The 57,671-nt window shown below is 39.5% G+C and carries 46 protein-coding genes and 1 pseudogene (1 of these 47 running past the window's edge); 40 read left to right on the top strand and 7 right to left on the bottom strand.

Annotated elements, in window-relative coordinates; translation table 11 throughout:
- On the bottom strand, positions 1 to 292 hold the 5' portion of the coding sequence (locus tag AC5JMK_RS11610; RefSeq protein ID WP_017312047.1) for a YbaB/EbfC family nucleoid-associated protein. It extends 56 nt beyond the left edge of the window; only the first 292 of its 348 coding nucleotides appear in the window; the start codon lies at positions 290 to 292; the stop codon falls past the left edge of the window.
- A gap of 404 nt (positions 293 to 696) precedes the next feature.
- On the opposite strand from AC5JMK_RS11610, the gene AC5JMK_RS11605 reads away from it, so the two are divergent.
- The 4 genes from AC5JMK_RS11605 to AC5JMK_RS11590 all read left to right on the top strand — a co-directional run bounded on the left by AC5JMK_RS11605 (position 697) and on the right by AC5JMK_RS11590 (position 3,185).
- Entirely contained in the window at positions 697 to 1,824 is a 1,128-nt protein-coding gene (locus tag AC5JMK_RS11605; RefSeq protein ID WP_096676319.1) for a peptidylprolyl isomerase, read from the top strand.
- 97 nt (positions 1,825 to 1,921) lie between these two features.
- Positions 1,922 to 2,263 carry a 2Fe-2S iron-sulfur cluster-binding protein gene (locus AC5JMK_RS11600; RefSeq protein WP_495910130.1) on the top strand — a complete coding sequence of 114 codons (342 nt, stop codon included), beginning with the start codon at positions 1,922 to 1,924 and terminating at the stop codon, positions 2,261 to 2,263.
- 264 nt (positions 2,264 to 2,527) lie between these two features.
- On the top strand, positions 2,528 to 2,929 hold the full coding sequence (locus AC5JMK_RS11595) for a phage holin family protein (protein ID WP_096676321.1): 402 nt from the start codon (positions 2,528 to 2,530) through the stop codon (positions 2,927 to 2,929).
- Between the two features lie 73 nt (positions 2,930 to 3,002).
- On the top strand, positions 3,003 to 3,185 hold the full coding sequence (locus tag AC5JMK_RS11590; RefSeq protein ID WP_096676322.1) for a YqaE/Pmp3 family membrane protein: 183 nt from the start codon (positions 3,003 to 3,005) through the stop codon (positions 3,183 to 3,185).
- Positions 3,186 to 3,729: 544 nt separating this feature from the next.
- Here AC5JMK_RS11590 and AC5JMK_RS11585 read toward each other — a convergent pair.
- The gene (locus AC5JMK_RS11585) at positions 3,730 to 4,518 is read right to left on the bottom strand and encodes a histidine kinase (RefSeq protein WP_096676323.1); all 789 of its coding nucleotides are present in this window, start codon (positions 4,516 to 4,518) and stop codon (positions 3,730 to 3,732) included.
- A 136-nt stretch (positions 4,519 to 4,654) separates the two neighbouring features.
- On the opposite strand from AC5JMK_RS11585, the gene petJ reads away from it, so the two are divergent.
- The gene (petJ, locus tag AC5JMK_RS11580; RefSeq protein WP_096676324.1) at positions 4,655 to 4,996 is read left to right on the top strand and encodes a cytochrome c6 PetJ; all 342 of its coding nucleotides are present in this window, start codon (positions 4,655 to 4,657) and stop codon (positions 4,994 to 4,996) included.
- A gap of 141 nt (positions 4,997 to 5,137) precedes the next feature.
- Positions 5,138 to 6,157 carry an aldo/keto reductase gene (locus AC5JMK_RS11575; protein WP_096676325.1) on the top strand — a complete coding sequence of 340 codons (1,020 nt, stop codon included), beginning with the start codon at positions 5,138 to 5,140 and terminating at the stop codon, positions 6,155 to 6,157.
- Between the two features lie 8 nt (positions 6,158 to 6,165).
- Here the strand turns inward: AC5JMK_RS11575 and AC5JMK_RS11570 are convergent, their stop codons facing one another.
- Positions 6,166 to 8,331: a GumC family protein gene (locus tag AC5JMK_RS11570; protein ID WP_096676326.1), complete on the bottom strand. Its 2,166-nt coding sequence runs from the start codon at positions 8,329 to 8,331 to the stop codon at positions 6,166 to 6,168.
- Positions 8,332 to 10,274: 1,943 nt separating this feature from the next.
- On the opposite strand from AC5JMK_RS11570, the gene AC5JMK_RS11565 reads away from it, so the two are divergent.
- From AC5JMK_RS11565 to AC5JMK_RS11415, 31 genes are all read left to right on the top strand, one after another.
- Positions 10,275 to 11,603: a glycosyltransferase family 4 protein gene (locus AC5JMK_RS11565; RefSeq protein WP_096676327.1), complete on the top strand. Its 1,329-nt coding sequence runs from the start codon at positions 10,275 to 10,277 to the stop codon at positions 11,601 to 11,603.
- A gap of 546 nt (positions 11,604 to 12,149) precedes the next feature.
- Positions 12,150 to 12,992: an ABC transporter permease gene (locus AC5JMK_RS11560; RefSeq protein WP_096676328.1), complete on the top strand. Its 843-nt coding sequence runs from the start codon at positions 12,150 to 12,152 to the stop codon at positions 12,990 to 12,992.
- 15 nt (positions 12,993 to 13,007) lie between these two features.
- On the top strand, positions 13,008 to 14,294 hold the full coding sequence (locus AC5JMK_RS11555; protein WP_096676329.1) for an ABC transporter ATP-binding protein: 1,287 nt from the start codon (positions 13,008 to 13,010) through the stop codon (positions 14,292 to 14,294).
- 16 nt (positions 14,295 to 14,310) lie between these two features.
- Positions 14,311 to 14,823 carry an acyltransferase gene (locus tag AC5JMK_RS11550; protein ID WP_495910129.1) on the top strand — a complete coding sequence of 171 codons (513 nt, stop codon included), beginning with the start codon at positions 14,311 to 14,313 and terminating at the stop codon, positions 14,821 to 14,823.
- An 89-nt stretch (positions 14,824 to 14,912) separates the two neighbouring features.
- A complete protein-coding gene (locus AC5JMK_RS11545) occupies positions 14,913 to 15,956 on the top strand; it encodes a Gfo/Idh/MocA family protein (protein WP_096676331.1) in 1,044 nt (347 codons plus the stop codon).
- On the top strand, positions 15,953 to 17,062 hold the full coding sequence (locus AC5JMK_RS11540) for a DegT/DnrJ/EryC1/StrS family aminotransferase (RefSeq protein WP_495910128.1): 1,110 nt from the start codon (positions 15,953 to 15,955) through the stop codon (positions 17,060 to 17,062). The genes AC5JMK_RS11545 and AC5JMK_RS11540 overlap by 4 nt, the downstream gene beginning before the upstream one ends.
- Entirely contained in the window at positions 17,062 to 18,072 is a 1,011-nt protein-coding gene (locus tag AC5JMK_RS11535) for a hypothetical protein (RefSeq protein ID WP_495910127.1), read from the top strand. Before AC5JMK_RS11540 ends, AC5JMK_RS11535 begins: the two co-directional genes overlap by 1 nt.
- A gap of 80 nt (positions 18,073 to 18,152) precedes the next feature.
- A complete protein-coding gene (locus AC5JMK_RS11530) occupies positions 18,153 to 19,136 on the top strand; it encodes a methionyl-tRNA formyltransferase (protein WP_096676334.1) in 984 nt (327 codons plus the stop codon).
- Between the two features lie 456 nt (positions 19,137 to 19,592).
- Positions 19,593 to 22,628 (top strand): N,N-dimethylformamidase beta subunit family domain-containing protein, encoded by a 3,036-nt coding sequence (locus AC5JMK_RS11525; RefSeq protein ID WP_495910126.1) that lies wholly within the window; start codon positions 19,593 to 19,595, stop codon positions 22,626 to 22,628.
- Positions 22,629 to 22,800: 172 nt separating this feature from the next.
- Positions 22,801 to 23,763 (top strand): hypothetical protein, encoded by a 963-nt coding sequence (locus tag AC5JMK_RS11520; protein ID WP_096679005.1) that lies wholly within the window; start codon positions 22,801 to 22,803, stop codon positions 23,761 to 23,763.
- 71 nt (positions 23,764 to 23,834) lie between these two features.
- Positions 23,835 to 24,809: an NAD-dependent epimerase/dehydratase family protein gene (locus AC5JMK_RS11515; protein WP_096676336.1), complete on the top strand. Its 975-nt coding sequence runs from the start codon at positions 23,835 to 23,837 to the stop codon at positions 24,807 to 24,809.
- Positions 24,802 to 26,004, top strand: a complete 1,203-nt coding sequence (locus tag AC5JMK_RS11510) for a DegT/DnrJ/EryC1/StrS family aminotransferase (protein WP_495910125.1) — start codon at positions 24,802 to 24,804, stop codon at positions 26,002 to 26,004. Before AC5JMK_RS11515 ends, AC5JMK_RS11510 begins: the two co-directional genes overlap by 8 nt.
- 572 nt (positions 26,005 to 26,576) lie before the next feature.
- Positions 26,577 to 26,936, top strand: a complete 360-nt coding sequence (locus AC5JMK_RS11505; protein WP_495910124.1) for a hypothetical protein — start codon at positions 26,577 to 26,579, stop codon at positions 26,934 to 26,936.
- A gap of 87 nt (positions 26,937 to 27,023) precedes the next feature.
- Positions 27,024 to 28,667, top strand: a complete 1,644-nt coding sequence (locus AC5JMK_RS11500; protein WP_096676339.1) for a glycosyltransferase — start codon at positions 27,024 to 27,026, stop codon at positions 28,665 to 28,667.
- 168 nt (positions 28,668 to 28,835) lie between these two features.
- Positions 28,836 to 29,723 (top strand): hypothetical protein, encoded by an 888-nt coding sequence (locus tag AC5JMK_RS11495; RefSeq protein ID WP_495910123.1) that lies wholly within the window; start codon positions 28,836 to 28,838, stop codon positions 29,721 to 29,723.
- Positions 29,724 to 29,779: 56 nt separating this feature from the next.
- Positions 29,780 to 30,664: a glycosyltransferase family 2 protein gene (locus AC5JMK_RS11490; RefSeq protein WP_495910122.1), complete on the top strand. Its 885-nt coding sequence runs from the start codon at positions 29,780 to 29,782 to the stop codon at positions 30,662 to 30,664.
- Positions 30,665 to 30,692: 28 nt separating this feature from the next.
- Entirely contained in the window at positions 30,693 to 31,835 is a 1,143-nt protein-coding gene (locus AC5JMK_RS11485; protein WP_495910121.1) for a glycosyltransferase family 1 protein, read from the top strand.
- Positions 31,836 to 31,838: 3 nt separating this feature from the next.
- Positions 31,839 to 33,023, top strand: coding sequence for a glycosyltransferase family 4 protein (locus tag AC5JMK_RS11480; protein WP_096676341.1), 1,185 nt, complete (start codon positions 31,839 to 31,841; stop codon positions 33,021 to 33,023).
- A 402-nt stretch (positions 33,024 to 33,425) separates the two neighbouring features.
- Positions 33,426 to 34,454, top strand: coding sequence for a glycosyltransferase family 4 protein (locus tag AC5JMK_RS11475; RefSeq protein WP_096676342.1), 1,029 nt, complete (start codon positions 33,426 to 33,428; stop codon positions 34,452 to 34,454).
- A gap of 512 nt (positions 34,455 to 34,966) precedes the next feature.
- Positions 34,967 to 36,151 (top strand): hypothetical protein, encoded by a 1,185-nt coding sequence (locus AC5JMK_RS11470; protein WP_495910120.1) that lies wholly within the window; start codon positions 34,967 to 34,969, stop codon positions 36,149 to 36,151.
- On the top strand, positions 36,114 to 37,370 hold the full coding sequence (locus AC5JMK_RS11465) for a glycosyltransferase family 4 protein (RefSeq protein WP_495910119.1): 1,257 nt from the start codon (positions 36,114 to 36,116) through the stop codon (positions 37,368 to 37,370). Before AC5JMK_RS11470 ends, AC5JMK_RS11465 begins: the two co-directional genes overlap by 38 nt.
- A gap of 160 nt (positions 37,371 to 37,530) precedes the next feature.
- Positions 37,531 to 38,502 carry a phytanoyl-CoA dioxygenase family protein gene (locus AC5JMK_RS11460; RefSeq protein ID WP_495910118.1) on the top strand — a complete coding sequence of 324 codons (972 nt, stop codon included), beginning with the start codon at positions 37,531 to 37,533 and terminating at the stop codon, positions 38,500 to 38,502.
- A gap of 9 nt (positions 38,503 to 38,511) precedes the next feature.
- Entirely contained in the window at positions 38,512 to 39,648 is a 1,137-nt protein-coding gene (locus AC5JMK_RS11455; RefSeq protein ID WP_096676344.1) for a glycosyltransferase family 4 protein, read from the top strand.
- A gap of 28 nt (positions 39,649 to 39,676) precedes the next feature.
- Positions 39,677 to 40,879 (top strand): glycosyltransferase, encoded by a 1,203-nt coding sequence (locus AC5JMK_RS11450; RefSeq protein WP_096676345.1) that lies wholly within the window; start codon positions 39,677 to 39,679, stop codon positions 40,877 to 40,879.
- Positions 40,876 to 42,051, top strand: a complete 1,176-nt coding sequence (locus AC5JMK_RS11445; protein WP_495910117.1) for a glycosyltransferase — start codon at positions 40,876 to 40,878, stop codon at positions 42,049 to 42,051. Before AC5JMK_RS11450 ends, AC5JMK_RS11445 begins: the two co-directional genes overlap by 4 nt.
- 40 nt (positions 42,052 to 42,091) lie before the next feature.
- Positions 42,092 to 42,682: a YdcF family protein gene (locus tag AC5JMK_RS11440; protein ID WP_096676347.1), complete on the top strand. Its 591-nt coding sequence runs from the start codon at positions 42,092 to 42,094 to the stop codon at positions 42,680 to 42,682.
- A gap of 54 nt (positions 42,683 to 42,736) precedes the next feature.
- Positions 42,737 to 44,473 carry a carbamoyltransferase family protein gene (locus AC5JMK_RS11435; protein WP_495910116.1) on the top strand — a complete coding sequence of 579 codons (1,737 nt, stop codon included), beginning with the start codon at positions 42,737 to 42,739 and terminating at the stop codon, positions 44,471 to 44,473.
- Positions 44,474 to 44,995: 522 nt separating this feature from the next.
- Positions 44,996 to 46,639 (top strand): GUN4 domain-containing protein, encoded by a 1,644-nt coding sequence (locus AC5JMK_RS11430; protein WP_096676351.1) that lies wholly within the window; start codon positions 44,996 to 44,998, stop codon positions 46,637 to 46,639.
- Between the two features lie 86 nt (positions 46,640 to 46,725).
- Positions 46,726 to 47,451 (top strand): Uma2 family endonuclease, encoded by a 726-nt coding sequence (locus AC5JMK_RS11425; protein ID WP_096676352.1) that lies wholly within the window; start codon positions 46,726 to 46,728, stop codon positions 47,449 to 47,451.
- A 131-nt stretch (positions 47,452 to 47,582) separates the two neighbouring features.
- Positions 47,583 to 48,932 (top strand): cysteine desulfurase-like protein, encoded by a 1,350-nt coding sequence (locus tag AC5JMK_RS11420; protein ID WP_096676353.1) that lies wholly within the window; start codon positions 47,583 to 47,585, stop codon positions 48,930 to 48,932.
- A gap of 407 nt (positions 48,933 to 49,339) precedes the next feature.
- On the top strand, positions 49,340 to 50,905 hold the full coding sequence (locus tag AC5JMK_RS11415) for a GMC family oxidoreductase (RefSeq protein WP_495910136.1): 1,566 nt from the start codon (positions 49,340 to 49,342) through the stop codon (positions 50,903 to 50,905).
- A 40-nt stretch (positions 50,906 to 50,945) separates the two neighbouring features.
- On the opposite strand, the gene alr is transcribed toward AC5JMK_RS11415, so the two are convergent.
- Positions 50,946 to 52,130, bottom strand: coding sequence for an alanine racemase (gene alr, locus AC5JMK_RS11410; RefSeq protein WP_495910115.1), 1,185 nt, complete (start codon positions 52,128 to 52,130; stop codon positions 50,946 to 50,948).
- A 151-nt stretch (positions 52,131 to 52,281) separates the two neighbouring features.
- Here alr and AC5JMK_RS11405 point away from each other — a divergent pair, with 151 nt between their 5' ends.
- From AC5JMK_RS11405 to AC5JMK_RS11395, 3 genes are all read left to right on the top strand, one after another.
- On the top strand, positions 52,282 to 52,707 hold the full coding sequence (locus AC5JMK_RS11405; RefSeq protein WP_495910114.1) for a GNAT family N-acetyltransferase: 426 nt from the start codon (positions 52,282 to 52,284) through the stop codon (positions 52,705 to 52,707).
- Between the two features lie 160 nt (positions 52,708 to 52,867).
- A complete protein-coding gene (locus AC5JMK_RS11400; RefSeq protein WP_096676356.1) occupies positions 52,868 to 53,365 on the top strand; it encodes an HNH endonuclease in 498 nt (165 codons plus the stop codon).
- Positions 53,366 to 53,766: 401 nt separating this feature from the next.
- Positions 53,767 to 55,068 (top strand): DHH family phosphoesterase, encoded by a 1,302-nt coding sequence (locus tag AC5JMK_RS11395; protein WP_096676357.1) that lies wholly within the window; start codon positions 53,767 to 53,769, stop codon positions 55,066 to 55,068.
- 75 nt (positions 55,069 to 55,143) lie between these two features.
- On the opposite strand, the gene AC5JMK_RS11390 is transcribed toward AC5JMK_RS11395, so the two are convergent.
- The 3 genes and pseudogenes from AC5JMK_RS11390 to AC5JMK_RS11380 form a co-directional block, all read right to left on the bottom strand.
- Positions 55,144 to 55,326, bottom strand: coding sequence for a hypothetical protein (locus tag AC5JMK_RS11390; RefSeq protein ID WP_495910135.1), 183 nt, complete (start codon positions 55,324 to 55,326; stop codon positions 55,144 to 55,146).
- An 86-nt stretch (positions 55,327 to 55,412) separates the two neighbouring features.
- Complete coding sequence (locus AC5JMK_RS11385) at positions 55,413 to 56,333, bottom strand: hypothetical protein (RefSeq protein ID WP_495910113.1); 921 nt, start codon at positions 56,331 to 56,333, stop codon at positions 55,413 to 55,415.
- A gap of 85 nt (positions 56,334 to 56,418) precedes the next feature.
- A pseudogene (locus AC5JMK_RS11380) lies at positions 56,419 to 57,671 on the bottom strand (carboxypeptidase-like regulatory domain-containing protein); the annotation flags it as partial.

Raw genomic sequence — 57,671 nt, 5'->3', positions numbered from 1 at the left:
TTGCTGTGGATTTGTTATAAGCATCTTTCATTGCCGCAGCTACCAGATCAGAAAGTACCTCTGCGCCTTCATTGAGGGCATCTGGAGAAATTTCTACCCGCTTAGGTTCTTGGTTCCCACTGACTATCACCTTTACTAAACCATTGCCAGCTTCGCCTTCAATTTCCATTTGCTCCAGTTCTTCCTGAAGGCGCTTTGCTCCTTCTTGCACCTGTTGAGCTTTTTTAAAGGCTTCAGCTAGTTCTTTCATTTTTCCTAAGCCAAAGCCAAATCCTTGTCCTTTACCTGTCATATGAGATTGTCCACCTGTATTTTGATTAACAAGTCAATTTCAACAAATTCAATTATAGATGCGGTATGTCATTTACCTATTTTTACCCCCAAGTATCCTATTCTCCAAATTTAGTCAATATTAGCAAGGGTGAAGGATGAAGTATTAATACTTGGATTTAGTTTATTTCGGCTGATGAGTGCAAATCTAGGTAATTTCACAAGTTAGCGTTCGCGCAAGCGTGTCGCAAAGCGACCCACCTCCTTTGTTGGCGAAGCCTTCTTTAAAGGGGTAGGAGGCTCGCCTGTATCTGTGCATATTACGTATCTCTTCTTTTACGTCTTTCCTGTACTGTGGGAAGATTATTGAGGGTTAAGTCAAGTCAAGTAAACTCCCATTTCCGAATTGTTTTAGTCAAGAAATTAATGCTGCGTTTGAACCATCCCATGTTCAAGTCATTAAAATCTCAGTTGAAGAATACTCTCATTACACTTTTGTTGGTAACACTCTTTTTAGGAGTAAGTACAGCCGGGTGGACTCCCTCCAGCAGTGCTGGACTACCAGCAGGAAACGCAATTACTGACGGTAAAGCACTTTTGCGCTATGCATTACCAATAGATAATCAGCCTGTACGAGAACTGCAAGGCAGTTTGGAAGATATATCAAACCAACTCAGAGCCAATCGACGTTGGGGTGCTGTTTCCAAAGACCTCAGTAAAGCATCACGGATTCTCAGTAATCCTGGCAAAATTTTGGCTAGTGTACCACAAGCAAACAAAACCCAAGCTGAAGCTTTGATTTCTCAATTGAAATCAGGTGTGAGCAGTCTTGAAGAAGTAAGTAAAACCAGAGATAAAGAACAAATATTAGCACAACGAGCCGACCTGTTAAACCTCGTTGGTGACATAGAAGATTTGATGGTGCAGGGATTTCCCTTTGAAGTTCCCAAGGAATATAGCAATTTACCGCAACTAAAAGGTCGTGCCACCATCGAAATGAAAACTATGAAGGGTAATATTACTTTTGTAGTGGACGGTTACAATGCCCCTGTAACTGCTGGAAATTTGGTTGATTTAGTACAACGGGGTTTTTATGATGGTTTACCATTCACCCGCGCAGAAGAATCTTACGTTGTCCAAACTGGTGATCCACCAGGAAAAGAAGTAGGCTTTATTGATCCCAAAACGAATAAATATCGTGCTATTCCTTTAGAAATTCTTTTTGAAGGTGACAAAGAACCAACCTACGGTATTACATCAGAACAAGCAGGACGTTACACCGATTTACCTGTGTTGCCATTTTCTGCCTACGGTGCAGTAGCTATGGCTCGTCCTGAAAGTGACAATAATGGTGCTTCTTCGCAATTTTTCTTCTTTCTCTATGAACCAGAACTTACCCCAGCTGGACGTAATCTTTTAGATGGTCGTTACACCGTTTTTGGTTATGTCGTTGAAGGTAAAGATGTTTTACGGGAAATCAAAGCAGGTGACAAAATTGAATCGGCAAAAGTTGTTAAGGGTGCAGAAAATTTAGTAGAGCCAAAGGAAGCATAATTACAACATTTTTATGTAGATGTGAGTAATTTTTTTCTCTAGGGTGGGCATTCATTGCCCACCTTAAATATATGATTCTCAATCCTTAGTAAAGCAAATGGCAGTTTACCAAGTTCGATTCATCAATTCTGCAACTGGCTTAGACCGTGCGATCGCAGTGCCAGATGATCAATATATCCTCGATATGGCAGAAGAAGCTGGTATCCGTCTACCATCTGGATGCAAACAGGGCGAATGTTCAGCCTGTGTTGCTAAAAGCATTGACGGGGAAGTAGATCAAAGTGAGCAAAAATTTTTGCGATCGCATGAAATAGCAGCTGGTTACACTATCACTTGTGTTGCTTATCCTTTATCTGATTGCACTTTAGAGACTCATCAAGAACAAGTCTTGTATCAAAACTCCCTGTATCTTAAATCAGATGCTCCCAAATCAGAGTAGTATCTTTAAAGCTAGAAAATTATCTACTCTACTAAACTCAGAACAAATATTAAATAATTCTTAAAAATAAAAGTAGTAATTTTGTTTTATCGAGTTAATGCTTATTTACCCAATCTAAACACTTCGGTCTATAAATTCTGTCATCAAAAACTAGCCTAATGGCAGAAGCAGAATCTACCTTGTTAGAGAGGTTAAAGAATAATACATCGCGGAAGATGGTATCAGAACATAAAAACCTCTATTTCTGCTTTTTAGGTGAAAACGATGACCGGAAACTTATTAGCTGCTCTAGTTACAGCTTTAAGCTTATTAATTGTTGATTTAGTAGTTCCTGGTGTTAATATTGCTAACTTCCCAGCAGCTTTAATTGCTGCGTTAGCAATTGGTTTAGTCAATGGTTCTGTTAAACCAGTTCTATCTGTATTGTCTTTACCGCTAAATTTCTTATCATTGGGAGCATTTTCACTCGTTGTTAACGGTATCTGTTTTGCTCTGGCAGCATTTTTAGTGCCTGGTTTTTCTGTACATGGACTAATAGCTTTTATTTTGGGTCCTGTTATTCTATCTTTTGCTAGCACCTTCATTAACAGATACTTTGCTGAGAAAAATTTGGCTTTATCAAGCAGTGATACAGCGAAATCCAATGCTGAATTACCTTCTAGCTAAATCTCAGTCAGTCAATTTCGGAAAATTGTAAACAGAAACAAAAAACTTACAAATAAACAGCAGTAGAAACACTATGAAATTACTTCGTTACCTCCTTGGATTCTTCCTACCTCCTGTTGGTATTTTCCTGACATATGGAATTAGTACAACTTTAGTGATCAACATTCTTCTGACTCTTCTAGGTTGGCTTCCTGGTGCTATTCATGGTGTATGGGCAATTGCCAAGTACGAAGAAAGATTAGATACCGTATCCTAATTCTTGAGTTGCTAACTAAGCCATAAGAAAAACAAGATTCCCGACTTCTTAAAGAAATCGGGAATCTGAAGTTTATATCGGATCGTATATTTTCTCACAAAAAGTATTTGAGTCCGTTTAAACAGAATTATGCTACTCAGGTGGGATATGGGGTAACACGGTTCGCTTAAGGATTTTTCGGTATTATTATTTTGTTATTTAGACACCGTAAATTGATAATCTCTATACAATATTTTTGATATTATCCCAACCGTATTGGGATATGGGATAGGGGGAGCATCCCAAATGTTCAAAACGCCTGCGATTGAAATCGCAGTCTGATAGCGAAAGTCGGCTTCAGCAGACTGTTTGATTTTATGAAGTCGTCTGAAGACGACTTGCGCTATTAGCAAAGGGTTTAAACCCTTTGCTTTACGGTATTTTGAAAAAATTGGGATGCTCCTTGGGATAGGTGCAAGATATCGATAAATATACTCTTTGGCTAATAGTATGAAAAAATAGGGTGAGCATTACCCACCCTACAATTATTAGCTATCTATAACTTTTATTTCCCAACTTTATCAACGGGTTCTTTCTCTTTTAGCCAATCAGCACCAGAGAGCAATAAATCTCTAAGTAGTTGTCTGATCTGATACTCTTTTTTAGCGATTGAACTACCTGCTTCGCCAATTTTTTCTTCTAATTGAGCGTGTTTTTGTTGCACTTGAGCAACTGCTTCTTCTGCTTGCGGACGAGCTTGCTGGAACCAGTTTTTTGCATCATCAAGATAACTTTTTACTTCTTCAGAACGTCCACCATAGCGTGCGGCTAAATTAGCTTTGACAATCGCTAACTGTGCTTGGAGTTGAGCATATCTTCTTCTCAATAAAGCCAACTCATCACTATTCTTGATAGCATCTATAGCAGAGTCAATAGCTGTTTTGCTTTCCGGTGAATCGACATTATTAGATTCTTTGATCTCTGCTAAAATTCCATCAACTTCTTGCTGGATTTTATTTTCTTCCTCATCTAGTTGAGCTTCTAGCTGTTTAACCTGTGCTTGAGTTTTAGCAATAGACTCATGTCTTTTCGTATTTACAGCCTCTAATGCTCCCTCAATTGAAGCTGTGACATTTTCTTTGTACTCACTGCTTTTAGCTTGTAAGTTTTCAACAACAGTCGAAACAGCGTCTTTAACAATGGAACGAATCTCAATAGAACCTTCTTGGAATTCAGAAACTACTTGAGAAACAGCTGCTTTCACAATTTCGCGAATTCGCTCTGCTCTCAACTGTCCGGTTTCTTTTGCTTGTTGAAGATCAGTTGTTATTTGTTCTTTGATATGATTAGGCATTTTTTAGATACTTTCAGATTTAACTAATTTGGATAGAATTTCATAGGATCACTATGTCACACTACGATTGTGGCGTAAGATATTTGAAAGCAGTACTTCCTTTAGATAGAAAATAACTAACCAAAGTAGTATTATTATGTGTGGGAAAACTACTCTAAAATTTACACTATTGCTCTTCACACTGTTGATAATTAGCTTTAGCCAACCAGCATTAGCCGCAGATACAACCAATGGTGCAAAAATCTTTGATGTTCATTGTGCTGGTTGTCATATCAACGGTAGTAATATCGTCAGGCGAGGTAAAAACTTAAAGCTCAAAGCACTAAAAAAATATGGTATGGATTCAATAGAAGCTATTTCTTCCCTTGTTGCTAATGGTAAAAATAATATGTCAGCCTATAAAGATCTTCTTAGTGAACAAGAAATACAAGATGTCGCCGCCTATGTTTTACAACAAGCCGAAAAAAGCTGGCGTTAAAAGGAGTTAGGAATAGCAATAATTCCTCGCAAGATTGCAAAGTCCAACTAATCCATAATCCATAGACGCCCAACCCTAACGGGAAGCCGCAAGGCGTCTATGGGGGGCTTCAAGAAAGAGTAATCTAAAATCCAAAATCGCATGACTCTACCCGCATCAAGTCGTCTGCAATTTACTCCTGATTTAAATATCTGCCGGATCTTAAACGGAATGTGGCAAGTATCTGGCGCACATGGACGTATTAATCCGACTGCTGCAATCCAAAGTATGTTTAAGTATATGGATGCAGGCTTTACTACTTGGGATCTTGCTGATCACTATGGGCCAGCAGAAGATTTTATTGGCGAGTTTCGACGTCAGTTAATTGCAACTCGCACTCAAGAAGCTTTGTCTAATATCCAAGCTTTTACCAAATGGGTTCCTCGTCCGGGAAAAATGACCAGAAAAATTGTCGAGGAAAACATTAATATCTCCCTCAAAAGAATGGATGTTACTTCCTTGGATTTGATGCAATTTCATTGGTGGGAATATCGAGATCCCAATTACCTGGACGCCCTGAAGTATATGACTGAATTACAAGCTGAGGGCAAAATCAAACATTTGGCTTTAACTAATTTTGATACAGAACACTTACAAATTGTTATCGATGCAGGGATCAAAATTGTTTCTAATCAAGTGCAATTTTCTTTAGTTGACCGCCGACCAGAAGTTAAGATGATGCGCTTTTGTCAAGAGCATGACATAAAACTTTTTACCTACGGTACTGTGTGCGGCGGGTTGCTATCAGAAAAACATTTAGGACAACCAGAACCAGGACTTTTTCAACTTTCCACTGCCAGCCTGAGAAAATACAAAAACATGATAGATGCTTGGGGTGGTTGGAAGTTATTCCAAGAATTACTTTTAACTCTCAAGCAAATAGCTGATAAGCATCAAGTGAGTATTTCTAATGTCGCAGTACGCTATATATTAGATCAGCCAACTGTGGGTGGTGTAATTGTTGGTGCCAAACTTGGGGTATCGGAACACATTGAAGATAACGCCAAGGTATTTACGTTTTGCCTTGACACTGAAGATATACATAATATAGATGTCATATCTAGCAAGTCGGGAGATTTGTATCAACTTATTGGAGACTGTGGTGATGAATACCGCAGGTAACTGATGGCTTAATAGGCTGAGTTTTGTTTGTGATCGTTGCTAACAATACCTAAAACGTTCATGCGAGACATTTTCAAACTATCTAAAGCCCGCTTCAGTATGGAAGAGTCTGTTTTTTCCATCCTCACTATTAGTAAAATGCCATCTGTATGGGGTGCTATTAAACTAGCATCAGCTAGCCCAAGCAAGGGGGGAGCATCATAAATCACTAAATCATAAGTATTTTGGAAGTCTTCCATCAATCGCTTCATTTTTTCAGATGAGAGCAACTTTGTTGGATCAGGTGGTATTGGGCCAGAAGTCAGTATAGAAAGTTGCTTCATAAATGGTGCTGGGCGAATTGCTTCTGTGATTGGCAAGTTTGTAGTAATTAAATTACTTAACCCCCAGAAGTTACTTAGATTTGCTAGCTCATGAATCACAGGTTGGCGCAAATTAGCATCTACCAGTAAAACTCGTTGCTCCATTGCACAAGCGATCTCGGCCAAGTGGAATGCAACTGTCGATTTGCCATCTCCTGGCATAGCTGAACTAATAACTATAGATCTGATTGGGCGATCGCTACTGAGTAGTTGAATATTTGTATTCAGTACACGCAAAGCCTCTAGAAAACCTGTGCTGTAGTTAGTAGTATCTCGCAGAGCGATCGCACCAGGTTGAGAAATGTCCTTTGATAGGGAATCTGGTGTTGCTCTTGGCAAAATTTTTGGTAGAGAAGTATGCTGTGAGCTACCTAGTAGATACCTCTCAAAAGGTATTGATCCCAATAAAGGCTCTTTTATCTTTTGCTTGAGAACATAAGCACTATGATAAGTACTATCTAGTTTCTCCAGTAGCAAAGCTAGACCAATTCCTAAGATCAAACCACCTAACAATCCCGATATTAAATTACGTTTGATATCTACTAAGGCAGGATTTTCTGGTAGAGTAGGTGCTTGAATTAATTCCCAGGGTAATTCTGTTTGCGCTACCTGAATTTCTAAGGTTTCACGGGTACTGAGAAAACGATTCAAACTCTCAGTTGCAACTTGTAATTTCCGTTGTAATTCAGTATATTCTCTGGTTAAGATGGGCAATTGCTTACGCTTTTCTTCAAGTTGCTGCTCTGCTTTGGCAAGTTCTTGGCTCTGCACCTCTAAAGCTTGAACCTGTGTTGTCGCCTCCGCAAGTCTTGTACTCATAAAGCGTTCTGCTTCTTGACGTAGCAATGGCAACAGGCTTTCTCGTTTTTCTTTCAAATTTTGGATTGTAGGGTTTTCGTCCTGTAAACTAGTTGCTTGGGCGGCTATTTGAACATCTAATTCACGCAACCGACTAAGTAACTGTTGATATAACACTGCATTATTCAGTGTAGCCAGTTCTCCTTCTTCCCCCTCTAAGCTCGCTAAATTGTTACGAGCTACAGCCAACTGCTGATTGATTATTTGCCTTTGTTGAGATAAATTGTTCGCTTGAGTAGTTATTTGTTGCGCCTGTGTTTCTGGATCAACAAAATCGTACTTTTGTCGGAATACCTGCTGTTCTTTTTGCAGCTGATCTACTCGTCTTTGCATGCTTACCAGTTGATCTCTTACAAACTTGAGACCTTGTCGCAGACTAGTTTGGCGCTGTTCCAAGCTATACTTTAAGTAAGCTTTAGCAATTTGATCCAGTACAGCTTTAACTTTAGCAGGATCATCACTCTCATAACTAACTTCTATAATCCTTGTTTCACCGAGGCGAGTAATAGTCAGATATTTTACTAAATAATCATAATTAACGTCTGGATAATCTCTTTGCAATTTCATAACAATATTTTTCATTAGTCCCGGACTTTTGAGAACCTGTATTTGGCTTTCATAATCCAGACTAGGGTTTGATGAACTAGAGTTTTGCTTAGAATCAAGTTCTAGCAACTTGTTCTCATTATTAAGAGGTTCGACTAATAGCCTAAAACTGCTTTCATACACAGGCTTTTGCTTTAGGGATGAGTATACTGTAGCTGTAATTACAACAGCTACTACTCCCGCTATGACTAGTACTCGCCGCCTTACAACACTTAAAAAATCTCGTAAATTCCAATCATCCCCTTGGGTTTCAGATAGAGGAAAAGGTATAATTTGACTACTCAGTTGCTGCGTTAAGAAATTCTGATTTCTGTCAGAATTTGATGGTTGATATGACCGATTATCCATAATTTATAAAGATTTGGTAAATATTTAAGTGCTATTTGCTATATCACAGTTTGAATTAAGTGTAATTCCACGGAAAGTAGCTATAGTAATGTTTTTTGTATAATTTTTAAGTTTATAGTATATATACTTATTCTTATACGGAATAGTGACTATTAAAATAATTGTGACTAAAGTATATCATCGGTTTATATATTCATGTGCTGCCTTACTCAAGCTTAATACTGTACTATGTGCAGCTTGATAATACAACTTGGTAAGAAGAGGACAACAAAAGATTTGTTTTACTAATAATATGCCGTCTTAATACCAAATTTTTCACGGTTGTGATCACCAATACAATCCTGTTTTATGAGTTTGGTAGCACTTTATAGCGTTGTCGAATAATGAGATGATTGAAGCTGAGTTCCAGACACGGAGACACGGTAATTGCTGTTGATGGAAATTCTAAAATAATCCCGTAATTATGCAATGCTCAGTTTTTTCAAACCTATAGAAATAGAAAACTCAAGGATAGATTATATTTCATACTTAGAAACCATCATGACAGTATGTTTTATACAACCAAAGTGATAAAAGAGGACTAAATAATGTATTTTCAGTAGTCAAGCAAGTAAGTATTTAATATACTGCTTCTAGGAAAGGCATCTTAAGCACTTACATCATTTCTAAGTAATCTTAATCACTTTTATTTTAAGTTTCTAGTATAAATATAGTTATTTTTAATACATATTTTTATTTACTACTTCTATCATATTGAAAGTTAAGTTCTTTTGAAAGAGCATTTTTTTAAAATATGATACTTAATAACCAAAAAAACGAGTATGTTTTATTACCTGTATTATTTTTAATATAAGACTAACATATCGTCTTCAGAGTCTCAATATAATAATGAATTTGAAACATGCTAATATACTCATGCAGATTGATGCTATGACAAAAAACCACCAAAGTAATGATTTTTTTTAATTATGTAAGATATGAAACAGCGTGTGTCCTCCAAAATTTTCAGGTGAAGATAAGCAAAAGATACAGCTTCGTTAAAAAGGCATATTGCCATAATTTTTAAGGATGTTGAATCAATGCATCAAATACACCTGTAACAACATCATAAAAAATAAATGATATTTTGAGTAGGTTTGTTTTTATATGTTGTGTTCTTCTATACTTTTGATGATGTACGTGCCAATGAATGGAAGCAATTAGCCTGATTTTTGGATACAGTATAAAATTAACCAAGTTATAATCTATAGTCTTAGAACAGACCAAGTAATAATTAACTTACACCTACCTTAGTATCAAAAAACACGGTTAACTATTCAAAGTGTTGTTTCCCTATTAAATAACTGAAATAAGTTCGGCGCTATTTCGATAAATCTTTTAATACAGGATAAAGTCGATGACGCTAATTCCTATTTTGTTAGAGTTACAGTTTGTGCATAAAACATATCTTTAAACACTTGAGATACTTCCATGTTTAAAAATTAGATAATTTACTTACAGATTCTGTTGTAAGTGCTGTGTCTGTTTGACAAAAACCTACCATTTTTTTTATATTTCGTATGGCGAGATTCCTTGACACAAAAGATTACTCGTCTGATTTTTGTTTGTCTATTTAGCGAAAATTATGCAATTAGTTTAGTTTTTAAAGATTTCTTGAAACTTCTATAAAAATACTTGTATTTTATGCAAACTATATTAACTTTGACACCTAAACAAATATATAATCAAACCCACGGATGAATGCTTGTATATTTTCTAGGAAATTAATTGTTATATTTAGTTAGATTAAGTATTTTGAAGACACCTAACAAATAGTTATTTCCTTTGTTTGTATTGTATTCAATACTGAAGTATTCAAGATGCTTTTATTAATTAATGTGTATTTTACTGCCTTCTTATATTAGAAACGGCGTCTAAAAAAGTGTTTGTACAGGATATAGCCGATGACACTCAGTAAATGGATTAATCAGAAATTGTCTCTATCTACTTCTACTCATTCAGATAATTCAGAAGCTAAAACTGAGCAGTTGCTAAAAACTGCGAAAATGGTCAAATTGTCGGTCATGACTCAGTTTTTTCCTCCAGATTACGCTGCTACAGGACAATTACTAGAAGAACTCACAAGACAATTGGGATATCTTGGGGTAGACATAGAAGTTTTTACAAGTCAACCAGGATATGCTTTTAAAGCTTCTCATGCTCCATCAGTTCAACACATAGGTAAAGTGCTAGTGCAGCGATCGCGCACTGCTCAACTTTGGCCAGGACGAATTCGAGGTAAAGCAGTAAATGGAGTTCTATTTACCCTGCGTGCTGCACTCCATCTACTGAAAAATGGTCGTCGTTTCAACCTATTGTTACTGACCACAGCACCACCATTTTTGCCAATTTTGGGATATCTTGCTCATACCTGGTTTAAGCTTCCTTATGTTTGCATACTCTATGACCTTTATCCAGATATCGCGATCGCTCTGAATGTAATCTCAAAAGATCATTGGGTAGCAAAGCTGTGGCGAAAACTCAATAAGTTAGTTTGGCAAAAATCCAAAGCAATCATAGTTCTCAGTCCTGCAATGAAAATGCGAGTGACTGCTATTTGTCCACAGGTAGCAGATAAGGTTTTTGTAATTCACAGTTGGGGAGATCCTGATTTAATTGTACCCATTGCCAAAAAAGAAAACTGGTTTGCATGGAAACATAACTTAGTAAATAAGTTTACTGTGCTTTACTCTGGTAACATGGGTCGTTGTCACGATATGGATACTATCTTGGAGGCTGCAAAACTACTGCAAGATGAACCAATTCAATTTGTGTTTATTGGTAGTGGAGCAAAACAAGAAGAATTAATTAGGGATGTCAATCACTTAGGGCTAAAAAATTTTGTATTTTTGCCTTATCAAGACAAACAAGTATTACCCTATTCTCTAACCGCTGGGGACTTATCTCTAGTCAGTGTTGATGGGGGTATGGAAAGTTTAGTTGCTCCTAGTAAACTTTATCCAGCTTTGGCGACTGGGCGACCAGTTGCAGTCATTTGTTCTGAGTATTCATACCTGAGACAAATGATTACACAAGCCAATTGTGGTGACACCTTTGAAAATGGAGATAGTCATGGTTTGGCTGAGTTTATTCGCCTGCTTAGTCAAGATCGAGAATTAGCACAGCGTATGGGTAGGGCTGGTCGTCAGTATATGCGATCGCACTATACGCCTGAGATCATATCTCGACAATATTTAGATGTATTGCAGCAGAGTATTAGGTGGGATAAATAAAAGGAATCAAGCGTTAACTAGCAGGAGTTCCATTAATAGATAGATCCTTTGTTCAAATGCAAATTAGACAGCCAAAATTTTGGCTTGATGTATTTAATATTTTGTGTTTGAACTTTGTATCATTCTCACAATGATAAGTAAAAAATAAATCATATATTAACCTTAATAATGTATGATGTTCAGCAGTCTACTATTACGGTAATTGACTATGTTTTAAAACCAAGCATAAAAACTTTTAATAGTTATTAAAAGATAGTAAGCCTATTTTGTAGTTACATACCTTTTTTGCCTCATAACTAGGAAAACTAAATTTATTTCAAAACATATAGATTGCTATTTGTTTAGGAGTTGGGCTTCGATGGTCTTTTGATCTCAGTCCCTCCAACGTAACCTTCATTCTTACTATTGGAGGCCAAACCGTAGAGAAGGTGTGATCTTGATCGGAAACATTCAAAGCTAAGAGCTACATAACTGTCCAAAATCTAGCTGTTATTTCAATAGCGTCAATCAAAAATATCAGTTGTATTAACAACACAACAAAAAATCATGAGTAGTCAAGAAATCGCCTCTAGTCAAGAATTAGTGATTGAGGCTGGACGCACCGAACGTCAGTATTGGCAAGACATTTGGCGCTACCGAGAGCTATTATATTTTCTTGCTTGGCGAGATATTTTGGTGCGTTACAAACAAACTGCGATCGGCATAGCTTGGGCATTGATCCGACCATTTTTAACAATGGTTGTTTTTACCGTGGTATTTGGAAATTTGGCTAAATTGCCTTCAGAAGGAGCGCCCTATCCAATTTTAGTATTTGCTGCTATGCTCCCCTGGCAGTTTTTTGCCAATGCTTTGAGTGAAAGTAGTAATAGTTTAATTAATAATGCCAACTTAGTTTCTAAAGTATATTTTCCCCGTTTGATAGTACCAATTAGTTCAGTAGTAGTCAGCTTTGTAGATTTCATGATCTCCGGCATCATCCTTTTAGGACTAATGGCATGGTATAACTTTGTACCAGATTGGCGAATTTTAACTCTACCAGTATTTATCTTAATTGCCTTTGCAGCATCTGTAGGTGTAGGACTATGGTTGGCTGCATTGAATGTTGAATATCGCGATTTTCGCTACATAGTACCGTTTATTGTGCAGTTTGGCTTGTATATCTCACCTGTGGGCTTTAGCAGCAGTGTTGTACCGCCGCAGTGGCGATTACTTTACTCATTAAATCCAATGGTGGGTGTGATTGATGGCTTTCGCTGGGCAATTTTGGGTGGGGAGTCACAAATTTACTTACCTGGATTTGCACTTTCTGTCGGATTAGTTGCCTTATTACTAGTAAGTGGCATTTGGTACTTCCGTAAAATGGAACGGACGTTTGCTGACGTAATTTAGAAAGGAGCAAAGCAGATGTCTAATACTATGATTCGCGTAGAAAATCTGGGTAAAAAATTTATTATTGCACACCAACAGGATAACTCTGGTCGCTATCGCTACAAGGCCCTACGAGATGTAATTGCTGATGGAGCTAAATCTCTGACAAAGAGACTGATCAAGCCCGATCCCAAAAAAGTATCTAACCCTACCCGTGAAGAATTTTGGGCATTAAAAGACGTTTCTTTTGAGATTCAGCAGGGTGAAGCCATTGGTGTGATTGGACGCAATGGAGCCGGAAAATCGACACTCCTAAAAGTTTTGAGCCGCATTACCGAACCAACGAAGGGACGTATCGCTATCAAAGGTAGAGTAGCAAGTCTCCTAGAAGTAGGGACGGGATTTCACCCAGAATTAACCGGACGAGAAAACATCTTCCTCAACGGTTCTGTTTTGGGAATGAGTAGAGTCGAGATTAAGAAGAAGTTTGATGAAATAGTTGCTTTTGCGGAAGTAGAAAAGTTTTTAGATACACCAGTCAAGCGCTATTCGTCTGGAATGTATGTCCGTCTTGCTTTTTCTGTTGCAGCTCACTTAGAGCCAGAAATTTTAATTGTAGATGAAGTGTTAGCAGTGGGCGATTCCGCATTTCAAAAGAAATGTTTGGGGAAAATGGATGATGTCGCTACCAAAGAGGGACGAACAGTCTTGTTTGTTAGCCATAGTATGCAAGCGATCGCCCAGCTAACCAAACGTTGCATACTACTCTCTAAAGGTAAGGTTCAGTTTGATGGTAGTACTGCCAAAGCAGTGCAGTTATATCTGGCTGGGCAAAAAGATGATTCCGAGCAACCTGGTTATTACCAAGCCCCTACAAGCAAAACAGGTAATTATGTAGCTTGGGCGCGGGTACATACTTCCGAAGGAGAAGGGATTCACTCTTGGGGAGAAGCGATTACATTTGAGTTTGCTCTAAACATCACAAAACCCCATGAAAGTCTGTGGTTCTCATTTCAAATAGTGAGTGCTTTACAACAGCCTATTTGTATTCTCTGGTTTTGCGATCCCGAAGCTCCCTTTCGTCGAGAAACTGGGACTTTTATTGTGCGATGTGAGATACCAAAATTGAGGCTCTATATGGGTTCGTACACCTTAACAACATGGTTTTCCGAACGTCGTAGCGAAACTCTGCTGGAAAATCTGAGGGAAATTTGCCCCTTTGAAGTCACTATGCATAAGTATGAACGTCCGGAGTATCAATGGCAATCAGATGAATGTACTTACTTAGAAGATGCGGTTTGGAAAACTGGAGAAAAATATTAATTAAAGGGGACAAATAATGCCAATCAATGATGATGTTAAGTTAGGCAATAATGTGAAAATTTTTCATCCCCAACTTGTAAACCTGTACAACTGCACAATTGGGGATGATACGAAGATTGGCACGTTTGTGGAAATTCAGAAAAATGTTACCGTAGGTAGTCGGTGTAAAATTTCTTCCCATAGTTTCCTTTGTGAAGGCGTAATTCTGGAAGATGAGGTATTTATCGGTCATGGTGTCATGTTTACTAATGACCTTTATCCCCGTGCCACAAATGAAGATAGTACTTTAAAAACAGATGATGACTGGGATGTTGTAGAAACGCGGGTTAAGCGCTGTGCATCCATTGGTAGCAATGCCACGATCTTAGCAGGTGTGATAGTCGGAGAAAAAGCCATCGTTGGCGCTGGAGCAGTAGTGACTCGTGATGTCCCCAATTACGCAATTGTGGTGGGAGTACCTGCTCGTGTCATTGGTGATGTACGCGATCGCAATCAAAACCCAGAAATAGCAGCCAGTATTTGTGGCTAATCATCAGCAGCACTACCAAGAATTAGCAAATCATTGAAAAATAGCGTTGTGTATAGTCAAAATTTCATTAACAAAAATATATAAGAAAAATGAGTAACAATATTAACATCGGTGTCATTGGTTACGGTTACTGGGGTCCAAATCTGGTCAGAAACTTTGCTGAAATTCCAGGAACACAAGTAAAAACAGTCAGCGATTTTAAGCCAGAACTATTGGCAAAGGTACAAGCAAGATACCCCAAAATAGAGATTACAACAGACTGCCGCGATATATTTAACGACCCTAAAATAGATGCTGTGGCGATCGCCACACCTGTATCTACACACTTCGACTTGGCTTTGGCTGCATTACAAGCTGGCAAGCACGTACTGGTAGAAAAGCCTATGACTGTCTCTTCAGAACAAGCCCTGCGGTTAATTGAAGAAGCAGAAAAACGCAACTTAGTATTAATGGTGGATCACACCTTTGTCTATACGGGTGCAGTGCGTAAAATGCGGGATCTAGTAGTTACCAAGGCAATTGGTGATATTTTTTACTATGATTCTGTGCGCGTCAACTTGGGACTCTTCCAACATGATGTCAACGTGATTTGGGATTTGGCAGTCCACGATCTCTCAATTATGAACTATGTATTGCCATCTCAACCTTATGCCGTTTCGGCGACAGGCATGAGTCATGTTCCTGGAGAACCGGAAAATATTGCCTATTTGACCTTGTTCTTTGAAAGTAACTTAATTGCTCACATTCATGTCAACTGGTTAGCACCAGTGAAAGTACGTCGGACACTGATTGGTGGCAGTCAACGTATGATTGTTTACGATGACTTAGAACCTAGCGAAAAAGTCAAAATCTACGACAAAGGCATTACAGTCAATGGCAATAATTCTGCGGAAAGCGTATATCAAATGTTGATTGGTTATCGCACAGGAGATATGTGGTCTCCTCATTTAGATATGACCGAAGCACTACGCACAGAAGGATTGCACTTTATCAATTGTATTGAAACAGGCGATCGCCCCATTACCAATGGTCAAGCAGGGCTACAAGTAGTAAGCATTTTGGAAGCTGCTACCCAGTCTATGAAGCAGCATGGTCAATTAGTTGAACTGAATTCAGCACAGGTAGCAGTATGATTCCCTTTGTAGATTTAAAAGCACAGTACTTAAGTATTAAAGAAGAGATTAATACTGCTGTCCTTAAGGTATTGGAAAGCACCCAATTTATTTTGGGTAGTGAAGTCACAGCTTTTGAGCAAGAATTTGCCCAATATTGCAATGCCGATTACAGTATAGCCTTAAACACAGGAACCAGCGCCCTGCACTTAGCGCTATTGGCAGCTAACATTGGTCCTGGTGACGAAGTAATTACTACACCTTTCACTTTTGTTGCCACGGTTGCGGCAATTGTATATACCGGGGCGACACCCGTATTTGTAGACATTGATCCCGTTTCCTACACCATCGATGTCACCAAAATTGAACAAGCCATTACCGAAAAAACTAAAGCCATTCTGCCAGTTCATTTGTATGGACAACCAGCAGACATGAACCCGATTATGGAAATTGCTCGACGTCATGGTTTGACCGTGATTGAAGATGCTGCTCAAGCTCACCGCGCTGAGTACAAAGGACAACGGGTAGGCAGTATTGGGGACATTGGTTGTTTTAGTTTTTACCCTGGGAAGAATTTAGGTGCTTACGGTGAAGGTGGCTCAGTCGTCACCAATAATCCTGAATATGCAAAAACAATGCGGATGTTGCGTGACTGGGGACAAGAAAGCAAATATCATCATGTTCTCAAAGGTTATAACTACCGCATGGATGGGGTACAAGGAGCAATTTTACGGGTCAAGTTACGCTATTTAGATAAGTGGACTGAGGCACGTAGATCACTAGCAGCACATTACGACGAACTGCTAGCAAACTCAAGTATCACAACACCCACAGTGATGCCCTATAGTTATCATGTTTACCATGTTTACGCCGTGCGTACTTCTCAACGAGAAAAACTGCAACAACAACTCAACGCACAGGGTGTTCAAACAGGCATTCACTACCCTATTCCCGTACACCTACAAGCGGCTTACGCAGATTTGGGCTATAAACCTGGGGATTTTCCTCATTCAGAACTAGCAGCTAGGGAAGAACTTTCACTACCCATGTATGCTGAACTTACAACTGACCAGGTTCATATTATTGCTGAAACTCTCCAAAGCATTCTTCAGGGAGTGAGTGTGTAATGAACGACAGCCGCCCTGGTTTAAACTCCCAACGTCTCGTCACCCTCATGCAGCAGTCAATTGAGCGCTGCAATCTGCAACTTGAGAACCTGAATGTACTGACAGAAGCTGCGACTGGAGCCTACGTAGTTACACCTGTACTGGCAGCTATGGCAGGGGCAGAAAAAGTGTTTGCACTTACCCGTAGTAGCCGTTATGGTACTGTAAAATTTGTAACAAGACAGACACAGCAATTAGCAGAAATTGCAGGGGTGAGCGATCGCATCGAATTTCTCAGCGAGAAAACAAAAACTATTGTCGCCCAGGCAGATATGATCACCAATAGTGGACACGTGCGTCCTATCGATGCAGAGATGATTGGGTGGATGAAACCCACCGCAGTCATTGCCCTCATGTACGAGGCCTGGGAATTTCGACCAGAAGATGTGGATCTTTATGTTTGTCGTCAACGAGGTATCCAGGTTGTAGGTGTCAATGAGCGGCATCCAGGAGTGGATGTTTTTTCATTTCTAGGTATTATGGCGGTTAAGCTGTTACTAGATGCTGGTATTGCTGTTTACACAAATAACATCTTATTGTTGTGTGATAATCCTTTTAGTTCGTTTATAGAACGTGGACTGATAAATGCTGGTGCGATCGTAGACACAGTTGACAGTCTCACAGCAGCCCCTAGAAACAAAATCTACGATGCTGTTTTGGTGGCTTTGCAACCACGACAAGAACCAGTACTATCTGCAAAAGATGTAGCTACGATTGCCAAATATTGGCCAGGGGTGCTAGTAGCTCAATACTGGGGAGATATTGAGCGATCTGCTTTTTCATCCCATAACTTACCTGTATGGCCAGAAATAGAGCCAAAACCGGGACACATGGCGATCTTGCCATCAGGAGTGGGAGCAGAACCAATCATTCGCCTGCAAACAGGGGGATTGAAAGCTGCTGAAGTTATTTGGCAACAACAATTTTCCGAGTTAAATCAAGAATCTCTAGAATTTGTGCAACTGCTGTAAATTTAAATCTTGTATTAGTACTTAAATTAGTGAATAATGAACAGCTATCAGATTTTCACGACCATGTATAAAAAAGGTAAATGAGTAATGTACTCTTAATCGGTTTAGGAACGACAAGTTTAACTGCCTTGGAATCTTTAATTCCCAATTCCAAGGTGCAAGGAATAGTAAGAAATATAGATCCTAAATCTAACACAAATGACCCAGTTGTTAACTTAGCACAACAAAACGATATCCCCATATTTATAAATACTTCACAGTCAGAAATTAAATCTTTAATTTTAAAGTTGCAGCCAGATTGTGTAGTGGTTTCTTCTTATAACCAAATTCTACCACCAGAACTAATTGAATTGTCTGCTTTTATCAATGTTCATTATTCGCCTTTGCCCCAATATCGTGGTCGTGCCAATGTTAATTGGGCAATCATCAATGATGAACCTTGTGCAGCAATCACTATTCATAAAATATCGCCGGAATTAGATGAGGGAAATATTTTATTTCAACAATTAATTCCGATTCACTTTGATAATACGGTAGCTGATATATATAACAACCTCAATGATATCCAACGCCAGTATTTAGGAGAAACAGTTGTCAAAGCCTTGCATGGCTATGAAGGTATACCACAAAACAACTCTGAAGCTACTTATTGTTGCACTCGTTTGCCAGAAGACGGTGAAATTAATTGGTCAAAATCTACTAGACAAATAGACTGTTTCATTCGAGCATTAGTCTCTCCTTTTCCGGGTGCCTACACCTACTTTCAGGGAAAAAAATTATTAATTTGGCAAGCAAAGCCAATAGAGAATCCCCCAATTTATGTTGGACGTATTCCAGGTCGAATTATTAGTAGATCGAAATCAGAAGGTTATATCGATGTTCTGAGCGGTGATGGTGTGATCAGAATTTTGGAGGTGCAATGGGAACAAGAAGAAAGAACAGCAGCCGCAAATGTGATTAAGTCTGTCAAAAGCACTTTAGGTTTAAGTAAATTTGATTTACTAAATCGTATTCAAGTTCTTGAAGAAGAAATTACAAACTTAAAAGGAGCCTATACAAAATAGTCGCTTATTCAAGTTTGCTCGAAAATCAGTATTTAATATTCTCAAATCAGGTAAACAAACCTAATACCCTTACTAATGACCAATGACATAGACGCTTTAGCGGCTGTTTGAAAAGTTTTGAAGTGTCAAATTTTATGCTAATTGCCTTATAGGATGTTTGAAAAGTATTGGGCGAATATAATTTGCTACTGCGACTACACAAGCGCGACGCGTAGCGGCTTCCTGAAAGGAAGTCCGCCACGCCGACTAATGGAAAATTAAGGGTTTTAAACCCGCGTCGGCGGGTTTTGTCTCGTGTAGCCGCGATTTTTCATCGCCCAGGTGAGTAACAATTTAGACTTTTCAAACATCCTCATAAGGGAGATTTAGGGGAGCATCTCAATTTTTCAAACTTACCTGGTGACTAGAAGTCGCAGCTACTTAACCATAGAAATTTAACTTTAATAGGTAATATCTATGACTACCCTCTTTACCAATCAATCCCCAAGCGTTGCAAATTTCACTGACAACGTTCCCTACGAATTAGGCATGAAATTCCGCAGCGCCACAGGGGGACAGATTACCACCATTCGCTTTTGGAAAGCCGCTAGCGAGACAGGAACTCATACTGGCAGGATCTGGACGGCAACGGGAACTCTCCTGGGAAGCGTCACTTTTTCTAATGAGACGGCTTCTGGCTGGCAAGAGCAGGCTCTCAGCACACCAGTTGACATTCAAGCCAATACGACCTATGTAGTCAGTGTCAACGTCAACGCCTATTATGTCTTCACTAATGATCAATTAGCCAACTCCATAACTAATGGGGATCTCAGTTCAGTGGCAGACGGTAATAATGGGGTGTTTAATGGAACTTCAGGAGCCTTCCCAAGCAATTCTTACCGGAATACGAATTATTTTCGTGATATCAACTTTGTGGTTGTCTCTCTACCAACGATTACAAAGATTAGCGGCGACAATCAGACTGGTGCAACAGGTGCAACTCTGCCCGATCCCTTAGTTGTTCAGGTCAAAGACAGTTCTGGTAATCCTCAATCCGGAGTTACGGTGAACTTTGCCGTTACTGCTGGCGGGGGGTCAGTCTCGCCTACTAGTGCAGTAACTAATGCTAGCGGTCAGGCTAGTACCACCTTAACACTGGGAACTGCTTCTGGGGCAACAAGTCCTGTGACTAATACTGTCAGTGCTACGGCAACCGGAGTAGGTAGCGTAACCTTTAATGCTACTGCCAACCCCTCAGTGAACAACCAAAAGCTGTTCACGAATCAAGTTCCAACCAATGCGAATTTCACTGATAACGTTCCCTACGAGTTAGGCATGAAATTCCGCAGCGCCACAGGGGGGCAAATTAACGCTATTCGCTTCTGGAAAGCCGCTAGCGAAACCGGAACTCACATTGGCAAAATCTGGACAGCAACGGGAACACTCTTAGGAAGCGTCACTTTTTCTAACGAAACGGCTTCTGGCTGGCAGCAGCAACTTCTAGAAACGCCAGTTGACATTCAAGCGAATACTACTTATGTAGTTAGTGTCAACGTTAACGCCTATTATGTCATAACTAACAATGAACTGGGCAGTTCCATTGTTAATGGCGATCTGAGTTCAGTGGCAGACGGCAACAATGGAGTGTACAACGTCAATCCGAATTCTTTCCCAACAAATTCTTACCAAAATAGTAACTATTATCGCGATATTGGCTTTGTCGCTGGTAGTACCTTAGAAAAAGTCAGTGGAGATAATCAGAATGGCGCTACTGGCTCTACTCTACCCAATCCCCTAGTAGTGCGAGTCCTAAATGCTCAAAACAGTCCTCAGTCAGGGATCACGGTGAACTTTGCCGTTACTAGTGGTGGTGGGTCAGTCTCGCCCACTAGTGCAGTAACTAATGCTAGTGGTCAGGCAAGTACAACCTTGACGCTCGGCCCAGTACCCAGTGCTCCTGGAGGGGTAGTAGTCACTGCAACAGCAGCAGGTATCGGCAGTACTACCTTCTCAGCTTCAGCAACTCCGCCGAATCCCAATCCTATCTATTTAGAAAATCTGAATTCTGGCACAACTAACTGGAAGCTTGTCAACCGAGCCAGTGGTGAGATCGCTGGCTATGCTTCAGCAACCAGTGTCAATAAGGGGGGATCGCTGGACATTAAGGTTTCCCTTGGACAAGCTGGACAGTTTACCATCGACGTATACCGCCTGGGCTACTATGGTGGCACGGGAGGAAGGCTAATGGCTAGTAGCGGCTCGCTCACTGGCACCGTCCAAAACCCCTGTACCTTAGATTCTAATACCCGCTTAGTCGAGTGTAACTGGACGACTTCTTATGTATTGCAAGTAGGCAATAACTGGACTAGCGGTATTTATGTTGCCAAGCTGACCGATCAGGCTAGTAGTAGAGTGGCACACGTGTGGTTTGTCGTCCGAGATGATAGCAGCAATGCGGATATCTTGTTCCAAAGTGCCGTTTCTTGTGTCCTAGCGTATAGCACGACTGGGGGTTATAGCTTGTACAGCTTTAACAGTATTGGCGGCCAACGAGCTTTCAAGGTTTCCTACGACCGACCCTTCTCCCAAGCAAGCTATCAAGAGTCCTACGAGTTCGACACACCCCTGCGATGGGAATACAATATGGTGCGCTGGTTGGAATCTCAAGCTTACAATGTCACCTATACCGACAACATGCAGATTCACGCCAACGGCCAAACATTGCTCAATCCCAACAATCACAAAGTATTCCTGTCTGTAGGGCATGATGAGTACTGGTCTAAAGAAATGCGTGATGCGGTCGAGGCTGGCCGCGGCGCTGGAGTTAATTTGGGATTTTTCTCTGCTAATACTTGCTATTGGCGAGTGAGGTTTGAAAATTCTACTTCTGCTGCTGGGCAGGTGAAGCCGGATCGGGTGATGGCGTGCTACAAACAAGATTGGGCATCAGATCCAATCGCCCAGCAACAAGGAGCATCAGCAGCTACTAATAAATTCCGCAGCGTCCAGAACCAACGACCGGAAAACTCCTTATTGGGAATCATGTACGGTAGCGACACCACAAATCTCTACGGTGGTTATAACTATGTTGTTACCAACAGCAATGATCCTTACTATGCGAACACGGGACTCCAGAATGGAGATCAGTTCGAGCTTTTAGTAGGCTACGAATGGGATTTCACCGTGAATAATGGGTCTGCTCCTGCGGGTCTTGTCACTTTGTCTAACTCAACAGTTGAGCCTGCTCCCCTATTGCCAACCTTTGACGAACCACCTGGAGAACAGACTCTTCCTGCTAACCAGGATTTCACTAAGGCTCACTCAGCCCGCTACACAGCAAGTAGTGGAGCTAAAGTTTTTGCTTCCGGAACTAATCAGTGGTCATGGGGGCTAGACAGTGATGATGTTAGCCCAGCTAGGGAAGATATTCGGGTCAAGCAAACAACTGTCAATATCTTGGCAGATATGGGAGCTAGACCCCAAACGCCAAATGCAAACCTCATCGTTCCTTAAAAGCGTCCAACAGCGACGAATGAAATAAGTTAGTAGGGTGCGTCAGTCAGAGAGAACCTGGAAATACCAAGAGATTATTCATACTGACGCACCTTACATAGGGATATTTTTTATCTAAAAGTCCCTAAAAGCGCCCGTGTTCTATAAAGAATCTCACAAGGAGTATGTCATAGTGACACCATTAAAACGCCGACAATTTACTCAACTGGCCGCTGCTGGTTTGACTTCCACTATTGTTGCCGATATCTCTAGTAAAGCGCTGGCTCAAAATAACGGCAAGAGTGAAGAGGTTCTTTATGGAGTAAACCTTCCTAGTAAATCCAATGCTCTAAATCGAGAAGATGAAACTCCCTCAGTGGAGTTAAGCACTGCTGATATGGAGACACAAAGGCTTGTTTCTAGAACCGATGTGCCAGCTCAGTCTGTGGACAATCCATCATCTGTACGGAAAAAATCTCGGGCCTTCTTTACTGGTGACTCTGACAGGATTACGAAATTGACAGCACTTGGAGATGGAAATCTAGTAATTTCTACAGTCTCTAAGACGAGAAATGGTTATTTCAATCATCTTATTTATACTGTCGGAGGTGCTAGAAATCCTCAATTCAGAGCCAAGAAAGTCCTAGAGTTAGAGACAGCCGATCAGACTGTTGAAAGCTTGTTAAGCCTTCCCAAAGATCAACTTTTGTGCTTGGTGGGAACTGAGGGTGTCCCACCTTTTGCGTTCAAAATTATCGATTCTACAAGCGGTAAAATTCGTTCTGGCGATGATCTGGCTCTACCCCCATTGCCGCCTAACCATCGATTTGCTAACCTCTGCCAAGATCCGAAGGGAAATATTTTCTTAACCGAGACTAGTTCAGAAGGAATCCCCATTTTAATCTCGATGAACTTGCAGGAGAAAGCTGTTGTTACGGGCAAAGTCAAAATTCAAAGACTCACCCCACTGAACTTTGAAGGAAGTCCTCAGATCAACGATGTTAAAGACTTAAACTTCTCTGCCTCTGGTCAATTGTATGCCCTTACTACTGATAAGGGTGGAAAAAATAATGCCCTGTTTACGGTGGACACGAAAAGCGGCAAGATGGGACTAGTCAGGGAATTTCCGTTCGAGAAGTTTGCGTTCTCTGTCTAGTACGACTTGGTGAGTCTCTTTTTTTCCTAGCATTTATATTCTTGAACGAGAAATAATTAAACTAAAAGAAAATGCAAAATAGTCGTGTATTAATTACAGGTGGCGCAGGTTTAGTTGGCTCACATATTGCTGATTTGCTAGTTAAAGAGGAAGTTGCGGAAATTATTGTTTTGGATAACTTCACGCGCGGACGACTGGCGAACCTGGCTTGGACAAAAGAACATGGTCCTTTGGTGATTGTTGAAGGCGATATTCGCGATCAAAAACTTCTAGGGGAAGTTATGCAAGGTGTAGATTATGTCTTTCACCAAGCAGCAATCCGCATTACTCAATGTGCTGAGGAACCCCGTTTGGCGTTGGAAGTACTGGCTGACGGCACATTTAACGTTTTGGAAGCCGCAGTCAACGCTAAAGTCAAAAAAGTAGTCGCCGCTTCTTCTGCTTCTATTTATGGCATGGCAGAGGATTTCCCCACCACTGAATCTCATCATCCTTATAATAACGGCACTCTTTACGGTGCAGCTAAGGTCTTTAATGAGGGATTATTACGTAGTTTCTACGAAATGTACGGTCTAGACTATGTAGCACTGCGCTACTTCAACGTCTATGGACCGCGTATGGATATTTATGGTGTTTACACCGAAGTACTAATCCGGTGGATGGATCGGATCGTCGCAGGTAAACCGCCACTAATTTTTGGTGATGGTAAGCAGACTATGGACTTTGTGTATATTGAAGATATCGCCAGAGCCAATATTTTAGCTGCCAAAACCGAGGTTACAGACGAAGTATTTAATGTTGCTAGTGGTGTAGAAAGTAGTTTGAATGACCTCGCCTATAGCTTGGCTAAGGTAATGGGGTCGGACTTGCAGGCGGAATACGGGCCAGAACGCAAAGTCAATCCCGTACAGCGCCGACTTGCAGATGTGAGCAAAGCTCAGAAATTATTGGGTTTTGCAGCAGAGGTGTCTTTAGAAGAGGGATTACGTCGGTTGGTGAATTGGTGGCGTTCTGAAAAGCAGACTAAGGAAACAAGCAATGTCTGAAAAGATACAAAGTATTCCCATTGCCAAACCCTGGATGGGAGAAGCAGAGGCAGAGGCAGCTAGGCGTGCAATTATGTCTGGGTGGGTGACGCAGGGTCCGGAAGTCTCCGCTTTTGAGCAGGATTTTGCGGCTTACGTAGGGGCAAAATCGGCTTGTGCTGTTTCTAATTGTACAACTGCGTTACATCTAGCATTGTTAGCTGTGGGAGTGCAGCCTGGGGATGAAGTGATTACCGTCAGTCATTCCTATATTGCCACCGCTAACAGCATCCGCTACTGTGGGGCAATCCCCGTGTTTGTGGATATTGAACCACAGACATACAACATCAACCCGATGTTAATTGAAGATGTGATTAGTGATCGCACTCGCACTATTCTTATTGTCCACCAAATGGGGATGCCTTGCGATCTCAAACCTATTTTGGACATTGCCCGCCGTCACAATTTACCAGTAATTGAAGATGCAGCCTGTGCGATCGCTAGTGAAATTCTCTGGGACGATAAGTGGGAAAAAATCGGTAAACCACACGGTGATATTGCTTGTTTCTCCTTTCACCCCCGCAAAGTGATCACCACTGGTGATGGCGGGATGCTAACCACAAATAATCCAGAATGGGATAAACTATTTCGCCTCTGGCGACAACACGGAATGAGCGTTCCTGACACCGTACGTCACGGTGCAAAACAGGTAATATTTGAGTCTTATCCCATGTTGGGTTACAACTACCGGATGACTGATATCCAAGCAGCAGTCGGACGAGAACAACTCAAACGTCTACCTGAAATTGTCGAACGTCGGCGTTATTTGGCACAACGGTATCAGGAAATGTTAGCAGATGTGCCGGGATTGAAATTACCGACAGAACCAGCTTGGGCAAAAAGTAACTGGCAAAGTTTCTGTGTGAGGTTGTCAGAAAAATATGACCAAGTACAAGTCATGCAAACTATGCTAGATGCTGGGGTATCTACCCGACGGGGAATTATGTGCGCCCATCGGGAACTAGCTTACAGTATAGAAGCTTGGTCTTGTGGAATTGATGGCGATGCTTGTGATTGCAAACAAGGAAGTTGTCAACGCTTAATTGAAAGTGAACAAGCTCAGGAGCGTGCGATTATTTTACCCCTGTTTCATCAGATGACTCAAGAAGAACAGAATCGGGTGGTTGAGGTTTTGAAAACAGCTTTTAAGAAGTAAAAAGTAAAAAGTAAAAAGATAATCCCCATAAATAAATTTAGGGGAAATAATCACGGACGTAGCAACTTCGGCGCTATGCGTCTGGTAGACGCGAAGCGGCTTCAAGGAAGAGTAATAAATGTTTTCCTGATCGATCCATAAATAAATTTAGGGGCTTAGTACCAGCACTTTTTCTTAGGAAGTGACTTTTGCCTTGTTCGGTCAAGTTTGAATGTTCAACATAAATAAGTATTCATAGAAAAGGTTCAAATGATCGCAGCGATCGCTTGAACCTTTTCTATAAATAAGAAACTATTCATAATACTTGCTTAAGTATTTACAGTAAAACTTAAGTATTTTTTATTATAATTCAAGATTGTATTAGAAAAATTCAAGATTATATTAGAAAAATATAAGCATTTGTTGCTTTTGCTTATGCATAACAAAAATTGCTTTTAATCTTTTCGGAACTTACTTACTTATTTCACATGCTCGGCAAAATGCTCCTAATTTTTCCCCAAGATTACGGTTATGAACTGATCTAACCATTTCTTAAAATTTAGGTGTCGTTTGATCAACAGAGTGCCGAATTTATGAGCAGACGTAAGCGAAGTTCACCAATTTTGGAAAAAGCAGACCGCCGGATTGCTGGTTTCATGTCTATTGATGAGGCATTAGACTTGGGTAATGGTCTAAACATGCAAGCATTTACAAGTTCTGTTGAGAATACTAGGGAAAAACTTAAGGTTTACAACACCATATTATCTAAGCTTGATCAAGCGTATCATGAAGTTTTGGAGGCAGAGCAGAATCTATCAAGTCTCTCAGAGCGTATGATGAATGGCGTTGCATCAAAGTTTGGCAAAGATAGCAGCGAGTATGAAATGGCAGGAGGGACTAGACGTAAAGAACGGCGACGACGAGTGAAGATAGCCCCCATTGAGTCATCATAGAAGTTAAAGGTTTGAATAGTGCGATCGCTTTTCTTGGAGAGCGATCGTTTTTTGTCTTGAAAAGCTTCATAAAGTTGTAGTAATTATATGGAAACAGTCAATGATACACTTTCCGTGTGGAAAGAAGAAGGCACTCGTCTAATTCAACCCCGCATAGATGTGTTTCGTAGCCTTATTGATCAAACTAAAAACTTGGTGGAAAAACACCAGTACGATGCAGCAGCAGTCTATGCAGAAATTGCAGCTTGCTATACGCTTTATCAACATTGTGGTATTTTCGTCAGCACCGAATTAGAGCATATCCTTCTCACTATTGGACAAAAAGCAATACAACAAAGTAATTCTATAAATAAAAATATTTTATTGCCTAAAAATCCAAAAAATATACTTCATGTTGCTACTGTTGTCGGTTCGATTGGCGGACATTCTAGAATGATTTGGCGCTGGATTCAGCAAGATGCAGATCGTTCCCATTCTCTTGTGTTAACGCGACAGGATCAAAAAGAAGTCCCCAAAATCATGAAGGAGGCTGTTGCGAACAGCCAAGGTAAAATATATTCTCTCAGAGATAGCATTGGTCATCTTGTATCCAGGGCTAAACAACTACGCCAAATTGCAGCCTCAGCAGATCTTGTTGTGTTACACACTTCATGCGAAGATGTCATTCCAATTATTGCATTTGCCAATAAAGAACAATCTCCTCCTATTATTCTGTTGAATCATGCCGATCACTTCTTTTGGTTAGGTGTCAGTATTAGCGATATTGTTGCAAATCTTCGTGAATCGGGTATGTATCTCTCACAAGAACGTAGAGGCGTAGAGGCCAAGCGTAATGTGATACTTCCGATTATTTTGCCTCCTATTCATAGAACCCTAACTCGAATAGAAGCAAAGAATAAGCTTGGTATAGATGAAAACAATATTTTACTACTGTCTATTGCCAGGAGTCTTAAGTATAGGTCAATGGACGGAGTCAACTTTGCCGAGGCGCATATTCCATTACTAGAACGACACAAACAAGCTATATTAGTTGTTATTGGTCCCGGAGTGCGGGAAGATTGGTCACAAGCAATTCAACAAGCCCAGGGAAGAATCATTGTCTTAGAAGAGCGTGAAGATACCTCCACCTTTTACCAAGCTGCTGACATTTATGTTGATTCTTTCCCGTTTATCTCCAACACTTCTCTTTTAGAAGCTGGAAGCTATGGTATCCCATTAGTCAGTCGTTACCCATTTGATTCTGATTTATGCAGTATTCTAGGCGCTGATATGCCTGGTTTGAGTGGTAATCTAATGCGTGTAAAAGATATTGAGGAATACACAGCAGTCCTATCTCACCTAATTGAAGATGAAGCATTTCGGTTATCTATCGGGGAAGCAACCAGAAAAAAAATTGCCGAGATACACCGGGAAAATTGGCAGCAAGCTTTGGAAAATTTATACTCTCTTGCGATTCATGTTCCTAGAGTAACATTATCATCAGTTTCAGTTGATGAACAGTTTCTGGGCGAACCAGATGTTTTCTTCCCTTATTTCTTTGAACATAAAAATTTTGATATAGATTGGTTATTTCATACTCGCTTTGGAATTATGCCCATTGATGAACGATTACACCTCTGGATTAGATTTGTCAGAAAGTATGGATTTAGTCGTTTTACTCGCTTTAGTTGGTTGAGTACGCTGTTTCCTGAATGGATGTATATAAAGTTGAAAAAAATGGTATTTGGATAATATGAGGTGAAGAAGGGGAGCATCCCAGTTTCTCAATATATAGCAAAAGGTTTAAACCCTTTGCTAATAGTGCAAGTCGTCTTCAGACGACTCAAATAAATTAAACAGTCTGCTGAAGCAGACTTTAGCTATGAGGGTCTTCCACGTAGAAAAAACGGGCAGGCTTCTTTGGATATTCCGCATGGCCCATTGATTAATAAAGGGGTTTATAAGCCTGCCCATTTTTTTGGGGACAATGCAAATGAGACTGCGATTGAAATCGCAGGCGGGTTTGAACTTAAAACTATACTCAGTAAATTTCTATTTATGGATTATTGCTTTTGTACCATAGCACTTCGTTCTCCTTACCGTCTTCTTGCTAAAAACCTTGCAGAAGATTTAAACAAATATGCTCCTAAAGTAAATCTTATAATTTTCTCAGATGAACCCGATGATTTCAAAGATTATCAAAATATTTTGGCATTTAAATATCACCAAAAAGGAATTCCTCACTGTTGGAATGATCGGCGATTTGTAGTTGAAAAAGCATTATCAATGTACCGTAGTGCGATACATATTGATGCAGATACAAGAATAGTAGCGAATGTACCAGAACAAGTCGAATGGCTACCTGGTATTACTGCGATGACTGATGACTTACTTCAACATGCACATGAGTGGATGTATGCTCCCGACGTGAAGTTGATGAAAAATTTAGGTAATAAATTAAAGATCCCATTGGAAAAAGCCAAGCTAATTCATGAATCTTTATACATTATTACCAGAGATGACGGAAGAGAACTTGAGTTTTTAAAACAGTGGGATATTATTGCAAGAACTTTAGAATTGAGAGGATATACCAGTTCAGATGGCTATTTAATGGGAATGGCTGCCCAAAAAGTTGGTTTGAGTATTAACAAGTATGGTTGGGAAAATCTTAAAAATATAACAAATCATTTTTTTGCAGACAACAATCGCAAACCCAAAACTTTTTGGAATAAGTTGCAAAGAAAAATGAATTATTCCTATCGATTAAATCGAGCGAGACTAACTCAGATATTGCACCTCGAAACTTAAATATTGCTTCTCTTTTGTTGTGTTAAGGAAAACGATCACTTGATAAAATTCATTTTATGAAAATAACTTGTTCAATTCTTTGCTATAACTACGGTCGTTACTTAGCTAAAGCTATTGAAAGTTGCCTAAATCAAAAACCAGGTGACTACGAGCTTGAAATTTTAGTTATAGATGATGGGTCAACTGATGAAACCCCTGAAATTTGCCAGCATTATCAAGATAGCATTCGAGTATTGCGTTCGGAAAATCAAGGATTTGGAGCTAGTTTAGATAAAGCTATTTTGGAATCATCTGGAGATTATGTTTGTTTGTTAGATGCAGATGACTATTTTGACAATAACAAAATATTAGCTCTCATCCCATTCATGCAAAAAGGTTATTTATATATAGAACATACAAAGTATTTTATCAATTCAGATGGTCAATTGATAAACTCTACAGTTTATGGAGGTGGCAATACAAGTACTTTGTGTCTTAATCGTGCTGCTGCACTATCTCTTCTACCTGTTCAAAATGAAATATTCTTTCATCCTCTCAAGTCAGCAGGGCATGGTTTTGAATTAGATGAGCCTTTGACATTTTACCGCATTCATGACTCTAGTATGATTGGGAGCAAGCCAGCAGATCTATGGTATAGTCACCTAGCTCAAATTACCCATCTTCTGGCCGATCAACTTCTTTCCATGTCACAACAACCACCTGCTTGGGTTGACTCAAATATGTTGAAGAAAATAAGTAGAGAGTATCGTGCTACTGCTTATTACAATCAAATGGAAGCAGCCTTGCATAATAATAAACGCCGACAAGCAATGTTAGCTTGCTTAGGAATTTTACTGGCTGCTATGCGTTCTCGAATGGGTTTGACTGTTTGGCACTGTAAAGTAATCATTAGAGGAACTGTATTAGGAAGAGCTATTGAGTCAAGAACAGTAAATATTTGAATATATACAAAATAAAATTATTATAAAAGTGAATCTAAAAAATCAGCCTAGAAAAATTATTCAAATAGTTCCTCAATTACCGCCAGCAATCAATGGCTTAGGAGATTATGCACTGAACTTAGCTCGTCAGTTGCGGAAAGATTATGAAATAGAAACACACTTTATTGTTGGCGATCGCCACTGGAATGGAGCTACTGCAATTGAAGATTTTTCTATCCAAAAAGTGGAAATTGATTCTGCTGAAGCATTGTTATCTCTATTATCTTCTGACAGTAATCAATCAATTTTAGCCTCCACAGCCCCGATTTTACTACATTATGTAGGTTATGGTTATGCCAACAAAGGCTGTCCGGTGTGGTTGGTTAAAGGCTTGGAGCTTTGGAAAGCTAAACATACCAACTCGCAGTTAGTAACTATGTTCCATGAAGTATATGCTTCTGGCTCACCTTGGACTAGTGCTTTCTGGTTATCTCCCCTACAGCAAAATATAGCAGCTCGGTTACTTAAATTAAGCGATCGCAGCCTTACTAGCAAAGTAAGTTATGCTGAAATTCTCTATAAACTGGCACGAATTAAACAAGGCCCCATTACTTCAGTCCCCGTTTTTTCCAATATTGGTGAACCAGAGTCAGAGTCTGTCTCATCCCTAGCAAAACGTTCTCGACGGTTAGTAGTATTTGGACATCGTAACAGTAGATCACAAGTTTATCAGCAATGCCACAAAGCTTTGGAGCAAATCTGCCAGACTCTAAAAATTACAGAAATATGTGATATTGGCATTTCTACTGGTTTAGAACTATTTGAAATTAATGGTATTCCAATACTGGAAAAGGGCGTGGTTGAAGCAGCAGAAGTGAGCAAAATTCTGCTCGATTCTGTTGCAGGTTTTTTAAATGTTCCCCCACCAACACATTTAGCAAAATCAACTATTTTTGCTGCTTATTGTGTTCACAAACTGATTCCTTGCATGACTACTTCCAGCAAAGTACCGATTGATGGTCTCCAAGGTGGTAAGCATTATTGGTCTACTGGTGATCAAGATAGACAACTGTGCCTGGACTTGGGGCAAGAAATTGCCGACAATGCCTATGCTTGGTATCAAAATCATAATTTATCTACACAAGCCCAGATTTTTGCTAACTACCTTGGGGCAAATTCTGATGAGGAGTAAAAAATGAATAATCGTAAGTATAGAGTACTAATTATAGCTTCTCATCCTGTTCAGTATTCTGCCCCACTTTTCCAGTTAATGGCACAGCATCCAAAGCTGGATATTCTAGTAGCTTATTGTAGTTTACAAGGTGCAGAAGCAGGCTTAGACTCTGAATTTGGTATAGAAGTAAAATGGGATATTCCACTTTTGGATGGCTATCCCTGGATTCAAATCCCTAATCAATCTCCTAAACCTGGCTTACATAGTTTTTTTGGACTAATCAATTTAGATTTGTGGAACAAAATACACAGTGGTAAATTTGATGCTGTAATTGCGTACACAGGCTATGCCTATGCAAGTTTTTGGATTGTAGCAGCAGCAGCAAAAATTAGTGGAACTGCCCTACTATTTGGTACAGATGCTCATGAGTTAAGTCCCAGAGATGGCTCTGGCTGGAAAGTCCATCTGAAAAAGTTACTATTACCTTGGATCTTTGGTCTTGCAGATACTGTTATTGTCCCCTCATCTGGAGGTATAAAATTTATTAATTCCTTGGGGATTTCCGAACAACGCATACAGTTGACGCCTTATGTAGTTAATAATGAATGGTGGATAGCCCAGGCAAAGCAGGTAAATAAAAATCTTGTGCGTCAGGAGTGGAAGATTCCAGAGAATGCTCTTGTTATCCTTTTCTGCGCTAAACTCCAACCGTGGAAACGTCCGCAGGACGCTTTACGAGCATTTGCCAAAGCTAATGTCTTAGAAAGTTATCTAGTATTTGCTGGTGAAGGCCCATTGCGCTCAGAATTAGAAGCAGAAGCAGAAGCATTAGGAATAGCAGAGCGAGTTAGATTCCTTGGTTTTGTTAATCAGTCTCATTTACCCTCAGTTTATCGCTCTGCTGATTTGTTCGTCTTTCCATCAGAGTACGAACCTTTTGGTGTTGTTGTAAATGAGGCGATGCTTTGTGGTTGTCCTGTAATAGTGAGCGATCGCGTCGGTGCTCGCTATGATCTTGTTCAAGATGGTGAAACAGGACTTATTTATTCCTGTGGTGACGTAGATGCTTTAGCAGAAATTTTCCGAACACTTCTTAGCGATCCTGAGCATTTGAAAAAAATGAGTAATGCTGCTGCTAAACGCATGGAAACTTGGTCGCCTCACCAAAATATAGAATCTCTAGTGCAAGCTTTAGAGGTTGTTTGAAAAGATGGTAATTAAAAAGTAAAAAGATAAAAGTAAAAAGTAAAAAGAAAATCCCCATAAATAAATTGAGGGGAAATAATCACGGACATAGCAACTTCGGCGCTCCGCGTCTGATAGACGCGTAGCGGCTTCTCGTAGAGTAATAAATGTTTTCTCAATCATTCCATAAATAAATTTCGGGGCTTAGTACCAGCACTTTTTCTTTCTTTTTCCTTTTAATACCAATTCTCTGTGAAGCTGCACACTATTTTGACCCCTCGCAACCTCCCTTTGGTAAGGGGAGGTGCCGCAGGCGGTGGGGTTCTTTCTATGCGTCTTCATATAGAAATGGTATAACTTTTTAATAAGTGCCTTGTTTGGTCAAGTTTGCTATCAAATATTTAATAAAAAAATTAAGCATCAATGAATATTCTTATTTATTCACCTGTATTTTACCCAAGTATAGGTGGACTAGAGACAGTTGTCTCCATACTAGCTCACGAGTTTTTTTCTCAAGGACATGAAGTCAAACTAGTCTCACAAACACCCGCAACAGATTCAAAAATTTTCCCTTTTGAAGTTATTCGACAACCTCACCCAAATCAACTATTAAACTTAACTCACTGGTGTGATATTTATTTCCAACCTAACATTAGTCTCAAGGGAATTTGGCCCTTGCTTATTAGTCCCAAACCTTGGGTCGTAGCACACAATGGTTGGTACACTCGCACAGATGACAGTTTAGGCTGGCAAGATTATTTAAAACATTTTGCTATCCGTTTTGCGACTGGTATTTCAGTTAGTCAGGCTGTCGCTAATCATGTCTCAACCCCATCGACAGTTATTCCTAATCCTTATCGGGAAGACATATTCTACGAAATACCAGAAATTCCTCGTGACAAAGAACTTGTCTTCTTAGGACGATTAGTCTCTGACAAGGGAGCAGATTTGTTACTAGATGCTTTGGCTAATCTCAAAACTCTAGGAATCACTCCCAAATTGACAATTATAGGTAGTGGACCAGAAGAATCTAAATTACGTCAACAAGTTAAGGATTTAGAGCTTTTGCATCAGGTTGATTTTGTGGGCGTGAAAGTTGAACATGAGTTAGCTAAATTATTAAATGCTCACCAAATTTTGGTAGTACCATCTCGTTGGCAAGAACCGTTTGGAGTTGTGGCACTCGAAGGCATAGCCTGTGGTTGTGTTGTTATAGGCTCAGAAGGTGGAGGCTTAAAGGAAGCAATTGGTTTTTGTGGGGTAACTTTTCCTAATGGTGATGTTCAAGCCTTAACTCAAGTTCTGAGTAACTTACTAACTGATACTAGCAAGTTATTTCAATATCGAGAAAAAGCAGCGTCGCACCTCTGCCGTCATCGTCAGGCAGATGTAGCAAAAGCCTACTTACAAGTATTTGAGCAAGCTATTCAGCCAACTTCTTTAGTAAAATAATTTTATATAGGAAATTAGGTTATTTTATATGTAAAAAGAATTAGCCTGTATTATAATTAATTATTTTTTCATAAGAGGTTGTTTGAAAAGTGATTGGCTGTAATTTTAATTACATTATTACCCCCCTTAATCCCCCCTTATAAAGGGGGGAAACAAGAGAAATCCGGTTCCCTCCCCTTTATAAGGGGAGGGTTAGGGTGGGGTAAAAAATATTTGATACATCAATCATGACTTTTCAAACATCCTCTCAGAATAAACTATAAAAGGCATATAAATTGAATATTATATTTTTGATAATAGCTATTTCCATACTTGTTTTTTATATAAATTATCTTATTAACCTCAACTGGCGCAGTGCGGTTAAAGCTGTTTTTTTCATTTTAGTTATTGAAGGTATATTGCGAAAATGGATTTTCCCCCAAGCGAGTGATTTTATTTATTTTTTGAAAGACTTAGTTCTTCTAGGAGCTTACCTGAATTACTATATTTTCTCAAACTCTCAAAGACAATTATTGATTAAAAATCGTATAGTCACTGTTCTGATTATTTTTGTTGCCGTATGGTGTACATATGAGGCATTCAATCCCAGTTTAGGTTCACCTCTAGTTGCTTTATTTGGATTGAAAGCTTACCTCTTCTATATTCCTTTAATTTGGATGTTGCCAAATTTATTTCAATCAGAGGAAGATTTATATAAATTCTTACGATCGCACTTATTTTTAATAATCCCTGTTGCTCTTTTAGGAATTTTACAGTTCTTTAGTCCTCCTTCCAGCCCTCTTAACCTTTATACTCCTGGTACAGACCAGGGTGTAGCTACATTTGGGAGTGAGGACAATAATAGTGTTAGAATTACAGGAACTTTTTCCTACATAAGTACCTACGGAATATACTTAGCAGCCTGCTTTAGTTTAATGATTCCCATGCTTTTTAAGAAGCAATCAAAGTTATGGCATTGGATCACTATTGTTGAATTATTATTACTGTTAGTTAACTCATTGATGACTGGTTCTCGCAGCACTGTTTTTGTCCAAGTTTTACTGTTACTGGGTTATTTCGGCATTCAATTTCTTAACAAGCCTGCAAGTACATTGCATTCGTTTAAGAAGTTTTTACTGCCAGCTATTATTGTTGCTATTGCTGCTTCCATCTGGTTTCGTCCGGCAATCGATGCTTTTTGGCTACGTACAACTTCTAACCAAGATGTATCAGGACGTGTTGCGGGCAGTTTCTTTGAACCTATTGATTTTATTAAGTATACAGGACTTTATGGGTACGGTACGGGAGCAACGCATCAAGCAACACCAATGCTTCGCAAAATATTAAATTTGCCACCTGGAGAAGTAATTCCAGTAGGTTTTGAATCAGAAATGGGTAGAGTTACTCTAGAATTAGGCCCTTTTGGTTTTCTTTTCTGGTATGGACTTAGAGTTAGTACTGCAATAGCTCTTTGGAATGTTTACTTAAATTTGCAAAGACCTTTCCTGCGTCAGTTAGCACTTACAGCTTTCCTATTTCAAGCTATTCAGTTTAATGGCCCATTAGTTTTTAACTATGCTTTTTCAATTTACTACTGGTTTGTCACTGGTTTTATATTCTTATTACCTCAATTAGAACAAATAGAAAATTTGCAACAATACTACCAACTATCTCAAACTAATGGTCAATCCCCGTATTTCCCTGATTCATCCAACTAGTAATCCCTTTTCCCGCAACGCCGCACTTGCCCTAGCAGAAGTAGATATACTTGATGAAATCATTACAACAACTGCCTATAATCCACATGGTACAGTTGCTCATTATTTGAATCTTTTACCAACAAATATTAGTAACCGTCTTTCCCAAGAAGCTGGACGGCGCACTTGGATTACTCCTGCTGGAGTGCAAATGCGAACCCATCCTTGGCGAGAATTAATTAGAATAGCACTCATTAAAACAGGTATGAGTAAGCGTTTGGGATTGAAGCAACAACAACTGGTTGATTGGGTATATGCTGCATTAGATAACCATGTTGCCAAGCATCATTTACAAGATCTGGCTGCTGTTTATGCTTACGAAGATGGGGCTGCAAATACATTTCAAGTTGCCAAACAACAAGGAATTCTTTGTTTGTATGATTTGCCCATTCCGTTCTATCGTAAAAATCAAGATATTCAAATAGAAGAGGCTAACAACTTTCCGGATTTAGCTCCTGTATTGCAAGCAATTCAGGAACCGACTTGGAAAGTTGAGCGCAAGGAGCAAGAAATTCAATTAGCAGACCATATATTTGTAGCATCCTCTTTTACTAAAAAGTCACTCTTGGATGTAGGTGTACAACCAGAAAAAATTAGTGTAATTCCCTATGGTTCACCCATTGAATATTTCCAGTTACAACCCAAAACTGACAAAATTTTTCGTGCTTTATTTGCGGGTCGTGTAGGACCTCGCAAAGGAGTCCACTACTTATTGAAGGCTTGGCAAGAACTGCAACTATCTGATGCAGAGTTATTATTAGTTGGGATTAATGAGTTTCCAGAAAAGTGGCTATCTCAATACAGAGATATTTTCCGCTATATGCCATCAGTTCCTCATGCTTCGTTAAATCAATATTACAGTAATGCCAATGTTTTAGTTTTTCCTTCTCTTTTGGAAGGATTTGGACTGGTGCTGCTGGAAGCAATGGCATGTGGTATTCCTGTAATTACTACAGCCAACACAGCTGCTTTAGACATCATTACAGATGGTGTTGAAGGTTTTATAGTCCCAATTCGAGATGTAGAAGCTCTCAAAGAAAAACTAGAGTGGTGCTATTGTCATCCTCAAGAGTTAGTAGAAATGGGACAAGCAGCTCGTCGCAAAGCAGAACAATTAACTTGGGGAAAATATCGGCAAAAATTAGGCAATCGAGTGCAAGAGATTTTAGCAAGTTGCTGATGTTTGGCAAGTTTCAATATATTTAAGTATAAAATATTTACAGTAATTGTAATATATTAGAGATATAATACAGATTAGATAATTTGTTTGATTTTTAACAGTAGTTAAGTATGAATATCGCTATTACTATTTATCTTAAGGCTGATGTATATATTAACCTATGTATCATTTAAATTTTTTAAATTTCAGTACTAGTCAAATAGTTAATGATCTCAAAAACAAAGGATATTTTGCTTGTGAATCAGCTTTAGAAGAAGAATATATTGATCAAATCTTTCAAGATATAGATTTCAACAATATTTTAATCAACACTAACGATGTTGGGGTAGTTATTACCCAAAATATTAAATTTTTTACTCATTGCCTCGCTAGTTCAAAAACAACATACGATATTCTAACCTCTAGAAAGATTTTAGATATTTGTAACGAATATTTTGACGATGATTACAAATTAACCAATCATAGAGTTTATCAAGTCTATAAAAGCGGTCATATGCCCTGGCATACAGACAATAATTTACAGAGTGGCAAACAACTAGTTGCCAAGCATAATATGCCGGGACTATTATTCTTATTTTATCTATCTGATGTTACAAAAAATGCCTTTCAATACCTGAAATATTCTCATAAATGGTCTTATAAGTACGATGGCGAAATATATTTAACTGATACTTTTATCGACAAAAACTATAAAAACGATATACTATCATTTCCCATGAAAAAGGGGACTATTATAATCTGTGACATTCACGGAATTCACAGAGCAGAACCTTTTAAAGATGATAACTACAGCAGAACTACTTTACTGTTTCAAGTAGATCAAGTTGGTAGTAAATATATAGGACATGGGGAAAAAAACCTAGTCAACACTGAGTATCTTGATAATTTAACTCCAGAGGTGATGGACTATCTTGGATTTGGTTTTCCAAGAAAATATCCGGCTTTTCCTAGCAGTTCAGTTGCTACCATGACACCTCAAAATATCTTAGCTCTACAAAAGCAGTTATTGCCCCAAACAATCCAAGCATTAACCAAAAGCCTAGTCAAATATTTATTGCCTGCTGAGACATTTATTAATATAAAAAGAATTCTATGGGACTTGAAATTAAAAAATAAAAATAAGCAATTTTAATAGTAATAAATGAAAATTTTGTTAATAGGTAATTATCAGCCAGATTCCATAGAAAGTATGAATAGATTTGCTTCTATGCTGGAAATTTACCTAAATCAATTTGGTCATCAAGTACGTGTAATTCACCCAATTCCTCATTTTGGTAGGCTGAATTTACCTTCGCAATTGTTCAAAAAATGGTTAGGTTATATTGATAAATTAATTCTCTTCCCATCACAATTACGTGAAGCTTTATCTTGGGCTGATGTGATTCATATATGTGATCATGGTAATGCCGTTTACACAAAATATTTAAGAAACATACCTCATGTTGTTACTTGTCATGATTTACTAGCAATTCGTTCCGCTTTGGGAGAGTTTACCGAATTTAAAACTAAATGGACAGGTAAACAAATACAGCAAATGATTTTAAAGGGACTTGATCAAGCTCAAAAAATCGTGTGTGTTTCTGAACAAACTAGAAGTGATTTATTACGTTTGAGTTCTCTTTCTGAAAGTGCTGTATCTTTGATTCCTATGGGTTTAAACTACCCCTATAGACCAATGGCAACTACAGAAGCCAAGCAACGTTTAAAATATTTAGGAATTCCTCAAGATAGCCAATTTATTCTTCATGTTGGAGGAAATTACTGGTACAAAAATCGGCTGGGAGTTCTAGCAATTTTTGATAAATTAATGTTGAAACTTCAACACCCTGATTTTTATTTAGTCATGGTAGGTAAACCCATGACTGTGGAAATGCGCCAGTTAATAACTGTACGTAATCTGACTCATAAAGTCATAGACTTAGTAAATGTTGATAACGAAAGTTTACGATCGCTCTATTCTTCTGCAACTGCTTTACTATTCCCATCCCTTTATGAAGGTTTTGGCTGGCCTATTATAGAAGCTCAAGCTTGTGGTTGTCCTGTATTTACCTCAAACCGTCCTCCGATGAATGAGGTGGGAGGAGAAGCAGCAATATATATAGAAGCAGATAACCCTGAAATAGCTGCGGAAAAAATTGTTAGCTATCTTCCTAGATTAGAAGAATTTAAGTTACAAGGCTTTGTGAATTATCAAAAATTTACAGCAGAAGGAATGATTGAAAAATATATTGAAATATATCGTCAAGCCATTGACGATAGATCTACTGATAAAGTTTAATTATTGTTATTAATTATTTGATATAACAATGATCAATCTTGATGCTAAGAATTTATTAAAACAAAACAGAAGAATTCTCAAAAATAATCAAAACTCTAACAAATATCAGCATTTACATATATGGTTTCCGAATATTTTTGAATTTAAAGGAGGAATTCAGGTATATTCAGCTTTTTTATTGGAAGCATTACAAAATTTATATCCTCATATTGAATATGATGTTTTTCTCAAACATGATACTCGCTGTTTATCAAGCGTTTCTTTTATCAAGAATACGCGGTTTCACTTTGCAGGTAAGTGGCATAAAAATTTGAGAACATTTGCTTTTGCTACTCAACTTTTAGGACATGGACTATGGCAACGCCCTAGCCTGATTATATCCTCTCATCTGAATTTCACTGTGGTTGCCTATTTGTTAAAACGCTTATTTGGCATACCTTATTGGGCTGTTGCTCATGGTGTAGATGCTTGGAATATCACAAATCCTACTTTAAAAACAGCTCTATCCCATGCCGATCGCATCTTAGCAGTAAGCAGTTACACACGCGATCGCCTGCTAAACGAGCAAAACTTAGATCCAAGCAAAATCAAAATTTTACCCAACACCTTTGATGCTAGTCGCTTTCACATAGCTAGCAAGCCGAGATATTTGTTAGAGCGATATGGACTTAAACCCGAACAGCCAGTTATATTAACCGTTGCGAGGTTAGACAGTGTTGATGCCTACAAAGGCTATGACAAAATTATTCAAGCTTTACCTAAAATTCGGCATCAGCTTCGCGATGTTCATTACATCATCGGTGGCAAAGGTGATGATCGCTATCGGATTGAGCAACTCATTACTCAACTAGGTTTGCAAGAGTGCGTTACCTTAGCAGGCTTTATTCCTGACAGCGAATTGTGCGACTACTATAATCTTTGTGATGTCTTTGCCATGCCCAGTAAAGGAGAAGGGTTTGGGATTGTTTACTTAGAAGCATTAGCCTGTGGCAAACCAGTTATAGGAGGTAGTCAAGATGGAGCCATTGATGCTCTTTGCTACGGAGAATTAGGTGTTTTAGTTAACCCGGATGATGTGGAAGCGATCGCCCAATCTCTGATCAAAATTCTCAAAGGTACTTACCCCGCTCCTATCTTGTATCAACCAGAAATTCTCCGACAGAAAGTAATTGATACTTTCGGTTTTGAACAATTCAAACAAACCCTAGCTACCTTAATAAACTCCAGGTGAAAGTTTTACATATTATCCCTTCGGTTAGTCCAACTTTAGGAGGGCCAACCGAAGTAGTTTTGAATTTAGTCAAAGCTTTGCGCGAGTGTGGTGTTGACACTGAAATTGTCACGACTAATGATAACGGTTCCAATCAACTATTAGACGTGCCTCTCAACCAACGTGTTGAGTACCAACAAGTTCCCGTATGGTTTTTGCCTCGATTTACCCCACGCATGAAGGAGTTTATCTTTTCGCCAGCATTGACTCGTTGGCTTTGGCTGCATATTAAAGATTACGACATTTTAGATATACACTATTTATTTTCTTATGCCTCTAGTTGTGCTGGAGCAATTGCTAGATGGCAAGGTATACCCTACACAGTCCGGACAATGGGACAATTAGAGCCTTGGGCGTTGTCTCAAAGTCGCCTCAAAAAACAAATATATACCTTCCTGACTGAACGACATAATCTAAATCGAGCTGCTGCTATTCATTGCACCTCAACTAGTGAAGCCAAAGATGTCCGTAACTTTGGCATTACAAGTCCCACTGTTACTTTACCTTTAGGAGTAAATCAACCAATTTATTTGCCAGATGCCAAGCAAAAACTTCACCATCTTTATGAAATTCCCATTGAAACACCGGTGGTGTTGTTTCTCTCTCGCCTCCACTACAAAAAGCGTCCTGATTTGCTGATGCGATCGCTCGGCCAATTGGCTGCTCAAAACCATAATTTTCATCTCATCTTAGCTGGTACGGGGGAGACAGATTATGTTGAGGAACTGAAAAATTTAATGACATCCCTTGGCTTAACCTCCCATATTTCATTTGCTGGTTTCGTCAAAGGTACAGATAAACAGTTGCTTCTTCAAGGCTGTGATATTTTTGTCTTACCCTCGTTTTCCGAAAACTTTGGCATAGCAGTAGCAGAAGCTATGGTAGTGGGATTGCCAGTAATTGTCACTCCTGGTGTGCAAATTGCTCCCGAAATTGCCGAAGCGAAAGCGGGATTAGTTGTAGAAGGAGAAGTGGATGCTCTTGCAAATGCGATCGCTCAATTGCTTACATCTGCGAAATTACGACAACAACTAGGTGAGAACGGTAAAAATCTGGCAAATAGTCGATATTCCTGGAATGCGATCGCTCAAAACCTTTCCTGTGCCTATGATGCAATCCTTGCTCATCAATAAGAGGTTGATCATCTGTTGAATAACTGGCTTGAGCCTATCCATGAAACGGTTAAATAGCAAACTCAAAAGATATTTGATTTTGGCTTTAGTAGGTTTTATACTCACCCTAATTAGTATAATTCCTGTACGTCTTGTGATCGCCAAAATCCAAGCTCCTCAACCCCAAGCTATTCTTATGCTTGGTGGTACTTCACTCGGAGAAAGAGAAAAATTTACTGCTGAATTTGCTCACTGGTATCCATCCCTAAAAATTTGGGTTTCTTCTCCTAATATTAATCCCAATAAGGTGCATCAAATTTTTCAAGAGGCAAGCATCCCAGACAGCCATCTTTATCTAGATTACCGTGCTAGTGACACCGTTACGAACTTTACTACACTCATTTCAGATTTCCAACAATACAGAATTCAACATGTGTTTTTAGTTACCTCAGACTATCACATGCCCAGAGCCAGAGCGATCGCCACTATCATCCTCGGTAGCCAAGGAATTGCCTTTACTCCACTTTCTGTCCCATCCAACCAACAAAAAGAACCTATCTTTCCTATTCTTCGTGATATTGGTCGTTCCTTTTTTTGGATGATCACAGGTTATACAGGAGCCAACCTTAAGTCCGATGTGGTTCGTTATTAAGCAAAAATAACTTTCAAATTTTCTAACTAACCTATAAATTAAAGTAAAACTAACATGAACATTCTTGGAATTAACGCTTACCACGGTGATGCATCAGCTTGCCTGATCCAAAACGGTCAACTTATTGCTGTAGTCGAAGAAGAACGGTTCACCCGCACCAAACACTGGGCTGGATTCCCTGCTCAATCTATCCGCTATTGTTTGCAAGTGGGTGGTATTAGTGCAGCAGATTTGGATCATGTTGCTGTCTCCTTCAATCCCAAAGCCAACCTGAACCGCAAACTACTGTTCACCTTGCAACAACGTCCTTCCCTGTCATCACTTTTGGATCGCTTTAGCAAACAAAGTAAATCTGCTAGCCTTAAGGAACAATTAGCAGAAGCTTGCCACTGTCAACCAGAAGACATTAGCACTCCTATCCACACATTAGAACACCATACAACCCACCTAGCCAGTACTTTCTTTGTTTCCCCATTTGACAAAGCTGCCATTTTATCCATTGACGGGATGGGTGATTTTGTTAGTACTCTCTCCGGTGCAGGTGAAGGCAAGCGTCTCGATTACTTCTGCCGTACTCACTATCCCCATTCTATCGGTTATCTTTACAATGCTATTACTCTCTACTTAGGTTTTCCTGCCTATGGCGATGAATATAAAGTGATGGGATTAGCACCTTATGGGGAACCAGAATATTTAGAAGCATTGCGCCGAATTATTTATCCCAAAGGCGATAGTTTTGAGTTGAACTTAGATTATTTCACTCATCATGAGCAGGGTATCGCCATGAAATGGGACAATGGTGCGCCCCATGTTGAACCTTTCCACAGCCCAGAACTAGAAAAATTACTAGGTCCAGCTCGACAACCCAAGTCAGAAGTGACATCAAAACATCAAAATATTGCAGCATCTGTGCAAGCAGTGACAGAGGAAATTATTTTTCATTTAATCAACCGATTGAGCGATCGCTACAAGAGTGAAAATCTCTGTTTAGCAGGCGGTGTAGCGATGAACTCTGTTGCGAATGGCAAGATTACTCAAAATACTCCTTTTAAAAACGTATATATTCCAGTGGGCGCTGCTGACAATGGTACATGTATTGGAGCAGCCTTCTTTGTTTGGCATCAAATGCTCAAACAACCTCGTCATTTTGTTCTAAATCATGCCTATTGGGGTTCGGAATTTACTGATGAAGAGTGCTTGCTAGCATTACAGTCTCATGACTTGCAACCCAAACACCTAGAGCGAGAAGCCCTACTCAACCAAGTTGTTGATTTTCTTTGTGAAGGTAAAGTAGTCGGTTGGTTCCAAGGCAGAATGGAATTTGCTGCTAGGGCTTTAGGGAACCGTTCCCTCATTGCAGATCCACGTCGCTTGGATATGCGCGATATCATCAACCTCAAAATCAAGTTCCGGGAAAAATTCCGCCCCTTCGCTCCTAGTATATTGGAAGAAAAAGTCGGTGAATATTTTGAAATCGATGAACCTGCACCGTTCATGGAAAAAGTCTTTAAAATTCGCCCAGAAAAAAGAGAATTAATTCCTGCTGTTACTCATGTTGATGGTACAGGGCGTTTACAAAGTGTCAGTCGTCAAACAAATCCTCTCTATTGGGACTTAATTAATACCTTTGCTCAACGTACGGGTATTCCTATTGTTCTCAATACATCTCTCAACGAAAATGAACCCATTGTTCGGACTCCCACTGAAGCAATTCAATGCTTCTTGAGAACTAACATGGATGCTTTAGTATTAGGTTCTTATTACGTAGAACGCAGCGACATTAAATCATAGATCGAACTCATTTTTTTTTGCATATGTCCTGAAGAACTCCGATATCTAATGTATTAGTGTAGAGACTTTAACAGTTATCAACTAGCAATTGCTAATTTTTCACTGATTTTAACTGGAAAGGGGAGCATCTTAAATGTTCAAAAAATCCACCTGCGATTGAAATCGCAGTCTCATAACTTAAAGTCTGCTTAAGCCAGACTGTTTGATTTATTTGAGTCTTGAGTCGTATAAAGACGACTTGTGCTATTAGCTAAGGGTTTAAACCCAAGCGCGGGATATGGAAAAATGAAAAAATTGGGATGCTCCCACTGGAAAGTCTCTTTTATACTTATGCTCCTGTTTGATTATTAGACATCTGGTGAAAAAGAATATAAAACCCTTGTGCAGTCAGGGTCGATACCTCATTTCTGGAGATGTCTATTGTTGGTGAGTAAGCTAATTTTTTTGTTTCCTTATCTGTCAATTAAAAATATAACAACGAGCAATTACACTAAAGTTCAAGTGGTAAGCACACAACTGAAAATGACAAAAAACTGGGCCTTGGTAATCGGTATCAACCAGTATGAATTCCTGCAACCCCTCAAGTATGCTAAGAGAGATGCACAGTTAATGCGGGAATTTCTCTGCAATGAAGCTGGTTTTGATCAAGTTTGCTTGTTCTGTGATAACTCACCCAAAGGGTTCGAGACTTCAACTCATCCTTCTCGAAATAACTTGTTGCATTTTTTACATAATTTATTTGAAAAATCCTGCTTGCAGCCAGGAGATAACTTTTGGTGTTTCTTTAGTGGTCATGGTATTGTACATGCTAATCAAGACTACATCATGCCCTGTGATGGTAAGATACAAGATGTAGAAAATACAGGGATTCCAGTTAATTATCTGACTGAAGGTTTACGTGGCTGTGGCTCTGGTAATGTTATTTTAATCTTTGATGCTTGTCGTCATCAAAACAAAACTTTGGGGGAAAAATTTGGGCAACAAACTCAACAAATGGCACGTCAAAATAGATTCACCAGCATTTTTTCTTGTAGTTTTGATGAATACTCCTATGAAATTGATGCGTTAAAACAAGGAGTGTTTACCTATGCATTACTCGAAGGTTTAGGCAATCAGGGACAATGTGCCACAATAGAACGTTTGAACAAATATCTCAGTTTTCGAGTGCCACAACTCGTTTATCAATATAAACATGCTCGACAAACACCCCACATAGTTGCTGAACCACAAGCTAAGTCACACCAGATTCTTCTACTAAAACATGCGACTTTAGACGATATTTCTAAACTCAAAATCAGTGCTTTTCAAGCTGAAGTTGACAACAATCTGGAACTAGCAGAGCAACTATGGATGCAGGTGAATAGTATAGCTTCTACTCCAGATATAGATGCGATCGCCGCAATGCAAAGAATTGCTCAGTTGCGGTCTGAATTTTTATATTCTCAAACCAATATTGTACTCCAACCCTCTTATCTAGAAAAAAATAGAAGGTTAAATTTACCACTCCAAACATTAGAAGTAACAAGCACTAATGATTATCATAATGAGGTCAATAGAACAACAGAACATTTTTTAAAACTTAACAATATTTCAGTCTTCAATTCAGAGTTTAAAAACGATAAAATTAATAACATATATAATATTAAAGAGAAAGATAAAAATATTAATTTCTACTCTGCACTAGAAATAAACTATCAGCAATTAAATGATCTCTTAGCAGCTGGTAAATGGAAACAAGCAGATCGAGAAACTCTCACTTTACTGCTAAAGGCAGCAGGTAGAGAAAAAGAAGGCTGGCTGAATATTCAATCTATCAATCAACTTCCCTGCATTGACCTTTTTACCATAGACCAGTTGTGGCTGAAATACAGTAATGGGCGCTTTGGCTTCAGTGTGCAAAAGAGTATTTGGGAAAGTGTCGGCGCTCAAACTGATATTGATTATGAAATATGGTGTCTATTGTGTGATCATGTTGGCTGGCGCGTAAATGACAACTGGTTGTTTTATTCTGACTTAACTTTTAGTTCAGATGCTCCTGAAGGACATTTCCCCGCAGCAGGTATAATTCACTCTTTAACAGAATGGCGAGGTTGGGTTGTAGGTTCTTTGAGTTGTGTGATTGGTTTCTCTGCTCTTACATCTAAAATGGAGATATGCGACCTGTAGTACACTTTGAATTTAGATCTGAATTGAGAATTGTGTGTTGGTAAAGATATCTCAACTCCAACAATGTGAACCTTGTTGTTACCATTATGTACCAAATAGATCCTCCGCTTTCGCCAAAAGAAGTTCTACCTACCATGTATGATCTCAAAAGTGAAGATCCGGAGGAGCCTGGTTTGCCTGATGAGTTTCATATATATCAACCCCAACTTTTACGGGAAACCTTTTGTCCGCCAACTTATTCTCCAGATGAAGTTTTTGTTGCCAGTGATTTAAATCTTTATTACGACTCTCGCCACCCTCTATGGTACAAGCGGCCTGATTGGTATGCAGTGGTTGGTGTCTCTAGATTATACGAAGAAAAAGACCTACGTTTGAGTTACGTAGTTTGGCAAGAAGGAGTCAATCCCTTCGTTGTAGTGGAACTACTTTCTCCTAGTACAGAAAAAGAAGATTTAGGACGTAATCTCAGAGTTGTAGATCAACCGCCAACTAAATGGCAGGTTTATGAACAAATACTACGTGTTCCCTATTACATAGTTTTTGACCGCTATACGGATACACTGCGAGCATTTATTCTTCAGGCAGACCGCTACACTGAAATAAATTTGGAAGAACAGCGTATTTGGATGCCAACCTTAGAATTAGGCTTGGGACTGTGGCAAGGTACTTACCAAGGTATCACGCGTTTATGGCTGCGCTGGTATGATGTCAACGGTAATTGGATTGCTACCCCAATAGAACAAGAAGCAGAACGATCTGAACGTTTAGCAGCAAAACTGCGAGAATTAGGCATTAACCCCAACGAGTTGTAGAGCTTGGTAATTTCTGGCAATGATAAGGGTGCAGAGGTTAAAATATTAACAGTTATTGATCATTATTCAGTGAACACTGGTAACTGTTTACTGGAAACTGATTTCGCCTCAAAGCCAGGAGTCGGTCAGCCATGAAAGCACCTCTTGATATAGAATGGATACTTGCCCAGTTTCCGGCATTGACCCAAAAAATTAACAATCAACCTGTAATTTTTTTTGATGGGCCGGGAGGTACACAAGTACCAGGATCAGTAATAGATGCGATCGCCGATTACCTGGTGAGATCAAATGCTAACGCCCACGGGCCTTTTACCACTAGCGCCCGGACAGATGCGCTAATTGATTCGGCTCGAACTGCTGTGGCTGATTTCCTTGGATGTCACGCAAGTGAAGTAGTCTTCGGTGCAAACATGACTACCCTCACCTATACATTGAGTCGGGCTATCGGTCGAGAAATTCAACCCGGTGATGAAATAATTGTGACACGTCTTGACCACGATGCTAATGTTTCTCCTTGGTCTGCATTGGCTGAACGTGGTGCAACCATCCGGTTTGTTAATATTAATGTTGAAGATTGTACTCTCAACTGGAGCGATCTTGAACAGCAAATTAATGATCGCACACGTCTAGTAGCAGTTGGCTATGCTTCTAATACAGTTGGTACAATAAATGATATTGCCGCGATCGCCCGACTTGCTCATACAGTCGGGGCGTTGGTTTTTGTGGATGCAGTCCACTACGCACCCCACGCTTCCATTAATGTGCGATCGCTCGATTGTGATTTTCTTGTCTGTTCTGCTTATAAGTTTTTTGGGCCTCATGTCGGAATTCTCTACGGGAAACACGAACATTTAGCCCGTCTCCAACCTTACAAAGTCCGCCCCGCTTCCGATGAAACACCATCTCGTTGGGAAACAGGTACGCTAAACCACGAAGGTTTAGCAGGGATGGTAGCGGCGATTAATTATTTGGCAAAAATCGGTTGTCATGTCTCGCCTTCAGTGGAAACTCAGTTACTTTCTACTCTTCTAGAAGCTGATACAGGCAAATGGGAGACATTTCGCTGTCCACCCAGACATGCAACATCGTCATCTTATCCCAATCGGCGTGCGGCTTTAGTAACTGCAATGACAGCTATTCAACAATATGAAGCAGAACTCAGCAAAGAATTGATTTGTGGGCTTTTGGAGATTAGTGGCTTAACTGTCTACGGTATTACCGATCCAGCACGTTTTAGTTGGCGGACACCAACGGTAGCATTTCGACTAGAGGGACAATCTCCCCAAATAGTGGCAAAACTTTTAGGCGATCGCGGTATTTTTACCTGGTATGGTAATTTCTACGCCATAAATTTGACTGAAAAGCTAGGAGTAGAAGCTAGCGGTGGTTTGTTGCGAGTTGGATTAGTACATTACAACACGGTGGCAGAAATTCAGCGATTGTTAGAAGTATTACATGAGATAGCTTTACTATCAAAATAATTTACAAGTGTGACAACCTGAAGATCAGCAATCATGCTGTTAGTAAAGTTTTATTTAACTACACGCAACTCACATTTTTTCAGATTTTTGAGCATTTTTTGCAACTGCGGGTCTCTTTTAGAAAATAGCATCGGCAAACAGGTTTGCTGACGCCTACATCTGTCGCAAAGCATACTACTTTACCCCCTTTTGTGGATTTTGCAGAGATTGGTTTCTCCAGGAAAAGCTGACTCTAGGGAGATAACTTTTCTGGAATGTTAGTGTGTTAGGAGTAGTATTTTTATCACCCTACTATCTTTACTTGGGGATCACTGCATGTGGTGTCACAGGAGTTAAAAAATACTTAAAGTTTCTTTAAGAGCGTGATCAACAAACATGCTCCTATTCAGCAATTATCAACAAAAATAATGTATGATTATGTGATTATCGGTGCAGGTTCAGCAGGTTGTGTTTTAGCAAATCGCCTCACTGAAGACCCAAACACAACAGTGTTACTGTTAGAAGCAGGGAATTCAGATCAAAAACAAGAAATTCATATTCCCGCAGGTTTTCATAAGTTATTTAAAACAGAATATGACTGGGCTTATTACACAGAACCACAGTCTCACCTCAACAATCGTCAATTATATTGGCCTCGTGGCAAAGTCATCGGTGGAAGTAGTTCAATTAACGCCATGATTTATATTCGTGGTAATTTGCGTGACTATGATTATTGGCAGGAATTAGGTAATTTAGGTTGGAGTGCAAAAGACGTACTCCCCTACTTCATTAAAGCTGAAAATCAGAATGTGCTGAAGAATGAATATCACGGTGTAGATGGACTTCTCAACGTCACAAATCAGCGCTGTATTAATCCACTTTCTCACGCCTTTGTTAAAGCAGCGCAACAAGCAGGTTTTTCACTCAATCATGATTTCAATGGTGCAAAACAAGAAGGAGTAGGATTCTATCAAGTTACTCAAAAAAATGGGAAACGTCACAGTGTCGCATCTGCTTATTTAAAGCCAATATTACGACGTTCTAATCTTACTATTCAAACCAATTCTCAAGTCACAAAAATAAGTTTTTCAGGTAACAAGGTTGTTGGTTTAATCTATATTCATAATCAAGTAAGATATGAAATAAAAATCGCCAAAGAAATTATTTTAAGTGCTGGTACAATTAATTCACCACAGTTATTAATGCTATCAGGAATTGGAGATGCAAAAAAAATAAAATCTCTGGGAATTCCTGTTGTCATGAATTTACCTGGTGTCGGCAGAAATTTACAAGATCATCTGTGTGTACCTGTTGCCTATAAATGTACACAATCTATATCTCTAGCAAATGCAGAAAAGTTTAGAAATATTCTGAAGTATATACTTTTAAAAAATGGGTCTCTCACCACAAATGTTGCGGAAGCGGGAGGTTTTGTTAAAACCCATCCTGACTTAACAATAAGTGATATACAATTTCATTTTGCGCCTGTTTTTTTCTTGAATCACGGCTTTATCCAACCAAAAGGACATGGATTTACTTTCGGCGCGACTCTTTTATATCCGCAAAGCAAAGGTAGCATTACTTTAGGTTCTATCAATCCTCTAGAAGCACCCATCATTCAACCCAATTATTTAGAAAAAGCCGCTGATTTAGAAGTTTTAGTAGCAGGTGTCAAAATATCGCGTCATTTAGCAAAAATGCCAGCCTTTGATCACTACCGAGGTGAAGAATTAGTCCCCGGTTTGCAGGTACAGAATGATGAAGAAATACGTGCTTATATTCTAGATACTGTAGAAACTTTGTATCACCCAATTGGTACTTGCAAGATGGGTAATGATTCGATGGCGGTAGTTAATTCCCAATTGCAAGTACACGGAGTTCAAGGACTGCGAGTAGTAGATGCATCAATTATGCCATCCATTATTGGTGGTAATACTAATGCCCCCACAATTATGATTGCTGAAAAAGCTGCTGATTTGATTAAAAATTCTTGATAGCAAGATCACAACTTCTCAAGTCCCTGAACATCATTACTTAAATTACACCTAGACGAGGTAAACGATGTTTGAAACCGCAGAGAATTTCCCAGGAAATCGTGTTTAATTGATTTGCCCAATCATCAGCAGATATTTGTTGTTTACCGTCTTGACCAAGTAAAGTGACTACTTCACCTTCTTGTATATCTGGTAAAGCACTGATATCTAGCATTAGCTGATCCATTGTTATCGTACCAATCTGTTGGACTCGTTGACCACGGATTAATACCTGTATTTTGTTGGAAAGATTGCGCGGTACACCATCTGCATAACCAATTCCAACAACAGCAATACGCATTTCTTGCTTGGCAATAAATTGATGACTGTAACTCACACCAGTACCAGCAGCAATGGTTTTGACTTGAGTAACTCTCGCCCTGAGTTGCAAAACAGGTTTAAGTTCAATTTGCGATCGCAAATGTGTAGCTGGGTAAAGTCCATAAATCAACAAACCCGCACGCACCATGTTGTAGTGTAATTGTTTATCACTGAGGGTCGCGGCTGAATTTGCCAAGTGCAAGCAAGGTGGTTTGATTCCCAAGGCTTTAATTTGAGCGATCGCTTCTTGAAAGCGACGGTGTTGTAGTTGCATGACAGTCGGATCATGACTATCTGCTGTTGCTAGGTGAGAGTATACACTAGCTATCTTTAAAAGTGGCAAACTCTGGACTAGCTGGACAAATTCGCAGGCTTGTTGCCAATTAGTTCCCAAGCGCGACATACCCGTGTCTAATTTAACGTGTACAGGTATGGGAGAACTATGATTGATTGCTTCTAAAATGTTGGAAAAAACCAGTGCTTGTTTGGGGCTACATAGTGTTGGTTGAAGTTCCCAATGAGCGATCGCATAAATTTGTTCTGGAGTATGAGTTGCACCTAAAATCAAAATTGGAGCTTTAATTCCAGCTTCGCGTAATTGAATTCCTTCTGGAACTGTGGCAACACCAAGCCAACTTGCTCCTGATTGTAATGCTGTTTGGGCAACTGTAATTGCTCCGTGTCCGTAAGCATCTGCTTTCACAACTGCCATTAGCTGGGTACGTGGTGATAAGAATTGACGCAGTTGTTGGACATTGTGCGACAAAGCCATTAAATCAATTTCCACCCAAGCACGTTGTGAAAACCAAGCATAAGTGTCACATTGCCCAATTGCAACACCCTGAGATTGCTCATGACTTAACATCCTGTTTACTCCTATCACACCACTGTTGTGCTTTCAGCTTATATATTTATTCATGTTGCTGAAAGCTACTCTGGAATAATCACAGAAGTTTACCGCTCATCGTGTCAATAGCACAAGAGCTAATAATGGGATTAGGTTTAATTAGTTAACCATGGTTCTAATTCGCCCATATTGTCCAGAAGATTTAGAAGAGGTAGTTCAGCTTTGGTGGCGTACTTGGCATGAAACCTTTCCCAAACTGACACATCCACAATCATACACAACATGGATTGTTCGCTTCCGTGATGAAATCGCTGTGCAAGGACTTGTTTGGGTAGCAGAATTGGAAAATAAAATAATTGGTTTCGTTGTAGTTATGGAGCAAAAAAGATATTTAGATCAGATTTTTGTTGATACTCGATACCAAAATCAGGGTATTGGCTCAATGCTGATCGAAAAAGCCAAAGAAGCTTGTCCACTGGAATTGAATTTACATACATTACAGCAAAACATACAAGCCTCTGCATTTTACGAACGGCATGGTTTCAAAGCTAGTAAGCTGGGAATTAATAAAATCAACGGTCAGCCCAATTATTGAATACCATTGGAGCGATCGCTAAATTCTTGCTCTAAAAATCTAGACTTTTCTACTCATTGAGATTTAGACCAAAAAATTAGAAGTATAATTTATTCTCATTACCAAACCAGAGTACATTGTGTGTTAATATATGTAAAACTAATACCTCGAACGATTATCAATGGGGAAGGTTTTAGTACTGAACGCCTCTTATGAACCGCTCAACATCACGAGTTGGCGCCGTGCTGCGGTTCTGTTAATCAAGGGTAAGGCAGAGCGGGTAGAACACAATGGCAAGTTTCTCTACTCCGGTTTTCCGCTTCCAACGGTAATCCGATTACGCCATTATGTCCGGGTTCCCTATAAAGAAATTCCTCTGACTCGTCGAAACATATTGCATCGAGATGGTCACAGCTGTCAGTACTGTGGTTACACAGGAGATGAGCTGACCTTAGATCATGTGTTACCGCGATCGCGTGGAGGAGGAGATTCCTGGGAAAACATTGTTACAGCTTGCGTCCGCTGCAATGTTAAAAAGGGTTGCCGCACCCCCCATGAAGCACATATGCTGCTACGCCATCAACCTCGCAGACCCTATAGCAGTTTGTACTTTGAGGTCACAAAGCATCTAAAAACTGGAACACACAAGGAGTGGCAAAAGTATGTTATAGGTCTTTGACAATTACCTTTGTTTAATATCAATCGGTAAAAGTTTTTTATAGCTTTTGCTGTTCACCAAGTATAGACGAGGTTGGTTTTTCGGCTTGTTGTCGGCTATTTTTTCTTTTACAAGCTGGCGTAGGAGTTTGTAAAGTTTTATTGCCGATTTTTTACCAACCTCGCAATAATAGCATATTTTGGTGTTTTAGCAAGTAGTTAATTTTTTAATTTGCCAATTTTATAGATAAAGCATCCTTCGGTTATTCACCAAACAAATGTAGAAAAAATAGACCCATATATACATTCTCAAGTTCATTGATTTTTGCGAAGATCGAGATAGTGTGGCTAAACCAGTGATTTGCTGGTTGCAGTCTTGATTGTTGGACTTAATATAATGCCACACTGTACAAACCATTTACTATGCAGTTTCATTCTTCCCTTAATCAGTTTGAGAGATTGCCATTGACGACAGATCCAACTCCAGAAGTGAATCCCGATGAGGTAGACATAGACAAAGAGTCTTTAGATGTTCCACTCATCAGACAGTCTGCTGGAACACAAACATCAACAGAAGGAAGCAATTCTCTAGTAGGTCAGCGTGCCAATTCTGTGACTCTACAGAAATCAGAAGAATTACGTCAGATGATGCTTGCACACCGTCATGATCGCCAGTTAGTAATTCTGCAAGATTTTCCAGATCCAGATGCTCTTTCTTCTGCTTGGGCTTACCTGTTAATCGCTCAACAGTATGATATTAAGTGCGAGATCATCTACGCTGGCACTCTTAGCCATCAAGAAAATATTGCCCTTGTGAAGCTAACTGGTTTACCAGCTATTCGTTGTTCGCTGCCCAATCTCAAAAGCAAAGATTTGTCTTCTTACCAAGGTTATGTCTTAATTGATAACCAAGGAACGACCTCTGGATTAGTGCCATTAGTGCAACAAGCAGGAATTCCACTGATGGCAGTCATTGACCATCACAATTTGCAAGGAGACCTCAAATCAGAATTTGTTGATATTCGTCCTGCTGTCAGAGCCACAGCAACAATTTTTACTCAGTACTTGCAAGCAGGTTTACTGCCTTTAGATAGCAGTATTAATCAGCATGTCAAATGTGCAACTGCCTTAATGCATGGTTTGCGTTCAGATACCAACCTGCTGATGCAAGCCAGAGAAGAAGATTTCATGGCAGCAGGCTATCTGAGCAGATTTTACGACGCCCAGCTACTTAACGCCGTACTGCTAGCTAACCGTTCTAAACGGGTAATGGATGTGATTGAGCGATCGCTCAAAAACCGTATAGTCCAAAACAACTTTTCCATTGCTGGAGTTGGTTACTTGCGCTACGACGACAGAGACGCCATTCCCCAAGCCGCAGATTTTCTCGTCACTGAAGAAAATGTCCACACAGCTTTAGTTTACGGCATTGTTCACGATGAAGATGAAGAATTAGAAGTCGTTGTAGGCTCTTTGAGAACCACTAAACTTACCCTAGATCCTGATGAGTTTATCAAAGAAGCTTTTGGACAAGATAGCAGTGGTCGATTTTTTGGTGGTGGACGCACCAGCGCTGGTGGTTTTGAAATTCCTATGGGTTTCTTATCAGGCAGTAACGAGAATTCCACTTATGCAAAAATGAAGTGGGAAGTTTTCGATACTCAAATTAAGCAAAAGCTGCTGAGATTAGTTAATCCTAAAGATAACCCAATTCAATCAGAATAAGTCATTTGTCATTTGTCATTTGTCATTGGTAAAGGTTTAGTGCATGTTTTCTTTTCCTAAATTGGGTTATTTGATTTAATTTTGCTGGAGATTAATTTCTTGAAATGATTGAGAAGATTCCTCTAATAGCAAATTACCAGGTAAAGCTGACTTGCCGTTAATTTCTAAAGCATAATCTCCTTGTGGCAATCCTTCAAGATAATAAACTCCAGCACCGTTAGTAACAGACAATCGTCGCAGACCTGAATTTGCTTGAATAGCTTCTACCCGTACCCCTGGAACTGGCTGACCTTTGACATCAGTTACAACTCCGGTACGGGTGTAAGACTTGACAAGAGGTAACTCTACTGTTGTATAACTACCAGCGCTGGTGCGTCCACAGCTAAAGCATCTGTTGCTGTTTTCCAGTCAACGGGAAATCCTGCTGGGTCGAGATCAAGGCGATATTTACCAGGAGACAAACGCACCAAAGCTGCTTCATTTTGAATTTCTGGTTGGAAAAACTTCAAAGGACGGTTGTTGAGAATGAGCATTAACTCTGGCTGTTTGAGATACACTGCTTCATTAGGATCACGTTTGCCATTATGATTGCGGTCAAAAAATGGTTGAATTAATATACCGCCTTGGGTGCGGAAATAGTTAGAACGCCTAGAAGAATCAGGCTGAATTCCTCTTTGCATGTCAACGCTAGAAACTAACTCAATCCCAAAACTTGGTTCATCTGAAGTCAGCGATACTGCTTGGTAACGTCCCCGCAGCATTATACCAGGGATAATTGTTGTTCCCAAGCTGGCGATCGCTCCTGAACCTTGTGAACCAATACCATAACCTAGTTGTGCTTCCCACAAAAAGCTTCCATCAATAGCGCGTGCTGGTGAACGATAACGCCAACTCGCACTAGCTAGATTATTTTCCTGGGAAAGTAAATTACTAGTTTCGTAATTCAAAAGCAATGAGTGTCCCGTATCAAAAGAACTCTTCCCGGAAAAATTGTAGGCGAATTGAGATAGAGAACCAACTTCATTCCCACGAGTTGTGAATTCCATATCACCCAAGCGTTGCAGAAAACTCCAACGGAAGTGATTTTGAGTGTCTAAAGTAGCACGAGCAAAGGTAAAAGAATTTTTCCGACTATGGGAAATTTCTAAACCCCCAAAAGCACCATCTCGACTGTTGTAGCCTGATAAGAAACCTAGCCAAGGAAGCATTCGCCAATCAAGATTAAAAGTAGAACCAAAGCGATCGCTAAAAAATCGGCTATGCACAGTCCGAGAAAAATCATACAGCGTATTGCAGGTTTATGAGGTACAGACTATTCGGTCATAAATTATAAGAAAGTTTTTCACTCAATCAGAGATGTACCTCATTTACTTGAAAACTGCTGTATCTAATATCAGCGTTCACATCCCAGTGATTTTTTTCATCCCCGCTTAAAGCTGAAACAGCTACCGTTAAAGGTAAATTTTGCGGTTGATAAAATATTTCTCCCAATCCGCGAAATGAATTATCGTAAACTCCACCAATCCCTACAGTTAAGTTTTCCGACAAACCCCAACGTTGAGACACACCTCCTGTGAAATCAGAAAATTCTCCTAAGTAATTAGGATTATCTGTGGAAAATTTCCTCCGCAAACCACCAGAAACAATCAACGCATTCGCGCCAGCTGGTAATTGTCCTGGTGCAGAAGAAAAAGTTAAATCGCGAATTTCTGGTGCTTGGGTGAGTCGTCCTTGGGCGTAAAGTAACAGACGGTAATTACTAGCTAAAAAACGACCATCAACTTGAATATTGTCAAAACGATAAATACCAGAAGAATCAACTAAGACTTCTGCAACTGGGCGATCGCTAAAAGCTGGACTTAATCTTACTAATGTTCCTGGTTCTGCTTTACCTGTAATCACTCGCCCAATTTGAGCAGATTGCAAACGCTGACGTGGATCTGGTGTCGCACCTAACAATGTTTCTTTTGGCTTATACTTGTGGCGCTGAATTGTCGTGAAACCCCAGTAATCACCCGTTTGTTGACCAAACCAAAACGGTGTCTGTGAACCGATAATATAATCAGCCCGATTTGTCTGGCGCAGAAATTGGGCTTCAGCAATTTGCCAAGTAGTAGCATTTTTGAAGTTTGGTTGGTTGGCGCGGATAAACCAACTACCACCTAAAGCTGTACCAACAGCTGTAAAATTACCTTGATAACTAGTACTATAATTAGTGAAACCATTAGCATACAAACGCTGCTCAACACCAGTAATGCTAAAATCTGGAGCGATAACTTCTGGTAGTCCCACTAATTCTACTGGCGCTTCTTGAGGTTCACTAAATTCCCCCGTTACTGGAGTTTTTAACCAAGGTGGAAGTAAGCGCACTGCATAATCATTAATATCAAATTCAGCCGGGACGCCAAACAAAGTTTGCAAGTCTTGCACAGAAAAGACTAACCCCAATTTTGGATCATTGCGGAGTAGTTTCAGGTTAATACGAGTCACAAGACCAGGCGCTTGCACTTCTTGCAAACCATCTGGCAAAGGTGTCACTTTTAAATTCAAAGGTAACTCCCCAGGTAGGACTGTAAGGATCATTCCATTGAGAGAAGAATTAT

It is taken from the genome of Pelatocladus sp. (genome assembly GCF_059505505.1).
Note: the sequence above shows the minus strand (reverse complement) of the source record. Positions and strands in the feature narration are given on the sequence as shown.

Excerpts from the sequence above, each read along its gene's own strand:
- AC5JMK_RS11535 (WP_495910127.1), top strand. The coding sequence starts at position 17,062 with ATGAACGACAGCCGCCCTGGTTTAAACTCCCAACGTCTCGTCACCCTC.
- AC5JMK_RS11405 (WP_495910114.1), top strand. The coding sequence starts at position 52,282 with ATGGTTCTAATTCGCCCATATTGTCCAGAAGATTTAGAAGAGGTAGTT.
- AC5JMK_RS11545 (WP_096676331.1), top strand. The coding sequence starts at position 14,913 with ATGAGTAACAATATTAACATCGGTGTCATTGGTTACGGTTACTGGGGT.
- AC5JMK_RS11590 (WP_096676322.1), top strand. The coding sequence starts at position 3,003 with ATGAAATTACTTCGTTACCTCCTTGGATTCTTCCTACCTCCTGTTGGT.
- AC5JMK_RS11480 (WP_096676341.1), top strand. The coding sequence starts at position 31,839 with ATGAATAATCGTAAGTATAGAGTACTAATTATAGCTTCTCATCCTGTT.
- AC5JMK_RS11425 (WP_096676352.1), top strand. The coding sequence starts at position 46,726 with ATGTACCAAATAGATCCTCCGCTTTCGCCAAAAGAAGTTCTACCTACC.
- AC5JMK_RS11565 (WP_096676327.1), top strand. The coding sequence starts at position 10,275 with ATGACACTCAGTAAATGGATTAATCAGAAATTGTCTCTATCTACTTCT.
- AC5JMK_RS11585 (WP_096676323.1), bottom strand. The coding sequence starts at position 4,518 with ATGCCTAATCATATCAAAGAACAAATAACAACTGATCTTCAACAAGCA.
- AC5JMK_RS11600 (WP_495910130.1), top strand. The coding sequence starts at position 1,922 with ATGGCAGTTTACCAAGTTCGATTCATCAATTCTGCAACTGGCTTAGAC.
- AC5JMK_RS11450 (WP_096676345.1), top strand. The coding sequence starts at position 39,677 with ATGATCAATCTTGATGCTAAGAATTTATTAAAACAAAACAGAAGAATT.
- AC5JMK_RS11595 (WP_096676321.1), top strand. The coding sequence starts at position 2,528 with ATGACCGGAAACTTATTAGCTGCTCTAGTTACAGCTTTAAGCTTATTA.
- AC5JMK_RS11605 (WP_096676319.1), top strand. The coding sequence starts at position 697 with ATGCTGCGTTTGAACCATCCCATGTTCAAGTCATTAAAATCTCAGTTG.
- AC5JMK_RS11550 (WP_495910129.1), top strand. The coding sequence starts at position 14,311 with ATGCCAATCAATGATGATGTTAAGTTAGGCAATAATGTGAAAATTTTT.
- AC5JMK_RS11505 (WP_495910124.1), top strand. The coding sequence starts at position 26,577 with ATGAGCAGACGTAAGCGAAGTTCACCAATTTTGGAAAAAGCAGACCGC.
- AC5JMK_RS11515 (WP_096676336.1), top strand. The coding sequence starts at position 23,835 with ATGCAAAATAGTCGTGTATTAATTACAGGTGGCGCAGGTTTAGTTGGC.
- AC5JMK_RS11465 (WP_495910119.1), top strand. The coding sequence starts at position 36,114 with ATGGTCAATCCCCGTATTTCCCTGATTCATCCAACTAGTAATCCCTTT.
- AC5JMK_RS11540 (WP_495910128.1), top strand. The coding sequence starts at position 15,953 with ATGATTCCCTTTGTAGATTTAAAAGCACAGTACTTAAGTATTAAAGAA.
- AC5JMK_RS11530 (WP_096676334.1), top strand. The coding sequence starts at position 18,153 with ATGAGTAATGTACTCTTAATCGGTTTAGGAACGACAAGTTTAACTGCC.
- AC5JMK_RS11430 (WP_096676351.1), top strand. The coding sequence starts at position 44,996 with ATGACAAAAAACTGGGCCTTGGTAATCGGTATCAACCAGTATGAATTC.
- AC5JMK_RS11555 (WP_096676329.1), top strand. The coding sequence starts at position 13,008 with ATGTCTAATACTATGATTCGCGTAGAAAATCTGGGTAAAAAATTTATT.
- AC5JMK_RS11420 (WP_096676353.1), top strand. The coding sequence starts at position 47,583 with ATGAAAGCACCTCTTGATATAGAATGGATACTTGCCCAGTTTCCGGCA.
- AC5JMK_RS11500 (WP_096676339.1), top strand. The coding sequence starts at position 27,024 with ATGGAAACAGTCAATGATACACTTTCCGTGTGGAAAGAAGAAGGCACT.
- AC5JMK_RS11525 (WP_495910126.1), top strand. The coding sequence starts at position 19,593 with ATGACTACCCTCTTTACCAATCAATCCCCAAGCGTTGCAAATTTCACT.
- AC5JMK_RS11460 (WP_495910118.1), top strand. The coding sequence starts at position 37,531 with ATGTATCATTTAAATTTTTTAAATTTCAGTACTAGTCAAATAGTTAAT.
- AC5JMK_RS11490 (WP_495910122.1), top strand. The coding sequence starts at position 29,780 with ATGAAAATAACTTGTTCAATTCTTTGCTATAACTACGGTCGTTACTTA.
- AC5JMK_RS11575 (WP_096676325.1), top strand. The coding sequence starts at position 5,138 with ATGACTCTACCCGCATCAAGTCGTCTGCAATTTACTCCTGATTTAAAT.
- AC5JMK_RS11440 (WP_096676347.1), top strand. The coding sequence starts at position 42,092 with ATGAAACGGTTAAATAGCAAACTCAAAAGATATTTGATTTTGGCTTTA.
- AC5JMK_RS11455 (WP_096676344.1), top strand. The coding sequence starts at position 38,512 with ATGAAAATTTTGTTAATAGGTAATTATCAGCCAGATTCCATAGAAAGT.
- AC5JMK_RS11415 (WP_495910136.1), top strand. The coding sequence starts at position 49,340 with ATGTATGATTATGTGATTATCGGTGCAGGTTCAGCAGGTTGTGTTTTA.
- AC5JMK_RS11395 (WP_096676357.1), top strand. The coding sequence starts at position 53,767 with ATGCAGTTTCATTCTTCCCTTAATCAGTTTGAGAGATTGCCATTGACG.
- AC5JMK_RS11475 (WP_096676342.1), top strand. The coding sequence starts at position 33,426 with ATGAATATTCTTATTTATTCACCTGTATTTTACCCAAGTATAGGTGGA.
- petJ (WP_096676324.1), top strand. The coding sequence starts at position 4,655 with ATGTGTGGGAAAACTACTCTAAAATTTACACTATTGCTCTTCACACTG.
- AC5JMK_RS11560 (WP_096676328.1), top strand. The coding sequence starts at position 12,150 with ATGAGTAGTCAAGAAATCGCCTCTAGTCAAGAATTAGTGATTGAGGCT.
- AC5JMK_RS11435 (WP_495910116.1), top strand. The coding sequence starts at position 42,737 with ATGAACATTCTTGGAATTAACGCTTACCACGGTGATGCATCAGCTTGC.
- alr (WP_495910115.1), bottom strand. The coding sequence starts at position 52,130 with ATGTTAAGTCATGAGCAATCTCAGGGTGTTGCAATTGGGCAATGTGAC.
- AC5JMK_RS11510 (WP_495910125.1), top strand. The coding sequence starts at position 24,802 with ATGTCTGAAAAGATACAAAGTATTCCCATTGCCAAACCCTGGATGGGA.
- AC5JMK_RS11400 (WP_096676356.1), top strand. The coding sequence starts at position 52,868 with ATGGGGAAGGTTTTAGTACTGAACGCCTCTTATGAACCGCTCAACATC.
- AC5JMK_RS11570 (WP_096676326.1), bottom strand. The coding sequence starts at position 8,331 with ATGGATAATCGGTCATATCAACCATCAAATTCTGACAGAAATCAGAAT.